The following is a 57671-nucleotide window of genomic DNA, read 5'->3' as shown; positions in this document are numbered from 1 at the left end:
AGCGGGAACTGCGACTTGCCGACGGCCGGCGAGGTCTCGTGCCACACCTTGTGCGAGAAGTGCGTGTCGGTGGTGACGATGTACACCTCGGCGCCGGCCTTCTGAAACGCGGGATAGTTGTCGGCGGCGTCTTCCACTTCGGTCGGGCAATTGAAGGTGAAGGCGGCCGGCATGAAGATCAGCACCGACCACTTGCCCTTCAGGCTGGCTTCGGTGACTTCGATGAAATTGCCGTTGTGGTACGCATTCGCCTTGAACGGCTTGACCTGGGTGTTGATGAGAGACATTGAGTTTCCTCGAGCGATGAAAGGGGGCGGGGGATGGAACAGTCGCCATGGTAGGTAGGATCGATAGATTTCTCAAATCGATTAATGGGATTGCATAGATAGCCTGAGGCTATCGACGTTGCAGGCTGTCTCTGCCGCTGCAGGGGGCCATTCCATCTCCGATAATGGTCAGCTGATGTTTCGCAGGAGTGAATGATCCGTATGAGCGACGACCCAGCCGGCCTTGCTGCCGACCAGCTGCTGCGGCGGGCAGCCGAGCGGATCGAGCGCAGCGATGCCGAACCGTTGCTGCTGCATGCGCTGGGGCGCGACCGCGCCTGGTTGTTTGTGCATGGCCGCGATCCGGTTGCGGATGCTGTCGCCCAGGCGTTCGAGGCGTTGGTGCAGCGGCGTCAGGCCGGCGAACCGGTCGCGTATCTGACTGGCACGCGTGGATTCTGGACGCTGGATCTGGCGGTCTCGACTGCCACGCTCATCCCGCGCGCCGATACCGAAGCGCTGGTCGAACTCGCCCTTGAGCGCCTCGACAACATGCCAGGCCGCTGCGCCGCCGATCTGGGCACCGGGAGCGGCGCGATCGCGCTGGCCATCGCCAGTGAGCGGCCACACGCCCAGGTGATCGCCACCGATGCCAGTGCCGCAGCGCTTGCTATCGCCCAGCAAAACGTCAGCCGTCATCAGCTACGCAACGTCGAATGCCGGCTGGGTCACTGGTTTGCACCGCTGGGGGGCCAGCGCTTCGATCTGATCGCCAGCAACCCGCCGTATATCGCCGCGCACGATCCGCATCTGAGTGAAGGCGATCTACGCCACGAGCCGGCCAGCGCGCTCGCCTCCGGCCCCGATGGCCTGGACGACATCCGGCTGATCGTCGCCGATGCGCCCATGCATCTGTTGCCGGGCGGATGGCTGCTGCTCGAGCACGGCTGGGACCAGGGCGCGGCGGTGGCCGGGCTGCTGCAGGTGCGTGGTTTCGATGCGGTGGCCACGCATCAGGACCTGGAGCAGCGTGACCGGGTGACGTCGGGGCGCTGGTCGCACGCTGCGGGCTAAGCGTGCGCCCAGTGCTTTGCGCGTGTCGTCGGTTGGCCGTGGGTACGCGCTGGCTGCCGATACACTAGCGGTTTCCCGCAGGACCGACGCATGCGCACGCTCTATCCCGAGATCACGCCGTACGACCACGGCACCCTCCAGGTCGACGACCGCCACACGCTGTATTTCGAGCAGTGCGGCAACCCGCAGGGCAAGCCGGTGGTGATGCTGCACGGCGGCCCCGGCGGCGGCTGCAACACCAAGATGCGGCGCTTTCACGACCCGGCCAAGTACCGCATCGTGCTGTTCGATCAGCGCGGGGCGGGCCGCTCGACCCCGCATGCCGATCTGGTCGACAACACCACCTGGGATCTGGTCGCCGATATCGAGCGCTTGCGCGAACACCTGGGCATTGCGCGCTGGCAGGTGTTCGGCGGCAGTTGGGGCTCGACGCTGGCGCTGGCCTACGCGCAGACCCACCCGCAGCAGGTCACCGAGCTGGTGTTGCGCGGCATCTTTCTGCTGCGCCGTTTCGAGCTGGAATGGTTTTATCAGCAAGGTGCCAGCCGGCTGTTTCCGGATGCCTGGGAGCATTACGTCAATGCGATTCCGCCCGTGGAACGCGCCGATCTGATGTCCGCTTTTCATCGCCGCCTCACCAGCGACGACGAAGCCACGCGCCTGGCCGCAGCCAAGGCGTGGAGCGTGTGGGAAGGCGCCACCAGCTTCCTGCATGTGGACGAGGATTTTGTCACGGGGCATGAGGACGCGCATTTCGCACTGGCGTTTGCGCGCATCGAGAACCACTACTTCGTCAATGGCGGTTTCTTCGAGGTCGAAGATCAGCTGCTGCGCGACGCGCAGCGTATCGCCGATATCCCCGGCGTGATCGTGCACGGCCGCTACGACGTGGTGTGCCCGCTGCAAAGCGCCTGGGATCTGCATAAGGTGTGGCCGAAGTCGACACTGCAGATCAGCCCGGCATCCGGCCATTCGGGCTTCGAGCCGGAAAATGTCGATGCGCTGGTGCGTGCGACTGACGGGTTTGCCTGAGCGACGACGTCAATCGTCGCCGAGGCTGCGCTTAACGCAATCAGCGCATGACCTGTAGGAGCGCGCTCGCGCGCGATGAGGCGTTACCGGTAAAACCTCGTCGCGCGCAAGCGCGCTCCTACAGTGATTGCCGGTTTTAACGCGGCAGTAGCGCATCCGCCAGTGGCGGCAGGATGCGCGCCAATCGATCTGCCCAAGCACGTTGCCCCGCCGCATCGGCGATCAAATCCTGGCGCAGTTCCAGCTCCACATGCAGCAGGCCGCGGCCTTCGCCGTAGACCGGAATCGCGTAGTCGCTGGTATCGCTGACCGCGTAGGGCTGGTTGTCGCCGACGACCAGATCCGGCTCGTTGCGCAAGGCTTGCAACAAGCGGTGTGCCAGCCGTGTGTCGCGGTGGTACAGCACACCCGCATGCCAGGGCCGTGCGTTGCCGGCCATCGCCGGGGTGAAGCTGTGCATCGACACGAGCAGCGTAGGCTGACCGCGCGCCTGGCGTGCATCGAGTTCTGCAGCGATACGCGCGTGGTATGGCGCGAAGATCTCGTCGATGCGTTGCCGCCGCGCGTCGGCCGATAGCTGCAGATTGCCGGGAATCGATGTGCCGTCGCTGACCTCGGGCATCAGCGTGGCCGAACCATGCGGGCGATTGCAGTCGATCACCAGCCGCGAATAGGTCTGGGCAACGGCGAACGCATCCAGCGCATCGGCCAACAAACGGGTGACTTCGGCAATGCCGATATCCCAGCCGATATGGCGGTCCAGTTCATGCTGCGGCAACCCCAGGTTGGCCAGCCGCGCCGGCACGCGCTGACCGGCATGATCGGCGATCAGCAACCACGGCGATGCCGCGTGCGCGTTGAACACAGTGAACGTTGCGGGATCGTCGGCGCCCAGCAAGCGAGCAGGGGTGACTTCAGTCGTTGCTTCAACCACGCGGGGTGCCGTCCAGTGCGTGATCGACCAGATACAGCCCGGCCCACAACTTTGGATCCATCTGGTAGCCCTCGGCCATCTTCTGCACCAGCCAGGCGCCGACCTGTGCGCGCGGGATTTCGTGCACGGTGATGTCTTCGCTGGCATCGCCGCCGCCTTCGCCGACCTTGCGCAGGCCGGTGGCGCGCACGAAGGCGATCTTCTCGCTGCTGGCGCCGGCCGAGGTCGGGCCGATCATCAGCACTTCGGCGTGCTCGGCGGTCCAGCCGGTTTCCTCTTCCAGCTCGCGAATCGCCGACAGCTCGATCGACTCGTCGGCATGCACATCGCCGACTAGGCCAGCCGGCATTTCGATGGTGCGCGCCTGCAGCGGTACGCGGAATTGTTCGACGAACAGCATCGCATCGTCCGGCGTCACCGCCACGATGATCGCGGCCAGGCCGCCGGCATGCACGCGCTCGGAATATTCCCAGGTGCCGCGCACGACCATGCGCTGGTACTTGCCTTCGTAGACCACGGTGGGCGGGGTGTCGTGTCGGTTCATGGGTGCAGACCTTGTTCCAGGGAAACGGTGGGAAGCGCTGCGGGTGCGCCGGTGCACGCGGCCAGCAGCCGACGCCGGGTGAGCGGGCCGAAACGCAGGCTCTCGCACAAGCCGGTCAGCATGTCCGCGTCGGCCTGCGCCCGCGTGAAACCTGTTGCGGTCAGCGCCAACGGCGCATCGAGCGCAATGGTGCTGAGCTGGCGCCACAGCAAGGCATGTTCGCGTTGTTCGCGCAGCCGTACCGCCATTTGCGCGGCGCCACGCAGGCGCAAAAATGGGAGTTCGTCCACGCGCTCCAGCAAGGCATCCAGACTGCCGAAATGTGCCAGCAATATTGCGGCGGACTTGGCGCCGATGCCGGTCACACCCGGAATGTTGTCGATGGCATCGCCGCACAGCGCCAGATAATCGGCGATCTGGTGCGCATGCACGCCATAACGGGCCTTGACGCCGTGCATGTCCCAGCGTTTGTTGCGTGCGTAATCCCATTGTTCGTCGTGTTCGAACAACAGCTGCGACAGATCCTTGTCGGCCGAGACGATCACCCCGCGCAAGCCCTGCGCACGCGCGTTGTGTAAGGCGCTGCCGATCAGATCGTCGGCTTCGTAGTCGCGGTGGGCCAGCACGCTCAAGCCCAATGCCGCGCACAGCGCCTTGCAATGCGCGAACTGGCGCCGCAGCGCGTCCGGTGCCGGGGTGCGATTGCCCTTGTAGGCGGGGTACAGCGCATGGCGAAAACAACTGTCCAGCGCTTCGTCGAAGGCGATGGTGATGTGCGCGGGGTCTTCGCGTTCGAGCAGGTCGAGCAGAAAACGCGCGAAGCCGTGCACTGCATTGGTCGGCCAGCCCTGCGCATCCTGGAATTCGTCCGGGATGGAATGCCAGGCGCGGAACACGTACAGGCTGGCGTCGACCAGATACAGCGGGGTCGGGCGCGCGCTGGTGGGCGGCGCGCCGTCGATCGTGGTGGTGTACGAGGTCACGGCGTCCAGTCGCGCAGCAACGCACGCGGATCCGGGCGCTCGCGTTCGGGGACCTGCATGCGTGGCGTGCCGACGTGGATGAAGCCGGCGATCCGCTCGTTTTCTTCCAGGCCCAGATAGCCGGTCACTGCCGGGTCGTAGGCCATCCATGCGCTCAGCCACTGCGCGCCGAAACCGTGCGCCTGCGCCGCCTGTAACAGTGCAAAGCACACGCAGCCGGCGGTCAGCAATTGTTCCTGTTCGGGCACCTTGTGTTCGGGGCGCAGCGAAGCGATCACCACGATCGCCAATGGCGCATCGTTGAAGCGCCCGCGTTCTTTCGCGATCGCCGCAGCCGATGCCAGCGGGTCGGCTGCCTGGGTGCGTTCGGCCAGGAAATCGCCCAGTGCCTGGCGCGCGTCGCCGCTGATGCGCAGGAAGCGGAACGGCACCAGCTTGCCGTGATCGGGCACGCGCACCGCCGAGGTGAGCATGCGCAGCAGGGTGTCTTCATCCGGCCCGGGCTCGCCGAGCTGTTTGGAGGGGACCGAACGGCGCGCGTCCAGCGCCTTAAGCGAATAGGGTGCGTGCATAGTTCCGGATCGAGGCAGCGAAACGGCAATTATAGACGGGCCCTTCCCAACGCCCGCCGCATCGTGCCCGGCCAGGCACCTGCAGGTGCAACCGGGCCAGGGCCGACGGCGTGGGCGAGCTTGCCAAGCGCAAGGCTTAACCCTCGCCAGCGTATAAAGGGCTTGGCAAGCGCCACAGCGGCGCTGCAAGCTACGATGTTCACTTGACACGCAAACCATGGGCGGTCACGAATAAAGTGAGAGATTCATCACATTTAATGGATGAGCGAAACGCCTACCATGCAATAGCGGAATTTGGGGCCGCGTCCGTTTTTTCTTGTTTGAATATTTTCACGCCTGCAGGGGCGGGGAGCCTTTGCGCATGACTTTTCAGCCCAGTCCGTCGGGACACCCGGGCCGTGACCAACGCTTGCTTGAACAGGCGCATGCCGCGTTCGTGCCGGCAATTGCGCAGGTATTTGCCGCTGCAGTCGCACATTTCGACGATGTGCTGTTCGATCGCGCCGAATCTGCGGGCACCTCGCAGTTGCTGTTTCTCGATGGCATGCGCGAGCTGCGTCGCAAACGCGACGACGTGGCCGACCGCTTCCGCCAACAGCTCGAAGACGGCTGGCAGGCGTTGGTACTGGGCATGCCGCTGTCGGCCGAAGTGGTGCTGGCTGGCGAAATCGGCGCCGGCCCGCTGAGCCTGGTGCCCGAACATGTGCTGGAATCGCGGCTGGCAGTGCGCAATCTGGCCACCGTGCTGCTGCGCGACTTCAAACAGGTCCTGGCGCGGGTGGACCGCCGCCTGGGCTGGATCGCCGGCGGCCTGGAACTGGTGGCCGATACCAACCCGATCGGCCCGGAACACCTGGGCGTGGCCATCCACGAAGCCTTCGCCATCTGCGACTTGGCGCCGGAAGTGCGCCTGGTGCTGATCAAGCTCTGCGAGCGCGACCTGGCCGAGCCGATCGGCAAGTTGTACGCGCGCCTGGACGAAACCCTGCTCAAGGCCGGCGTCATGCCGGAAATGTCGCCACCCAAGCGTCAGTCGCCCCGCGCGCAGCCGCGCGGCGAGACGCCCGAAGAGCGCGCGCGGCCCGATGGCCAGGGGCAGGGCGCGGCTGCCGAGATGGGCGGCGACGATCAGAACGACCAATACGCGCCGGCCTGGGCCAACCGTTTTCTGGACCGCTGGGCGCATAGCCGTGGCCGCATGCAGGCTGCCACCCAGCGCGGTCATACCGATGGCGGCGGCAACGCAGGTGGGATGGACGGCGACGGCGATCATCCCGGTGGTAGCCAGGGCATGTTGCTTGAAGCGCTGCACGAACTGCTGCAGCAGACCCGTAGCGTGCGCGACAGCGCCGCGTCTGCGGCAACGGTGGCGGTGGGCCAGCAACGCCCCCTGAGCCAGCGCGAAATGATGTCGGTGCTGTCGCTGCTGCAGGCCACGCCGAGCGGGACGCTGGGCGCGTCCATGGGCGATGACAACGAATCGCTGGCGCAGCGATTGAAGAACGAAGTGCTGTCCAGCGCCACGCGGCTGGGCGTGGACCCGGCCACCGCAAAACTCGACCCGATGGACGAAGATGCGATCGATCTGGTCGGCATGCTGTTCGATGTGATGCTGGACGAGCGCGATCTGGAAAATCGCTCGCGCGAGATGATCGGCCGGCTGGTGGTGCCGTTCGTCAAGGTCGCGCTGCTGGATCGCAAGATGTTCGTGCAGAAGACCCATCCCGCGCGGCGCCTGCTCAACTCGCTGGCCGAGGCCTGCGAAGGCAATACCGGCGACAGCGCGGCCGAACGCGTGCTGATGGGCAAGGTCGAGGAAATCGTCGACCGCCTGGTCGCCGAATTCAACGAGAACCTGGCGATCTTTCAGACCCTGGAAGAAGAATTCCGCGACTTCCTGTCGCAGCACCGGCGCCGGGTGGAGATCGCCGAGCGTCGTGCCACCGAAACCCAGCGTGGCCAGGAGAAACTCGAACTGGCACGCAGCCGCGCGTTGTTCGAACTGGAGCAACGCGTGCTGGCCGGCGCGCCATTGCCCAAGGCAGTGGAAGATTTCCTGCGCCAGCCCTGGCTGCATCATCTGACCATGGCGATCCTGCGCGACGGCGACGAGGGTCCCGGCACCGTCGAAGCGCTGGCGCTGGCCGATGGCGTGCTGGAAGAGCTGGCCGAGGCGCGTCGCCATATCGTCGGCAAGCCGTGGCTGCAGGTCTGGCAGCCGGCGCTGTATCGCGTGTTTGCCAGCATCGGCCTGCATGGCGATGCGGTGGTGGTGGCGATCAGTGCGCTGCACGACACCTTGCAGGCGATCGCCGAAGCGCGCCCTGAGCTGGAAAAGTCGCTGCCCGACTTGCCGCAGGTCAACCTGCCGCCGCCGGCCGCCGAGAGCATCAATGTGGTGCTGGGCGCCGAAGCGGTGGCGCAGAGCATCGACAGCGCCGACGCCACGCGTTTTCGCGCGATGGATATCGGCACCTGGCTGGACTTTGTCGACAAGGACGGCAAGGTGCAGGCCGGCAAGCTGTCCTGGGTGAGTCCGATCTCGCAACGCCTGCTGTTCGTCAACCGCCGCGGCGTGCGTTTTTGCGTCGCCTCGCCGGAAGAACTGGCGGTGATGGTGCGGCTGGGCCGCCTGCGCGAACACATCAACGACGGCGCCTTCGACAGCGCTATGCAGGGCGTGATCGACCGCCTGGATCCGCTGCATAACGGCACCGTGCACTGAGAGCCGCGATCAAGGCACCTGCGCGCGCCGCCAGGTGCGCGCGGCCATTACGCGATGCGGCAAGGCCGCCCGTACGCGGCGGTTCCAAGCGTTCCATCCGCATCCAGCTGGCGACCGATCGCCAGGTGGTTCAGTCAATTCAAACAGGCCGGCACGCTCGCGATGTGCGTGCCCTTGCGGTCTGGATCAGGGCGATGCCGGGCCGATGAACTGCAACGCCTGATCGATCACCGAAGCGTGGTCGACCATGCGGTTGTGGCCCAGTCCTTCGGTACTGACCAGTTGCGCGCCCGGCCAGAGCGCCGCAAAACGTGCGCCTTCTTCCCAGGGGGTTTCGCGGTCGCGGCGGTCGTGAATGATCAGCGCCGGGCGGTCACCGAAGTGCGGCAGGCGCGGCGTTGCGTCGAAATCGGCGAAGCGCTTCCCGGTCAGCTGATGCAACCAATTTTCAAACGGTGCGAACGTGCCGGGTGCGATGCCGAATGCGCGGAACTGGCGCTGCGCACTCTGCGCAGGTGCCAGCAGCGGGGCGATCAGGACATAGCGTGCCGGCCGCCACGCGGGGTCATCGGCAAAGACCGCCGCTGCCGCGCCCAGGGAATGGCCGATCAAGACAGCCGGGCGACCGTGGCGGCCGCCGATGTCGCGCAAAATCTGCACGAAATGCGGCATGTTGCTGATCCTTCCGCCGCTCAAGCCATGTGCGGCCTGATCGAACGCCACCACCGCATAGCCGAGCGCCCGCAGCTGCGGCACCCATGCCGCAAAGCGCAGCCCGTAACTGGCCCAGCCATGCGACAGCAGCACATACGGCTGCTGCGCCGGGTCGCCCCACCGGTAAACGGCAATGTCGACGCCATCGATGCGCAGATTCTGGCGATGCGCATCGGGCAACTGGGCGGCGAGTCCGGCGGCCTGCCGGCGCCCGGCCGCTGCCGGGGTCACGAAGCGGCGAGCCAGAAACCGACCGGTCGGGCCGGGGGCCAGCCGACTGGCGCTGGCCAGCACGCCGCGCAGCAGGCGCGCACGCAATTTGGCGATGGACGAGGACATGGCGAGATCCTTGGAGTGGGCGACGTCGTATCGGATCTTGTCGTCGACAAGATGTAGATGAGTCTGCCCAGTCCATCTTGTCAGCGTCAAGATGATCTGCTCCACTGAGGTCTCTGCAAACGAAGTTGCCCATGTCGCAATCATCCCTGCCTGCTGCGTATCACCATGGCGATCTGCCGGCTGCGTTGCGGCGCGCAGGGTGGGAGCTGTTGGGCGAGGCTGGTGCGCGCGGGTTGACCTTGCGCGAGTGCGCGCGCCGCGCCGGTGTCTCGCATGCCGCGCCGGCGCATCATTTCGGCTCGCTCGACGGGCTGCTGTCGGAACTGGCCGCCGATGGCTACGAGCGCATGCTCGATCAGATCCTCGCGACCCAGCAGGAACTGGCCGATCCGCTATTGGGATGCGGGCTGGGCTATATCCGCTTCGCCAGCGCGTTTCCGCAGCACTTCCGGCTGATGCTGGGGCTGGATCTGCGCTCGCGCAGCTTGCCCAGACTGTTGCATGCCAGTGAAGCGGCGATGGCCTGCCTGCGCGAGACGCTGCGGATGCAGTGGATCGCGCGGCACGGCAGCGCCCCGAGTGCGGAAGTGCTGGAGCAACGCACGCTGCTGGCCTGGAGCGCGGTGCATGGGTATGCCTCGCTGGCGATCGACCGCAAGCACGCCGGGCTGCTCGCATTTGCGCCCGAACAGGTGTTGGCCCCGCTGCTGCAAGCGGTGTTGATGCCCTGATTGCGCACGATGAGCGCTGTCATGCCCGGATCGCATCGTCGATCCGCTTTGCTGCCTGATACGTGAATCAGTTCGCACGACAGCACGCGGGATGGCCTGCGATATCGCTCAATCGTCAGCTGTCGCTCAATCGTCTACCGGCGGATGCTCGCGCAGCCAGGCGCTGCGTTCGGCCGGGCTCATCTTCTGCCAGCGTTGCTGCAGCGCGTTGCGTTCTTGCTGGTTGAGCGTGCGCATGCGTTCGAACAAGGCCTTGGCTTCGCGGCGCTGCTCGGGACTCATGTTGCGGAAACGGTCCATGCCGGCCTTGGCCTGCTTGCGCTGTTCAGGGGTCATGTCCAGCCAGCGGCGTGCGTGGCGATACATGCGCGGGCGCTCTTCGGGCACCTCGTTCCAGCGTTCGCGCAGCGCATCGATCAGCACCTGGCGCTGCTGCTGGGTCAGTTTTTCCCACTCGGGCATTGGCGTCTCCGCCTCGCGCGGTCCCGGACCACGCGGGCCGGGGCCATCGGAGGGTGGCGGCCCCGGCGGGCCCGGCGGAGGTGCCTGGGCCAACAGCGACGCGCAGGGCCCGGCGCACAGCAGCAGGGTCAATAGCAGGCGGGTGGTGCGGGTCATCGTGCTTATTCCATGGCCAAGGCGGTGTCGGACCCGAGCCAGACGTACAGGTCCGGGTTCTGGGTCAGCATGTCGTCGGTATCGGTGGTGGTGCTGGCGATCGCCTGGGTCCCAGCGGTGCCTGAGGGTGCCGATTCGCCCGGCCGCAGTTGCAGGCCGATGCCGATCGCCAGCAACCCCGAACACGCGGTCGCCAATAACCAGTAACCGCGACGGTTACGCGAGGGCGCAGTTGCGTGACGTGCCTGGCGCAGACGTGCAAGGGTCTGCGGCGGCAGGCTGGTGAGCGCGGCGGTGTGCAGTTGACGCAGCTGCGCGTCGAACCGGGCCGGATCGTGGGAGCGGTTCACAGGAAATCCTCGAACTGTTTTTGCAACGCGTCGCGCGCACGCGACAGGTGGGTTTTGACCGAGCCTTCGGAGCAGCCCATCGCCTTGGCGGTGGTGGCCACGTCCAGCTCTTCCAGCACGCGCAGCGTGAACGCTTCGCGCTGGCGCGCCGGCAGGCTGCGCAGGGCCTCGACCAGGCGCTGGTAGGCCTGTTGGTGTTGCTGTTGGTCGACCGGACCGGTGCCGGGGTCGGCCCAGTCGATGGTGCCTTCGTCGTCGGAACGTTCGGCCGGCGCCCAGAATTTCAGGCGGAAGGTGCGCCGCCGCTGCAGGTCGATGATGCGGCTACGCAGGATGCTCCAGAACAGCGGCGTCCATTCGGCGGCCGGGCGCTCGCGGTAACCAAGCAGCTTCACCATGGCGTCCTGCACCGCATCCAGCGCGTCTTCGCGGTGACGCAGGCCGGCCTCGGCAAAACGGAACGCACGCGGACCGATGCCGGCCAGAAAGGCGTCCAGCGACACGGGCGCAGTGACGGCCGGTGGAGAGAGCTGCGGATCGAAAGGGGTTCCCACCAGCACAGCGTAGCTTCCGCAGAGACGATACAACGTCAACGGGCGAGGGTGGATTCGGTTGACACGCCTGCGCGCTGTCGCCGCGCGGATGGGCGGCCGTGCGCACGCCGTGCTCCAGACGATGCGCAGAGGCGATCAGCCGTGTGCTTTCTTTCACCGGCGGTGGCGGCACGGGCGGAGATCGGCCACCTCGTCGCCGCTGGCGAGCGCTGCCGTCGATCCGGCAGTCAAGACCAACTGATCTCAGCTGCTCAGCGCGCCGCCCACCAGCCCAGCACCAGCGCCGCAAGATAACAGGCCAGGTCGAAACCGCTATTGGCCAGCTGCAACAAGGTCCAGGCCAGGCCGGCGCCCATCTTCTGTGCCGAGGTCCACGGGTCCAGTCCCAGCGAGCCGCCAAGCTGTGCGGACGCAATGCCCCAGTTGGCACCGACGATCACCAGAACCGTGGCCACCAAGGTGACGCCGATGCGCACACTGCCGGCGCGCAACGTGCCCAGGCGCAGCATCCAGGCCACTTCCAGCGCGACCAGCAGCGCCATCCAGCCGGCCTGATGACCAAGCGCAAGGGCGATGAGCATCCAGGCGATGAGGGCGGTGACGCATCCCAGCAGCAGGAGCGGGGGCCAGAGCCAGTGGGCGGTTCTGGCGGACGCGGTGGTGGGCGGCATTGGAGCTCCTGACAGTGCGCACATGATAGAGCGCGTGGCGCGTTTTGCGCTGCACTGCCGGTGTGAGCCACGGTGGCTGCAGATGACTGTGTTTCAGATGGAATGCAGCGTCGGCGGCACGACCGGCAGCGGTATCGCCGTGGTCGGCTAGAATGGCCGACTTGCGCGCATCCGCCGCGGCCCCATATCCAGCCCATGTATTCCCGTAGCAGCGAACCCGTCCAGTTCGAACGCGATTGCGATGCCGTCATGGTGCCGCAGGGCGATTCGGTGACCCTGCCCGCAGGCAGTTACGGCTATATCACCCAGGCGCTGGGCGGCAGCTATACCGTCTTTGTCGAAGGCAATCTGTTTCGCATTGCCGGCAAGGATGGCGATGCGATCGGCAAGGAGGCCCCGCCGGGGCTGGAATTGCCCGCCAACGCCAGCGATGAAGAGGTGGAAGCGCTGGTGTGGCAGCAGCTGCGCACCTGCTTCGACCCGGAAATTCCGTTCAATATCGTCGATCTGGGCCTGGTCTACGAGGCGGTGATCAGCCATCGCGAAGAGGACGATCAGCGCCGGGTGGACGTCAAGATGACCCTTACCGCGCCCGGTTGCGGCATGGGCGAGATCCTGGTCGACGACGTGCGTAGCAAGGTCGAGATGATTCCGACCATCGCCGAGGCCGATGTCGAGCTGGTCTTCGACCCGCCGTGGGGCCGGCATATGATGTCCGAAGCGGCCCGTCTCGAGACCGGCATGCTCTGATCGTCAGGCGCCATGTCGAGCATATGGCGCGTCCTTTCGTCCGCCATACAGGAAACTTCCGGTGTCCGTGTCCTTCGCTTCCACCCGTTCCCCGTCGCCGCGCAGTGCCGACGAGCTGTCCGTGATCCTGGCCGCCCCCGGCTTCGGGCTGCACTTCACCGACCACATGGTCGCCATTTCCTGGACCAACGAGCTCGGTTGGCATGACGCGCAGGTGCGCGCGTATGGCCCGCTGCAGCTGGATCCGGCCGCCTCGGTGTTGCATTACGGCCAGGAAATCTTCGAAGGCATCAAGGCCTACCGGCATGCCGACGGCTCGATCTGGACCTTCCGCCCGCAGTCCAATGGCGAACGTCTGCAGCGCTCGGCGCGCCGGCTGGCGCTGCCGGAACTGCCGGTCGACCTGTTTGTCGAATCGCTGCGCCAGCTGGTGGCGGTGGATGCAAGCTGGGTCCCCTCGGCGCCGGAAACCAGCCTGTATTTCCGCCCGTTCATGATCGCCGATGAGGCCTTCCTGGGCGTGCGTGCGGCGCACAAGGCCTCGTACTACGTCATCGCAAGTCCCGCCGGCCCGTACTTCGCCAAGGGTGTGGCGCCGGTGTCGATCTGGTTGTCCACCGAGTACGCGCGTGCGGCCAAGGGCGGCACCGGTGCGGCCAAGTGCGGCGGCAACTACGCCGCCTCGCTGCTGCCGCAGCAGAAAGCCTATGCACAGGGCTGCTCGCAGGTGCTGTTCCTGGACCCGGTGGAAGGCAAATACATCGAAGAACTGGGTGGCATGAACGTGTTCCTGGTCTACAAGGACGGCACGTTGGTGACGCCGGAATTGTCCGGCAGCATCCTGGAAGGCATCACCCGCGACAGCATCCTGCAGCTGGCCCGCGACCGCGGCATGCAGGTGATCGAGCGTAAGGTCGCCATCGACGAATGGAAGCAGGGCGTAGCGTCGGGCGACATCACCGAAGTGTTTGCCTGCGGCACTGCGGCGGTGGTCACCCCGATCGGCGAGCTGAAGGGCGATGGCTTTGCGGTCGGCGATCTGTCCGCGCCGGCCGGCGAGGTGACCATGTCGCTGCGCCAGGAACTGACCGATATCCAGTACGGGCGTGTCCCGGACCGCCATGGGTGGTTGATGCGTTTGTCGTAAGCCGACACATTTCGTCAAAAAGGGCCCCCGCATGTCAGTGCGGGGGCCCTTTTTTGTTTGCGAGGCAACAAAAAGGGAGGATTTCGACAGGAATTGGGTCGAATTCAGCATGAATTACCTGTGATTAATGTCACAGAAACGTAATTTTATTTATAAAATTACCAATTGTGTATTTTCCAGTTCGGTTTAGTTGGTATAGGTTCGCTGAACGGATCGATAACAGGGGGGCGATCCGGGACTCCGGATCTTCGCCAAGGCGGCGTTTCCGGAAACACCGCTTCGGCGGTTCTCTTGACTGGAAGGGAATTCAATGATCAACGAGACGTTTCGTCTGCGTCACCATGCGCTCCTCATCCTGGGTGTGTCGGCACTCACCTCGCTGCTGCTGGCAACGCCGGCCTTTGCAGGCGAGGTTTACCTAGACGGCCTGGCCACCGCACAGACGCATCAGAAATTCATCGTGACTTACAAGGACGGCAGCAACGCGCTGGCCAGCCCCACCGCCTTGAGCACTTCGCTGCGAGACGCTGCACGCGCGGTTCCGGCCAAGGCCGGCAAGGCACTGGGCTTGAACTCGGTGCGCCGCCTGGCGCTGGGACCGGAGCTGGTCCAATCCACCCGCGCGCTGGACCGTCAGGAAGCAGAAACCCTGATGCGCCAGCTGGCCGCCGACCCCAACGTGCAGAGCGTGGAAGTCGACCAGATCCTGCATGCCACGCTGACCCCGAACGACACCCGCCTGTCCGAGCAGTGGGGCTTCGGCACCACCAACGCCGGCCTCAACATCCGCCCGGCCTGGGACAAGGCCACCGGCACCGGCGTGGTGGTGGCGGTGATCGATACCGGCATCACCACCCATGCCGACCTCAACGCCAACATCCTGCCCGGCTACGACTTCGTCAGCGACGCCACCGCCGCGCGTGACGGCAATGGCCGCGACAGCAACCCGGCCGACGAAGGCGACTGGTATGCCGCCAACGAGTGCGGCACCGGCATTCCGGCCTCCAATTCCAGCTGGCATGGCACCCATGTGGCCGGCACGGTTGCGGCAGTGACCAACAACAGCACCGGCGTGGCCGGTACCGCCTACAACGCCAAAGTCGTGCCGGTGCGGGTGCTGGCCAAGTGCGGTGGCTCGTTGTCGGATATCTCCGACGGCATCGTCTGGGCCTCGGGCGGCACGGTCAGCGGCGTACCCGCCAACGCCAATCCGGCCGAAGTGATCAACATGTCGCTCGGCGGCGGCGGCGCCTGTTCGTCCACCCTGCAGAACGCGATCAACGGCGCGGTCTCGCGCGGCACCACTGTGGTGGTGGCGGCCGGCAACAGTTCGGCCAACGTCTCCGGCTCGCTGCCGGCCAACTGCGCCAACGTGATCGCGGTGGCAGCCACGACCTCGGCCGGTGCCAAGGCCAGCTTCTCCAACTTCGGTACCGGCATCGATGTGTCGGGGCCGGGTCAGGCGATCCTGTCCACGCTCAATAGCGGTACCACCACCCCGGGCAGTGCCAGCTACGCCTCTTATAACGGCACCTCGATGGCGGCCCCGCACGTGGCCGGCGTGGTCGCGCTGGTGCAGTCGGTCGCACCGACTGCGTTGACGCCTGCGGCGGTGGAAACCTTGCTGAAGAACACCGCACGCGCGCTGCCTGGCGCTTGCTCGGGCGGTTGCGGTGCCGGCATCGTCAATGCCGATGCCGCAGTGACGGCAGCCATCAGTGGCAGCAACGGTGGTGGCGGTGGCGGAACCGGCAACACGCTGACCAACGGCACCCCGGTCACCGGCCTGGGCGCTTCCACCGGCGCGGAGCTCAACTACACCATCGCGGTTCCGGCCGGCAGCGGCACGCTGACCGTGGCGATCAGCGGCGGCAGCGGCGATGCGGACCTGTACGTGCGTGCCGGCAGTGCACCGACCGACAGCACCTATACCTGCCGCCCGTACCGCAGCGGCAATGCCGAGACCTGCACCATCAGCGCGCCCTCGGGCACCTACTACGTGCGCGTCAAGGCTTACAGCACGTTCTCCGGTGTGACCCTGAGAGCCAGTTACTGAGGCCCGCGTCGGCACTGCCTGGCCGTTTCGGGCAGTGCCGGCCCGCCGCCCCGTAGCCGCGTTACCCCATCAGCGATGTATCGCCCACGTCTGCCATATCGGCAGGCGCAGGGAATGTGTTGCCGCTCGGCCGGAATGGACATCGGCCAATCGTCTCAGCGGGTGTAAGCGCCCGTGCAATTCCCGACCCGATCCGCAGTGCGCAGTGAGGGTCTGGCCATCTCGCCGCAACTGCGGCACCTCTCATAATTAAGGAACGATCGATGTCCAATGTGTCGCAACGTCGTGCGCCTACGCGCGCGCTGGTGGTCCTGGGTGTTTCCGCGCTGACCTCGCTGCTGGCCGTGCCGGCGTTCGCCGGTCAGGTGAATCTGTCCGGGCTGGATTCGCAGCCCACGCTGGACCGTTTCATCGTCAAATACCGGGATGGCAGCAGTGCGTCGGTGAGCCCGACCTCGATGCGCGCATCGCTCAATTCCGTTGCCAGTGCGGTGCCGGCACGCGCCGGCCGGTCGCTGGGCCTGAACCATGTGCGTCGTACCGCGCTGGGGTCGGAAGTGCTCAAGACCACCCGTAGCCTGGACCGCGCCGAAGCCGAGACGCTGATGCGCCGGATTGCTGCCGACCCGGGCGTGGAGTAGTACGTTGAAGTCGACCAGATCATGTATCCGACGCTGACCCCGAACGACACGCGTCTATCCGAGCAATGGGGCTTCGGCACCACCGCATCGAGCATCAACGTGCGTCCGGCCTGGGACACCGCCACCGGTACCGGCGTGGTGGTCGCAGTGATCGACACCGGCATCACCAGCCATCCGGACCTCAACGCGAACGTGCTGCCGGGTTACGACTTCATCAGCGACGCGGCGCGGGCGCGCGACAACAACGGCCGTGACAACAATGCCGCCGACCAGGGCGACTGGCGCGCTGCCAATCAGTGCGGGACCGGCGTGCCGGCAGCCAATTCCAGCTGGCACGGCACCCACGTGGCCGGCACCATCGCTGCAGTGACCAACAACAGCACCGGCGTGGCCGGCACCGCGTTCAACGCGCGCATCGTGCCGATCCGTGCGCTGGGCCTGTGTGGCGGCACCACCTCCGACATCGCCGATGCGATCGTCTGGGCTTCCGGCGGCACGGTCTCGGGTGTTCCGGCCAATGCCAATCCGGCTGAAGTGATCAACATGTCGCTGGGCGGCAGCGGCACCTGTTCCAGCACCTACCAGAACGCCATCAACGGCGCGGTCTCGCGCGGCACCACCGTGGTGGTGGCGGCCGGCAACAGCAACGCCAACGTGGCCAACTTCACCCCGGCCAGCTGCGCCAACGTGATCTCGGTGGCCTCAATCACCTCGGCCGGCGCACGTTCCAGCTTCTCCAACTTCGGCACCACCATCGACATCTCCGGCCCGGGCTCGGCGATCCTGTCCACGCTCAATAGCGGCACCACCACCCCGGGCAGCGCCAGCTACGCGTCCTACAACGGCACCTCGATGGCGGCCCCGCATGTGGCTGGCGTGGTGGCGCTGGTGCAGTCGGCAGCGACCCGTCCGTTGACCCCGGCGGCGGTGGAGACCTTGCTGAAGAACACCGCGCGTCCGCTGCCGGGCGCCTGCTCGGGCGGCTGCGGTGCGGGCATCGTCAACGCGGCTGGCGCGGTTAGCCAGACCCCGTAACGCTGCGCTGACGACGCCGATGCCGGTGCTGTTGCCGGCATCACGTCGGGTCTGCCCCGACTGCACTGTCGGTGTTTTGAAACCTTCACTGCCCCGCTTCGGCGGGGCAGTGTGCGTTCGGGCATCGGCGATTGCCCGGCTGCGGGGCAGCGCCGACGGCAATGGCTGAACGAAGCGTTCGCCAGTGCAGGTTGGCCGCTTCAGTGCCGCGTGCGGCACGCCGATAGCCACCCCACGTGAGGCACGGCGGTATGCATGCCCACGCATGGGGCAGGGCGCATTGCAGTGGCGTTAGCGCGTTGCCATCCGGGTTGCCAGATCTTTGGGGAGGGATGGATTCATGTCGTATCACTCAGTTGGCGCACTGCGCCGCGCGGCGTTCGTCTGCGCATTGTCATGCACGTTTCATGCCGCCGCTGGCGAGGTCAATCTGCAAGGGTTGAGCTCCAGCAGCACCCATCAGCGCTTCATCGTCAGCTACAAGGACCGCCTCGGCAGCAGCCGGGCGACCGGCCTGTCTGCGCCCTGGCGCGACATCGCGCGCGCCGTGCCGGAAGCGCGCGGACGTGCGCTAGGTCTGTCGGCCACGCGCCGGCTCAGTACCGGCCCGATGCTGCTGGTGGCCGACCGCAAGCTGGACCGCGTGGATTCGGAAAGCCTGATGCGGCGTCTTGCCGCCGATCCGGCCGTTAAACGCGTGGAAGTAGACATCCTGATGCGGCCGTTGCTGGTGCCCAACGACCCGGGCGTACCGCAGCAGTGGGCGATGGGCGCGACCGCCGCCAGCCTCAACGTGCGCCCGGCCTGGGACCGTTCCACCGGCAAGGGCATCGTGGTGGCGGTGATCGACACCGGCATCACCAACCATCCGGACCTCACGGCCAACGTGTTGCCCGGCTACGACTTCATTATCGACCCTGCAATCGCGCGCGACGGCAATGCGCGCGATGCAACTGCCGCCGACCAGGGCGACTGGGCGGTGGCCAACGAATGCGGGCCCGGCGCATCGGCCTCCAATTCCAGCTGGCATGGCACGCATGTGGCGGGCATCGTGGCGGCGGTGGGCAACAACGCGGTGGGCGTTGTCGGCACTGCCTTCAATGCCAAGATCCTGCCGCTGCGCGTGCTGGGGCGATGCGGCGGCTACATGTCCGATATCGCCGATGCGATCGTGTGGGCGTCGGGCGGCAAGGTGAACGGCGTGCCGAACAATCCGAACCCGGCCACGGTGATCAATCTGTCGCTGGGCGGCTCCGGCACGTGCTCGACGACGTTGAGCAATGCCATCACCGCTGCGGTGACGCGCGGCAGCGCGGTGGTGGTGGCCGCCGGCAACAGCAATATGGATGTCTCCACCAGCGTACCGGCCAATTGCCCGAACGTGATCGCGGTGGCGGCCACCACCTCGTCCGGCGCCAAGGCCAGCTTCTCCAACTTCGGTAAGGGCGTGGATATCGCCGCGCCCGGGCAATCGATCGTGTCCACGCTCAATACCGGCACCACGGTACCGGGCAACGCGGCGTACGCGGTATACAGCGGCACCTCGATGGCGGCGCCGCATGTGGCGGGCGTGGTGGCGTTGATGCAGTCGGTGGCACTGAATCCGCTTACTCCGGCAACGGTGAAGGCCCTGCTCAAGAGCAGCGCACGGCCACTGCCGGTCGCCTGCCCCCAGGGCTGCGGAGCAGGGCTGGTAAATGCCGATGGCGCGGTGACGGCGGTGATCGATTCGACCACCTTGACCAGGAATGTGGCACGCACCGGGCTGAGCGCGGCGCTCTCCGATTCGCTGTATTACCAGGTCAACGTGCCGGCCGGCACGCGCTCGCTCAAAGTGACGCTTGCCGGTGGCAGCGGCAATGCCGACCTCTCTGTGCGGGCGGGCGCGCTGCCCACCGATGCGGCCTACAGCTGCCGCAGCATGCTGCCGGGCAATGGCGACAGCTGCACGCTGGCCGCGCCCGCAGCGGGCATCTATTACGTGCGCTTGAAGGCGACGCTGGGCTTTTCTGCGGTCAGCGTCACTGCGGCGTATTGAGCGATCACGGCGCGGTGGTGTTGCCGCGCCGGGCAGATGCTGAAACCTCTGGATCGCGAGCACTGGTCAGCGCACGCGCACGTGCGCTGCGACGTCGGTCAGAGGTCGCAGTGGTCGACTGCGATGCACACAGAAGTCTCACTGTCGGACGCGCGCATCGACCGGCGCGCGCGGCATCGTGGTGTATGCGCTCACTCGCACAGCAGGCAGGCGCGCCCAGTCAGTGCGTGCAACAGCTGGTCGCCCGGCAATTCCAGCAGCAAACCGCGTTGCCCGGCGTTGATCCACAGCGACGGTGCATCCAGCGCGGTGGCTTCGATCAGCACCGGCGTCTGACGTTGCTGCCCGAGCGGGCTGATGCCGCCGACCTTGTAACCGGTGCGACGTTCGGCATCGGCCACCTCCATCATGCCCGCCGACTTGCCGCCGTATGCGCTGGCCAATTTCTTCAACGACACCCGGCGATCGCATGGGATCACCACGCACACGGCCTGGTCGTCGACCCAGGCCATCAGCGTTTTCAGCACCGTATGCGGCGCCAGCCCCAGCGCGTTGGCCGCTTTCAATCCCTTCGCGTCGGCATCGGCCTGGTACGCGTAGGGATGCAGCACATAGGCCACGCCGGCCGCGTCCAATGCTGCGGTCGCGCGGGTCGCTTTGCTCATCGCTTCAGAGCGACTCAAAACGGTTGGCGGCGACGTTCTTGCGCACTTTTTCCGGATTCCAGATCCGCCCGTTCATGGCGATATACACGCCGGCCGGCAGCGACTGCACCGCGCCGACTGCGCAGCCGATATTGAATTCGGCATCCGAGCCGCGGAAGCGCGCCGGGTTGAGCGCGCCGGTCATCACGATGGTCTTGTCGGCGATCGATTGCAGCACCTTGCCGGTTTCCACCATCGAATCGGTGCCGTGGGTGATCAGCACATGGCGCGTCGGCTGGGCGGCGATGGTTGCGCGCACCAGCTCGCGGTCGGCAGCGTTGATGTGCAGCGAATCCTTGCGGATGATCGGGATCACCGAGAAGCGGAATGTCACGCCCAGTTCCTTGAGGATCTGGCCGATCTGCGGGTCGCCGATCTGGTAGTCCGATTTGTCGTCGAAGTAGATCTTGTCGATCGTGCCACCGGTGGTGACGATCAGGAGGTCTTCCATTGCTGGGAATCCTTAAAGCGGGTGATGCAGTGTGAGATGCAAACGAGACGTCCCATGCTGCGATGAAGCAGCCGGGCGACGCAGCATCGGCGCGGTGTAAAACGCGCGAGGGTCGCCATGATACGACCCCGGCGCGCGCGCTGCAGGACGCTGGGCTAGCGCGCTGCGCGCCGCTTGCCGAACCGTGCCGCCACGCCCGGGCCGCTGACCAGCGCCACCACCAGCAGGGCCAGCAGCAATTCCAGCCACGCCAGCCCACGCGCTTGCGGCTGGCTCCAGGCCGCCATCACGCCATGACTGAACCAGCCCAGCGCGAACACTCCTGCCCAGAACCGTGTGCGCGCACTGCGCAGCGCCAGCGCGGCCATCAATGCCGCCGGCAATGCGAACACCAGCAGCGCCGCGATGCGATGGCGGTCGTCGTGAAACCAGACCACGAACACCACCGCCAGCGCCAGCAGTGCGGCGGTCAGCAGCCAATGCAGGGCGCGCAGGCTCACGAGCTGGCCAGCCGCCGCGCGATATCGGCGACCCGGCGGCCGAGCGCGCGCGCCAGCAGGGCTTCGTCGTCACTGGGCTGCGGGTCGCCGCCAGCGCCGGAGACATGGCTGGCGCCATAAGGCGTGCCGCCGCTGGTGGTGTGGCTCAGCGCAGCTTCGGTAAACGGGATGCCAACGATCAGGCAGCCGTGATGCAACAACGGCAACTGCATCGACAACAGCGTCGATTCCTGGCCGCCGTGCATCGAGGCGGTGGAGGTGAACACGCCTGCCGGCTTGCCGGCCAGGGTGCCGCTGGCCCACTCGGCGCCCAGGCTGTCGAGAAAATGCTTCATCGGCGCGGCCATGTTGCCGAAGCGGGTCGGGCTGCCCAGCAGCAAGCCGCTGCAATCGGCCAGATCAGCCTTGTCTACATACGGCGCGCCATCGTCCGGCACCGGCGGGGCGCTGGTCTGGGTCACCGCCGCCACCGGCGGCACCGTGCGCAGCCGCGCGCTCATGCCGGGCACTTCGCCGATGCCGCGCGCGATCTGCCGCGCCAGCCGCGCCACCGAACCGCCACGGCTGTAATACAGCACCAGAATCTCCGCCATCGCGCATCTACCGCTTGTGTGAGTTGCCGCAGTATCGGCGATGGCGTGGTCGGGCTGCACGCCGCAGGTGCGACAAGGCCGCGATGACGGCGCATCGGGTACCCTTGTGCGATGTCGCGTGTGAACAAACTCCACCAATGGAAAGAACGTCTGCGCGACCGCGCGCGGACGGTCAGTTTCGGCCGCTTCCTGTGGCGCCGCTTTCTCGATGACCGCCTGTTCCAGGCCGCCGCCTCGCTCGCCTACACCACGGTGTTTGCGCTGGTGCCGCTGGCGATCGTGGTGTTCGGGGTGCTGTCGGCGTTTCCAGCCTTCAACGAATGGAAGGACGCGCTGACCGACTTCATCTTCAACAACTTCGTGCCCGGCGCGGCGCGCTCGGTGCAGAACTATCTCAACCGTTCGCTGGAAGATCTGGGCAAGTTCACCGTGGCCGGTATGGTCGCGCTGGTGGCCTCGTTGCTGATCACCCTGCACAGCATCGAGCAGACCTTCAACAGCATCTGGCGCGTGGCTGCCGCGCGGCCCAAGGTGACGCGTTTTTTGATTTATTGGACCGTGCTGACCCTGGGCACGATGCTGGCCGCCGCCTCGATGGCAATGGCCGCGTATGTGTTCGCGCTGCCGCTGTTCCGCACCACCGAAGGCCAGTGGCTGGCCGAATTCGCCTGGCGGCTGGCGCCGATGGCGGTGGAGTTCGTCTGCATCGTGCTGATCTACCGCGTGGTGCCGCAGCATGGGGTGCGCCTGCGGCATGCGCTGCCGGGCGCGCTACTGGCGGTGATCCTGATGGAGATCGTCAAATGGGGCTTCGGCTTCTATCTGGGCAATTTCCAGACCTATCAGCGCATCTACGGCGCGCTGTCGGCGCTGCCGATCCTGCTGTTGTGGATCTACCTGAGCTGGGTATCGGTGCTGCTGGGCGCCTCGCTGGCCTCCTCGATGGCTGCGTTTCGTTATCAGCCCGAAGCCATGCGCCTGCCGCCGGGCTTCGAGATCTATGGTTTGTTGCGCTTGCTCGGCCGTTTTCGGCAGGCGCGTATCCACGGCAACGGGCTCGACGAAGACCGCATCCTGGCACTGGAACCCATGCTCACCGACACGCTGATGCAGGAGCTGCTATGCGAGCTCAAACGCATCCGCCTGTTGCGTCGCGACGAGCGCGGCCAATGGTTGCTGGCGCGCGATCTGGATGTGGTGCCGCTGGCCGAACTCTACGAAAGCTGCCAACTGCGCGTGCCGATCGAAGACCGCCCGTTGCCGTGTCGCGACGATGCCTACGGACAGGCCGCCGCCGCTGCGCTGGAACAATTGCGTCAACCGCTGCGCAGCGTGCTGGCGCAACCGGTCGGCGACCTCTACACCCACCTTCCCGGAGATCTTCCATGACCCTGCGCCTTGTGCGCGGCGCCTGTGCGCTGCTGTTGCCGCTGTTGTTGATGACCGCCTGCAAGCCTGCCAACGAGAGCACGCCCGCAGCCGACACCAGTAGGGCGCCTGCAGCGACCACCCAGGCGCCGGACAAGCCGGCTGCGGCCGCTGACCCGGCAGCTGCGCCCGATACGTCGGTGGTGCAGCAGACCGCCGAGATGCCCAAGCTGTCGCTGCCCACCGTCACCGGCGAGGCTTACGACCTGGCCGCACATCGCGGCAAATGGGTGGTGGTCAACTTCTGGGCCACCTGGTGCGCACCCTGCCTGAAGGAGATGCCCGAGCTGTCGGCGCTGCACACCATGCGCGACAGCATCGAAGTGGTGGGCCTGGCCTACGAAGACATCAGCAGCGCCGACATGCAGGCGTTTTTGAAGGACCACCCGGTGTCGTATCCGGTGGCCATCCTCGACCCCTACCAGCCGCCACAGGACTTCGCCACGCCGCGCGGCTTGCCGATGACCTATCTGATCGGCCCGGACGGCAAGGTCGCCAAGCAGTTCCTCGGCCCGGTGACCGCACGCGACATCGAAACGGCGGTCGGCATCACCGGCAAGGCCGGCTGATGCAGGCCGCGTGCTTCGTCGTCACCGGCGTGGTGCAGGGCGTGTGGTTTCGCGCCTCCACCCGTGAGCGCGCGGTTGCACTGGGCCTGCGCGGACATGCGCGCAATCAGGCGGACGGCAGCGTGGAAGTGGTCGCCGTCGGCACCGCTGCTGCAGTGGACGCGCTGGAACGCTGGCTCTGGCAGGGTCCGCCAGCGGCTGAGGTCGCAGCGGTGACGCGCACGCCCTGCGCACCACCGCCGACTGAAGAATTTGTAACTGGCTGAGCAATCGCCGTTGGAGCAGGGCAACAGACTTGCATGGCCTCGCCGATAACCCTCTCAACGCGATCACAGCGTGCAGGGGGAATGTATGGCCGCTTCATCTCAAGACCGCAATGACAGGCACGCTCTGCCTGCACACCGCCGCAATCGTCAACTGACGCAGCTGGCGCCGTGGTTGTATCTCGGCGTGTTGCTGGGCAGCGGCTGGCTGTTGTTCCAGCAGCCGCAGACCCGCGTGCTGCAACCCGGGCAGGCGGCCACCAGCTGGCTGCTGGCCTGGACCTTCGGCGGCATCGTGATCGGCGCGGTGCTGTGGAGCCTGCGGCTGGCACGCGACGGTCTGGGTCAGACGTCTTCGGCCAGTTATCCCTTGTCCGCACGTCTGCCCGATTCGTGGACAGACGCCTACGCCGCCTTGTTGCGTCCGGCCACTGCCGCGCCGCTCGCCGCGCCCAGGCCCGACCCGGCCGACACGCAGCGTGGCGCAGCCTGGCACCGCTTCGGCGGCGGCATGCTCAGCGTGGAAAACTTCGATCCCAACGATGCTACCCGTGCGCCGTGGGATAACCTGGATGCGCAGACCTGCATCGCCCGTCTGGACGATGTGCGCCCGGCCTGGCAGAACGCCACCGCCAACCGCGCGCTGCAGCAGGAGCGTCGCTACTGGCTGGATGTGGTGCTGTCGCTGCTCGATCATGGCGTCACCCGCCCGCTGCAGGACGGCTATCTGCCCGATACCGCCACGCTGCGTACCGAGCGCTTCCTGCTTGGCGCCGACGCCGGCCCGATCGTGCTGGCCGAGGTGCCGGCGCTGTTCGCACGCCGCCTGGCGCTGGCCATCGACACCATGCCGACCCCGCAGCGCGAGGCCGCCGGCGTGCAATGGCGTCTATTGCAGCAACTGCATGGCCTGGTCGCCGAAAGCCGCATGCTGGACGAGCGTTCGCAGATCATCCAGGTGTTGGCGTGGAATCCGGACGTGGATCTGGATCAGGTCGAAGTGGCCTACATCCTGGCCGCCGAGTATCGCCAGGGCATGCGCGACTGGCTGCGCCGCGCCGCACTGGTGCGGTTGCCCGATAGCGCGCTACGCCTGGACGAGGTCTTGCTGTCCTCGTGCAGCCCGCTCGGCGCGCAAGCAGACGACGTCGATTACATCGAAGCGATGCGCCCGCTGCACCGCGGTTTCATGCAGCTGTTCAGTCAGCGCCTGAGCCAGTTGGTGCTGCAGGCCGAGCAGGCCGAACGTCAAGCCGGTCTGTACCCATTGCCGCGTGCCACCGCTGCCAGCGACGAGCTCTCTCAGGACTGGCCGGCGTAATCGTCGATCGGTTCCAGCACGCCGTAACGTTCCTTGTGCGGCTTGCCGTCCAGTGGCGGCAGCTGCAACGTGTCATCGGGCACCGCGGTGTCCGGGAGCCGATCCAGCAGATTGCGGATCAGGCTCAAACGGCCGCGCTTCTGGTCGTTGAAATCCACCAGCGTCCACGGCGCGTCCGGCGTATGCGTCACCTCGAGCATGCGCTCGCGCGCAGCGGTGTAGTCGTCGTACTTGCTGCGTGACTGCAGATCCACCGGCGACAGCTTCCAGCCCTTGAGCGGATCTTCCTGGCGTTCGGCAAAGCGCTGTTCCTGCTCGGCCTGATCCACGCACAGCCAATACTTGAACAGCAAAATGCCGTCGTCGACCAGCAGTTGTTCTAAGCGCGGCGCCTGCTCAAGAAACGCCTCGTATTGGGCGTCGGTGCAGTAGCCCATCACCCGTTCCACGCCGGCGCGATTGTACCAGCTGCGATCCATCAGCACCAATTCGCCGGCCGCCGGCAGATGCGCCACATAGCGCTGGAAATACCACTGCGTGCTTTCGCGATCGTTGGGTGTCGGCAGCGCCACCACCCGGCATTGGCGCGGATTGAGGTGGCTGGCGATGGTCTGGATCACACCGCCCTTGCCGGCCGTGTCGCGGCCTTCCACCAGCACCAGTGCGCGCTGGTTGGTATGCCGCAGCCAGCGCGCCATGTTGACCAGTTCAAGCTGCAGCGGTGCCAGCAGTTTTTTGTAGTCCTTGCGTTTCAGGTGCGACATGCGCGTTCCAACAGCGATGGAGCGCGCAGGCTATTCGCCCAGACGTGGACGCAGTGTCGCCAGATTGCAGGGCTTGGTGCGCGCATCCAGTTGTGCACGCACGATCTTTTCCCACGCCGTGCGGCAGGCCGAGGTGGAGCCGGGCAGGCAGAACACGAAGCTGTGATTGGCCAGGCCTGCGAATGCGCGCGACTGCAATGACGAGGTGCCGATTTCCTCGACGCTGATGGCGCGAAACAATTCGCCGAACCCGGGCATGGTCTTGTCCAGCAACGGCGTGATCGCCTCCGGCGTGCTGTCACGGCCGGTGAAGCCGGTGCCGCCGGTGATCAGGATGCCGTCGACCTGCGCATCGGCAATCCAGTTCGAGACGATCGCGCGCATGCGGTAACGATCGTCCGGGCATAACGCGCGTTCGTGCAGCAGGTGACCGTCGTGAGTGAGGGCCTCGACCAGATAATCGCCGGAGCGGTCATCGGCCAGGCTGCGGCTGTCGGACACCGTCAGCACGCACAGGTGCAAGGGAATGAAGTCGAGATTGGAAGGCATGCCGCCAGCCTAGCGAGCCTGGACGGCCGGGTACAGCAGTACGGCGTGAAGCCGCACAAAGTCAGTCGCAGAGGATCCGCTGATACTGGCAGTTAGCAACTGACAGTTCGTGGCAAATCGATAAGCCGCTCTCCCTGGGGGCGAGAAGGCACAGCTTGCGCGCCACTGGTGTGCGTGCCGCCGAGCGCCCACGCCGCAAGGTTGGACGCCCCTCTCCCTCAGGGAGAGGGGTTGGGGTGAGGGTACGGCGAAGCACGATGCCTGTCGGTACTGGCTTCGGTCGGTACTAGCTTCGGCAAGAGGCAGCAGCGCGGCCGGGGATCGGCTCCTCGGCTCGGTCAGACATCCTGTCTGACTCGCCGCCGCGGCACATCCCTGTGCCGCTCTCCGCCAATCCCCGGCCACGCTGCCGCCTCGGCGCGTTATTGCTGTGACTTACGTTGTTGCCGTGGCTTGGAAAGTGTGGAGCAAAGAAAGTTTTGAGTAGCTTACTGACGAGTCGCTCTAGAGCCCCTCTCCCGCTGGGAGAGGGGTTGGGGTGAGGGTACGGCGGAAGAAAGCTATCTATTTTGAAAGCAAAAAGCCCGCGCTAAATTCCCAACCAACCATGACGCCGCGCGAGTGCCTGCAACAACTCACCAAAATCATCCGCAAACCCGTCCATCTCAAACACCCCAGACTCCCGCCGCAGCACATCCACCCGCTCACGCAACGCATCCAGCGCCGCCGGATCACTCGCCAACGCCACCGCCTTGGCAACAAACGCGGCATCGTCCGCCACATTCATCTCATCCAACCCAAGATGATGATTCAAGCTGCCAGCGACCCGCGCAGCAAACGTCTCCCCAGGCGTCGTCAACACCGGGCAACCCGCCCATAACGCATCCGATGCGGTGGTATGCGCGTTGTAAGGATGCGTATCCAAAAATAAATCCGCATGCCGGTAGCGCGCCAGATACTGCGGATGCGGCAACTTCGGCATGAATACTAGGCGTTGCGCATCCACGCCTTGGGCCTGCGCCACCGCACGCAGACGCGCGTCGGCCTCACCTGGCCCGGACAACAACCACAGCACGCTGCTCGGTACCGCGCGCAGCACCGCCAGCATGCGCATCATGCTGCGCGGATTGAGCTTGTAGCTATTGTTGAAGCAGCAAAGCACCACGCCCTGCTCGGGTAGACCGCACTGCATACGCGAAGGCGGTTCGGCAACTACGCGTGAGGTGTCCGATGGCTGAAATGCACCTCGCAAGCGCAACACCTTCTCGCTGTAAAACGGCTCCAGCGACGGCGGTAGCGCAAACGCATCGCCCAGCACGTAGTCCATCCACGGCGCGCCCGAGGTGCCCGGATACGCCAGCCAGTTGAGTTGCACCGGCGCTGGCCGCAGCGCGAACACTTCCGGTCGCCCGCCGCCGCCCCAGCCGCGTAGATCGAACAGCAGATCAATGCCCTGGTCGCGGATGTGCTGCGCAGTGGCCAGATGCCCGAGCGCGGTGACATCGTGCAAGGCCGTGGCCTGCGCCAGGCGCGCGCGAATTTCGCTGCGGTCATCATGGCTGGTCGCAAACAGATGCAGGTGCAAGGTCGGCTGACGCCGCTGCAGCGCTTCGAATAACGCCACTGTCAGCAAGCCGGTGGGATGTGCACCAAACCCATTGGAGACGAAGCCGACCCGCAACGCGCCCTGGCGGCGCACGGCAGTCGGTGGTAGCGGGCGCAGGACGGAAGCAATTGCCTGCGCGCGCGTTCGTGCACACCCGAGCTGTTCGGCAGCGCTGGCGTCCTCGCTCAGGAAGGCGAACGGTTCGACCGCCGCAACGCCCTGCGCCACGGCGGCACGCACCTGCGCAGCCAGCGCATCCAGCTCGCGCCAATCGCACAGGCGGCGGCGCCAGTTGAGCAGTTGCGCAGTGATGTAGGGCTCGTCGGGCAGCAAGTGATGTGCACGCGTATACGCGGCCGCCGCAGCTTCGGCCTGGCCCGCGTCTTCCAATGCATGCCCAAGCCACAATGCGATGCCCGGATGCTGTGGCACCAGGTCCGATGCCTGCTGCAACAACGACGCTGCTTCTGCATGCCGTTGCTGCGCCCAGCGCACCCGTCCAAGCCGCGCCACCGCTTCCGGATGGCCCGGATGCAGTGCAATTGCACGTTGCACCGCGGCTTCGCCGGCAGCGATCGCGCCCATGCCGAGTTCGGCATCGGCCAGCATCAGCCAGGCGATGAAATCGCCGGGCTGGTGTCGCACCGCCTCGCGCAGCTGAAGCAGCTCGCGCGGGACCTGTGCACTCACGGGCTGTCGCTCAACCGCGCCAGTTCGTCGGCCTGGTGTTCGTGCAGTAAGCGTGCGATCAAGGCATCCAGATCGCCTTCGATGATGTTGGGCAGGTCGTACAACGTGAGGCCTTCCACGCGGTGGTCGGTGATGCGGCCCTGCGGGAAGCTATAGGTGCGGATGCGTTGGCTACGGTCGCCGCTACCTACCTGCAATTTGCGCGTCTGCGCTTCGGCCGCTGCGGCCTTGCTGCGTTCGGCTTCAACCAATTGCGCCTTCAGTCGCTTCATCGCCTTGTCACGATTGGCGTGCTGGCTGCGCTCGGTCTGGCATTCCACCACCACGCCGCTGGGCACATGGGTGATGCGGATCGCCGATTCGGTCTTGTTGACGTGCTGGCCGCCTGCGCCGGACGAGCGAAAGGTATCGACCTTCAAATCCGCCGGATTGATCACGATCTCTTCCACATCGTCGGCTTCGGGGATGATCGCCACCGTCGCCGCCGAGGTATGGATGCGGCCCTGCGATTCGGTGGCCGGCACGCGCTGCACGCGGTGCGTGCCGGATTCGAACTTCAGCCGCGAATACGCACCGCGCCCGACCACGCGTGCCACCACTTCCTTGTAGCCGCCGTGTTCGCCGGGACTATCGGATTCGATTTCCACCTTCCAGCCCTGACGCTCGGCATAGCGCGCGTACATGCGGAACAGATCGCCGGCAAAGATTGCCGCCTCGTCGCCGCCGGTGCCGGCGCGCACTTCCAGAAACAGATTGCCTTCGTCGCGCGGGTCGCGCGGTACCAGCAGCAGGGCCAGCTGCGCGTCCAGCTCGTCCAGGCGTGCCTGTGCGGCAGCGATTTCCTCTTCGGCCAGCTCGCGCATTTCCGGATCGTTGCGCATGGCTTCGGCCGCGCTCAGATCGGCCTTGGCGCGCGCTTCGTCTTCCAGGGCGACGGCCAACGGCTCCAGTTGCGACAGCTCGCGCGACAGCGTGCGGAACTTGTCGTTGTTGCTCACTACCTCGGGGTCGGAGAGCAGGTGCTGCAGTTCTTCGCGGCGCTCGGCCAGCGCTTCGAGCTTACGGCGCAGGGTCGGCGTCATCAGTCCTCACGATCGGGGTAGTTACAGGGGGATGTTGGTAACCGGGTTTTTCCGGAAACAGCCGGTCGGCCGCGCTGGTCAGTTCCAGGTCGTTGTTGAGCGCCGCATCGCGTAATGCGGCAGTTGGCGGATGCAGCAAGCGGTTGGTCAGCGCATGCGCCAGTTGTTCCAGGACTTCATCGGCTGGCTTGCCGTTATTCAATTGCTGGCGCGCCTTGGCCAGCAATTCGTCGCGGGTGCTGTCGCCGAACGCGCGCAGCCGTTTGAGCGGCGCCTGGCGCGCGTTGGCCTGCACCGTTTCGACATAGCGCGCGACCTGCAGATCGATGATCGCCTCGGCCTGGTCGGCGGCCTCGCGGCGGCCGCGGCGGTTGTCTTCCACCGCGCGTTCCAGGTCGTCCACTGTGTACAGGTAGGCGTCGCCGAGCTTGGCCACCGAGGCCTCGATATCGCGCGGCACTGCCAGGTCGAACAACAGCATCGGCTTGCGTTTGCGCGCGCGTAGCGCCTGTTCCACCTGCACCCGGGTCACGATCGGCTCGCGTGCGGCGGTAGCCGAAAACACCACGTCGGCCTCGGCCAGATGGCGGTCCAGATCGGTCAGCGGCAACGCATAGCCGCCGTGCTGGCTCGCCAGCGTCTGCGCATGTGCAAGGGTGCGGTTGGCGATCAGCAAGCGGCGCACGCGGCCTTCGCTCAGATGTTTGGCGGCCAGCTCGATGGTTTCGCCAGCGCCGATCAGCAGCACGGTGGATTCGTTGAGCCGCGCGAAGGCCTCCTGCGCCAGCCGCACCGCAGTGGAGGCCACCGAGACCGGATTGGCGCCGACACGGGTGTCGGTGCGCGCACGCTTGGCCACCGAGAAGGTCTGCTGAAACAGGCGGTCCAGCCCGCTGCCCAGCGCGCCGTGCGCACGCGCCACCGCCCAGGCGTCCTTCACCTGACCCAGAATCTGCGGCTCGCCCAGCACCATCGAATCCAGCCCGGTGGCGACGCGAAACAGATGCCGCACCGCCGCTTCTTCCTGATGCTGATACAGATAACCGCTCAAGCCCGGCGCATGCGTCTCCAGCCAGGTCACCAGGCTGTGCGGGTCGTCGGCCATCGCGTACAGCTCGGTGCGGTTGCAGGTGGACAGCAACGCGGCCTCGCGCACCTGCGGCAACGCGCGCAAGGATTTGAGCGCGCGCGGCAGCGCCTCACCTGCGAACGCCGCGCGTTCGCGCAGGTCCACAGGTGCGGTCTGGTGATTCAGTCCGAGCACCCACAACGTCATTGTTCAGTTGCTTGCGATAAGCTGGCGGCCATTCAGGGCCCCATTTTACGGCCCGGTTGCCCCCGATGCCTGTACCGATTCGCATCCTGAGTGTTCTTTTGCTGGTAGCAGTCTCCGCCAACGCCATTGCAGCACCCAAAAAAGCTCCGCCCACGCCGCCGACCAGCAGCGCCGGCACCACGTCGCTGGAACCCGTGCTCGCTGGTGAATTCGCCTTGCAGGCCGGGCAGTTGGACGATGCCGCCCGCGCCTATCTGGACGCGGCCAAGGCCGAAGCCGGCGACGCCGGGCTGGCCGAACGCGCCGCCCGCATCGCCATGCTGGCCAACGACGATGCCCGGGCGGTCGAAGCCCTGGCGCTGTGGCGCGCGCGTGCGCCGTCGTCGATGGCCATGCGCAGCACCGAAGCCTCGCTGGCCCTGCGCCGCAACGACCTGCGCACCGCACGCCGCGATCTGCTTGGCCTGCTCAAGGAGCCCGACCCACGCGGCTGGCGCTTCGCCCTGATTGCCCTGGCCAATGGCGGACGCGAGCCGGAAGCTTCTGCCGATGCGCTCGAAGACCTGGTTAAGGCCGGCGCCATTCCCAATCAGATCGAGGCCTGGCAGGAATTCGGCCGGCTCGCCCTGCGCATGGAGCGCCCGGCGCTGGCCAAGCGCATCGTCGACGAAGTGGTGCGCCGCTTCCCCGAAGAGCCGCGCGTGGCCTTGTTGCACGCCACTCAGCTGCAGCAGGAAGGCAAGAACGACGAAGCGCTGGCGCTGCTGAAGAACATCGAGCCGCAGGCGGTGAAGGACTCCGAGCTGCGTGGTGCGCTGGCATTCGCCTACGACGCCATGGGCCAGACCGAGGCGGCTGCACGAGTGCTCTCGACCGGGCCGCAGGACACCCAGACCTACGGGCTGCGTGCCTCCATGCTCGCCAAGGAAAAAGACCGCACCTCGCTGGAGGCGCTGTACGGCGAGCTCAAGCGCAACGCCACCAAGCCCGATCCGGACCGTCGCCTGCTGCTCGGCAAGATCGCCGAGTTCCTCAAGCGTTACGACGAAGCAGTGGAGTGGTATCGCGGCGTGCCCGGCGGCCCGCAGCTGAGCGAAGCGCGTCTGCGCGCGGCCAGCGCACTGTACGAACTGGGCCGCAAGCCCGAGGCGCTTGCCGAAGCCCGCGCGCTGCAGGGCGATGCCAGCGCCGACGATGATGCGCGTCGCGACGCCTATGTGCTCGAAGCCGAGCTGCACCAACGTGCCGGCGATGCACCGGGGGAACTGGATGCTTTCGAGCGCGGCCTGGCTGCATACCCGGACGACGGCGCGCTGCTGTACGCCCGCGGCCTGGCCTGGGAACGCCGCGACGACGTCCCCCGTGCCGAGGCCGATCTGCGCAAGATCCTGGTCGCCGAGCCGGAAAATGTCGGGGCCCTCAACGCGCTGGGCTATACCCTGGCCGACCGCACCACCCGTTACAAGGAAGCGCTGGCGCTGATCGACCGCGCCCGCACTGCCGATCCGGACAACCCGGCTATCGTCGACAGCTACGGCTGGGTGCTGTACCGCATGGGTCGCCTCAAGGAAGCCCTGGTGCAGCTGCGCCGCGCCTGGGCGCTGGTCAAGGACCCGGAAATCGCCGCGCATGTCGGCGAAGTGCTGTGGGTCAGCGGCAAGCAGGACGAGGCACGGCGCTATTTCGATGAAGCGCGCCGTCTCGATCCCGACAACCGCGCGCTGCAACGCGCCGTGGAAAAGTTCGGGCTATGAGGGGTGGTGTAGTCCGCACACTGGCCCTGAGCGGGCTGGTGCTTGCAGGCTTGTCCGGCTGCGTCAGCGTGCCGCGCGGGCAGGGCAGTGGTGCGGCCGTGGTCGAGCAGGTCTCCGATAGCGCGCGTCAGGCCGAAGCCGCACGTCAGGCTTGGCTGCAGGCGCACCCGAACTGGTCGTTCCAGGGCCGCGTGGCGATCAGCAAGGGCAGCAATGGCGGCAGCGGCCGCATCGACTGGCAGCAGGACGGCCCGCGCTATCGCGTGCAGCTCAGCGCGCCGGTGACCCGGCAGAGTTGGGTGCTCACCGGCGACACCACCACCAGTGCCGGGCGTTTGGAAGGCCTGGAAGGCGGCCCTCGCAGCGGTGCCGACGCCGAGCAGGTATTGCTGGAAGCAACCGGATGGACCATCCCGGTCAACCAGATGCCCGATTGGGTGCGCGCACTGCGGATCGCCGATGCGGGCGCAGAGCGCGTGGATCTGGATGCCGCCGCCCGCCCGCGCACCGTGCAGCAGGACGGTTGGACGATCGACTTTCTCGCCTGGGCGCCGGCCAGCGCCGGCCAGCCCGAGCTGCCGCAGCGCATCGAAGCCCGCAACGGCGAAGCCAAGGTGCGCCTGCTGGTCGACCAATGGACGGTCTCGCCCTGATGTCAGCGTTGGAAGCGGGCTGGTCGGCGTGGCCTGCGCCGGCCAAGCTCAATCTGTTTTTGCAGATCGTCGGCCGTCGCGCCGATGGCTATCACCTGCTGCAAACCGTGTTCCGGCTGCTGGACTGGGGGGACACCATTCATCTTTGTCTGCGCAGCGACGGCCTGATCCGGCGCATCGGCGACAGTCTGCCCGGCGTGGCCGAGGACGATGACCTGGTGATCCGCGCCGCGCGCCTGCTGCAGCCCAGCGCTGGCGCGCAGGCCGGCGCCGACATCCGGGTCGACAAACGCATCCCTGCCGGCGGCGGTTTCGGCGGCGGGTCGTCGGATGCGGCCACCGTGCTGGTCGCGCTCAATGCCTTGTGGGGACTGGGTTTGCCGGTCAATGCCCTGGCCGAGCTGGGCCTGCGCCTTGGCGCCGACGTGCCGGTGTTCGTGCGCGGACACAACGCCTGGGCCGAGGGCATCGGCGAACAACTGACCCCGATCAGCCTCTCGAAAGCCTCCTATGTGCTGGTCGATCCAGGCATTCACGTGCCCACACCTGTTTTATTTCGATCACAGGAATTGACGCGGGATGCTGCGCCCGTGAAAATAGCGGACTTCGCTTCGGGTTCTCTGCTCGACAATGCGTTCGAGCCGGTCCTCCGGCGCCGTGAACCCGCCATCGAGGCGGTGTTCCAGGCGCTTTCCAGGATCGGGACGCCGCGTTTGACCGGGTCAGGGAGCGGTTGTTTCGTCGAATTCGCCACGCGCGCTGCTGCAGAGCAGGCCTTGGCGCAGTTGCCGGACAACCTGAGGGCGTGGGTCGTGGAAGGTGCAGCGCACTCGCCACTGCTCGACGCACTGGACGCGAGACAAGTTTGATGCAGGGGCGTCGCCAAGAGGCCCAAGGCACCAGGTTTTGATCCTGGCATTCGTAGGTTCGAATCCTACCGCCCCTGCCATTTTATGCAGGTCCCTCTGCAACAGCCGTACATGCAGTTCCCTCTGCAACAGCCCGCACATCCATGTGCGGGGATTGAAGAAAAAGCCCGGCATCAGGTCGGCTCCATCCCGCTCCACCATCGACCCGCACGCTCTTCGCCGCCGCCCGAGAGATCTCATGCAAGACCAACGTAATCTGCTGGTGTTCTCCGGCAATGCCAACAAGCCGCTTGCCAAGAGCATCTGCAAGGAGCTTGGCGTTCGCATGGGCAAGGCGCTGGTCACGCGCTTTTCCGATGGTGAAGTGCAGGTCGAAATCGAAGAGAGCGTGCGCCGGCAGGAAGTGTTCGTCATCCAGCCGACCTGCGCGCCAAGCGCCGAAAACCTGATGGAGCTGCTGGTGCTGATCGACGCGCTCAAGCGCGCCAGCGCCGCGTCGGTGACTGCGGTGATTCCGTACTTCGGTTACTCGCGCCAGGACCGCCGCATGCGTTCCTCGCGCGTGCCGATCACCGCCAAGGTCGCCGCCAAGATGATCTGCGCGATGGAGGCCGACCGCGTGTTGACGGTCGATCTGCATGCCGACCAGATCCAGGGCTTTTTCGATGTGCCGGTCGACAACGTCTACGCCTCGCCGCTGCTGCTGGCCGACATCTGGCGCGCTTACGGCACCGACAACCTGATCGTGGTCTCGCCGGACGTGGGCGGTGTGGTGCGCGCGCGCGCCGTCGCCAAGCGTCTGGACGATGCGGACCTGGCCATCATCGACAAGCGCCGTCCGCGCGCCAATGTCGCCACGGTGATGAACATCATCGGCGACGTGCAGGGCAAGACCTGCGTGCTGGTGGACGATCTGGTCGATACCGCCGGCACCTTGTGTGCAGCCGCTGCAGCGCTGAAGCAGCGCGGTGCGCTCAAGGTCGTGGCCTACATCACCCACCCGGTGCTGTCCGGCCCGGCGGTGGACAACATCAACAATTCGCAGCTCGACGAGCTGGTGGTCACCGACACGATTCCGTTGAACGAAGCCGCGCGCACCTGCGCCAAGATTCGTCAGCTGAGCGTGGCCGAACTACTGGCCGAGACCATTCGCCGCATCGCCTTTGGCGAGTCGGTCAGCTCGCTCTACGTCGACTGATCCTCTCATTCGGTGCCCGGTTCTCCGGGTGCCTGCACGACGTCTCACCTGGTCGCGGGTGAGACGCTTCATCGCCGCGAGGCGATATTCCAAACCAGGTAGTAAATCAAATGGCAAAGACACACGAAATCAAGGTCGAGCGCCGCGCGAACGAGGGGAAGGGTGCGAGCCGCCGCCTACGTCACGCTGGCGTCATTCCGGCCATCGTCTACGGTGGCGAACTCGAGCCGGTCAGCATCCAGCTCAACCACGAGCAGATCTGGCTTGCCCAGCAGAACGAGTGGTTCTACTCGTCGATCCTCGACCTGAACCTCAATGGCGACGTGCAGCAGGTCCTGCTGCGTGACATGCAGCGCCATCCGTTCAAGCAGCTGATCATCCACATCGACTTCCAGCGCGTCAGCGCCAACGAGAAGCTCAGTGCCGCTGTGCCGCTGCACTTCGTCAACGAAGCAACCTCGCCGGCCGGTAAGTCCAGCGAAGTGGTCGTGACCCACGAACTGAACGAAGTTCAGGTCGTCTGCCTGCCGAAGGATCTGCCGGAGTTCATCGAAGTGGACCTCGGTGCCCTGGAAGTTGGCAACGTGATCCATCTGTCCGAGATCAAGCTGCCGGCCGGTGTGGAAATTCCGGAGCTGAAGCTGGGCAAGGAGCACGACGTGGCGGTGGTTGCTGCCAAGCACGTGCGCATCGAAGAAGAAGACGCTGCCGGTGAAGAAGGTAGCGAAGGCGCCGAGACCAAGTAATCCGTCGGCCGATCCCTCGCACTGCGCGGGGGATCGGCTGCGGTGACTGGCATGTCTGCACTCCGCCTGATTGTGGGACTCGGGAATCCCGGTCCGGAACACGCGCAAACCCGGCATAACGCCGGGTTTCGTTTCGTCGACGCCCTCGTCGAGCGCCATGGCGCGCGCTGGGGGCTGGATGCCAAGTTGTTCGGCGAGACCGCAAAGGTCGAGATCGCCGGTCAACCGGTCTGGCTGCTCAAGCCGGCCACCTTCATGAATCTCAGCGGCAAATCGATCACCGCCGCGTTGCGGTTCTGGAAGGTCGAGCCGGAACAGCTGCTCGTTGCACACGACGAACTGGATCTGGCGCCGGGCACTGCGCGGCTCAAGTTCGATGGTGGCCACGGCGGCCAGAACGGTCTGCGCGATACCATCCGCCTGCTGGGGCACGGCAAATTTCACCGCTTGCGTGTCGGCATTGGTCATCCCGGTCACAAGGATCGCGTGGTGCCATGGGTGCTGGGACGGGCAGGGTGCGACGACGATGCGGCGATTGGTACTGCAGTGGACGCCGCCATCGATGTGCTGCCGCTGGCAATGGAAGGGAATTTCAACGAGGCGATGAAGCGGCTGCATACCAGTAAGGACGCGTGATTGGGGATTGGGGATTTGCGGCCATGCGGCATTGCGAATCTCCAATCCCGAATTCCAAATCCCGGACGTGCACCATGGGTATCAAATGCGGCATCGTCGGCCTGCCCAACGTCGGCAAGTCGACCCTGTTCAATGCGCTGACCAAGGCCGGCATCGCTGCGGCCAATTTCCCGTTCTGCACCATCGAGCCGAACGTCGGCATCGTGCCGGTGCCGGATCTGCGGCTGAACCAGCTGGCTGAGATCGTCAAGCCGCAAAAGCTGATCCCGACCGCGGTCGAGTTCGTCGATATCGCCGGCCTGGTGGCGGGTGCGGCCAGCGGCGAGGGGTTGGGCAACAAGTTCCTGGCGCACATCCGCGAAGTCGATGCGATCACCCACGTGGTGCGTTGCTTCGAGAACGACGACGTCATCCATGTGAACAACAAGGTCGATCCGATCGCCGATATCGAAACCATTGATACCGAGCTGGCATTGGCCGATCTGGATAGCGTGGAAAAGGCACTCAACCGTGCCGAGCGCAGTGCCAAGGGCGGCGACAAGGATGCAGCGGCACGCAAGCCGGTGCTGGCCAAGTTGCAGGCCGCGTTGGCCGATGGCAAGGCCGGCCGCGCAGCCGGTCTGGACGAAGAAGAAAAAGCGCTGGTGCGCGATCTGTTCCTGCTCACGCTCAAGCCGGTGATGTACATCGCCAACGTGCTCGAAGACGGTTTCGAGAACAACCCGCACCTGGATGCGGTGCGTGCGCATGCAGTGACCGAAGGTGCCGAAGTGGTGCCGGTCTCGGCAGCGATCGAAGAAGAACTGTCGCAGCTCGACGACGAAGATCGCGATACCTTCCTGGCCGACCTGGGCCTGGCCGAGCCTGGCTTGAATCGCGTCATTCGCGCGGCCTACAAACTGCTTGGCCTGCAGACCTACTTCACCGCAGGCGTCAAGGAAGTCCGCGCGTGGACGGTCAAGGCCGGCTCCACTGCGCCGCAGGCGGCAGCGGTGATTCATACCGATTTCGAGAAGGGCTTCATCCGCGCCGAGACGATTGGTTTCGACGACTTCATCAAGTACCGCGGCGAAACCGGCGCGCGCGATGCCGGTCGTCTGCGGCTGGAAGGCAAGGAATATCGCGTCAAGGAAGGCGATGTGCTGCACTTCCGCTTCAACGTCTGAGCGGGTACGCGCGGCCCGCATGGCTGCGCACATTCAGGCGTGACAAATAGTGCGAAATTTTTGTTGACACTGCTTGTCTCCCACAACAAAATAGCGGGCTGCTTCACCCCGAACCGAATCGCTTCATCGCGCCCCGGTCCGGTAGTAAAAGCTGGAGGGATACCCAAGCGGCCAACGGGGGCAGACTGTAAATCTGCTGGCTTACGCCTTCGGTGGTTCGAATCCACCTCCCTCCACCAGTTTCATGTTGTGTCTTGCAGTTCCCGGCGCGGGAGTAGTTCAACGGTAGAACCTCAGCCTTCCAAGCTGATGGTGCGGGTTCGATTCCCGTCTCCCGCTCCATTGAACGTAAATGCATGGCATAATGCAAAACTCGCTCACGTAGCTCAGTCGGTAGAGCACCTCCTTGGTAAGGAGGAGGTCGAAGGTTCGATTCCTTTCGTGAGCACCATTACTCAATCGTCTTCAACTCCAAACGATTACCGAGACACGCACCCATGGCAAAAGCTAAATTTCTTCGCGAAAAGCTGCACGTTAACGTTGGCACCATCGGTCACGTCGACCATGGCAAGACCACGTTGACCGCTGCGCTGACCAAGATCGGTGCCGAGCGTTTCGGTGGCGAGTTCAAGGCGTACGACGCGATCGACGCAGCGCCGGAAGAGAAGGCGCGTGGTATCACGATCTCGACCGCACACGTTGAGTATGAGTCCGCAGTGCGCCATTACGCGCACGTCGATTGCCCCGGCCACGCTGACTACGTCAAGAACATGATCACCGGTGCAGCGCAGATGGACGGTGCGATCCTGGTGTGTTCGGCCGCCGACGGCCCGATGCCGCAGACCCGTGAGCACATCCTGCTCTCGCGTCAGGTCGGTGTGCCGCACATCGTCGTGTTCCTGAACAAGGCCGACATGGTCGACGACGCCGAGCTGCTTGAGCTGGTCGAGATGGAAGTGCGTGAGCTCCTGAGCAAGTACGACTTCCCGGGCGACGACACTCCGATCATCCACGGTTCGGCCCGCCTGGCGCTTGACGGCGATCAGAGCGAAATCGGTGTGCCGGCGATCCTGAAGCTGGTCGAAGCCCTGGATACCTTCATCCCGGATCCGACCCGCGACGTCGATCGTCCGTTCCTGATGCCGGTCGAAGACGTGTTCTCGATCTCGGGTCGTGGCACCGTGGTGACCGGTCGTATCGAGCGCGGCATCATCAAGGTTGGCGACGAAATCGAAATCGTCGGTATCCGCGACACGCAGAAGACCACCGTCACCGGCGTGGAAATGTTCCGCAAGTTGCTGGACCAGGGTCAGGCAGGCGATAACGCCGGTCTGCTGCTGCGCGGCACCAAGCGTGACGACGTGGAGCGCGGCCAGGTGCTGTGCAAGCCGGGTTCGATCAAGCCGCACACCGAGTTCGAAGCCGAAGTCTACGTGCTGTCCAAGGATGAGGGTGGCCGTCATACCCCGTTCTTCAAGGGCTACCGTCCGCAGTTCTACTTCCGCACCACCGACATCACTGGCGCCTGCCAGCTGCCGGAAGGCGTGGAGATGGTGATGCCGGGCGACAACGTGAAGATGGTCGTGACCCTGATCAACCCGGTCGCGATGGACGAAGGTCTGCGCTTCGCGATTCGTGAAGGTGGCCGTACCGTCGGCGCCGGCGTGGTTGCCAAGATCATCAAGTAAGTGCCTGCATCCAGTCGCCTCGCGGCGGCTGGATTCAAACGAATGGCGGGCCGGCTGAACCTCGGTCCGCCTTCGTTGTCTTAGGGTTTGCGGTAAACGAGTACATACGCCAGTAGCTCAATTGGCAGAGCAGCGGTCTCCAAAACCGCAGGTTGGGGGTTCGAGTCCCTCCTGGCGTGCCACTCCTCTTTCCGGCCCAGTAATTCGGGTCAGATCGGTAACTAGAGCCGGATGAATAGCAAAATCGAGCCTTCCAAAAGCGCGTCTGCTGCCAGCGCTGATATCGTGAAATACGTCATCTCCGCGCTCCTGGTGATCGCGGGGTTGTTTGTGTGGTTCTGGTTTTCTGCGCCTGAACGTGCAACCCAGTTTGGGGCCTGGACGCCGCAATTGCGCGCGCTGGCTGTGATCGTTGGGTTGGCGGCAGGTACGTTTGTGTTTCTGGGGACCGGCAAAGGCCGCGAAACCCGTGAATTCATGTCCGAATCCAGGTTCGAGTTGCGCAAGGTGGTCTGGCCGACGCGCCAGGAAGCCATCCGTACCACCTGGGTCGTGATTGTTGTTGTGATCATTCTGAGTTTGCTGTTGGGCGGCTTCGATTTCGTCATCCAGAAGCTCACGCAGTGGTTCCTGGCTCGTTGAGGAGAATCAAGCAGTGAAGCGTTGGTATGTCGTTCACGCCTATTCAGGCTTTGAAAAATCTGTTGCGCAGGCCTTGCGCGACCGCATCGTACGCGCCGAGATGGATGAGCGTTTCGGTGATGTGCTGGTGCCGACCGAAGAAGTCATCGAGATGCGCGCCGGCCAGAAGCGTCGGTCTGAGCGCAAGTTCTTCCCCGGCTATGTGCTGGTTCAGATCGAGACGCACGAAGAAGCCGGTATCCCGCGTATCGACAATGAAAGCTGGCACTTGGTGAAGGAAACTTCCAAGGTGATGGGTTTCATTGGTGGCACGGCCGACCGCCCGTTGCCGATTCGCGACGAAGAGGCGGATGCAATCCTGCAGCGTGTGCAGGACGGTGTCGAGAAGCCGCGTCCGAAGGTGTTGTTCGAGCCGGGTCAGATGGTGCGCGTCACCGATGGCCCGTTCAACGACTTCAATGGAGTTGTTGAAGAAGTCAATTACGAGAAGAGCCGGCTGCGGGTTGCCGTACTCATCTTTGGTCGCTCCACGCCGGTCGAGCTCGAGTTCGGTCAGGTCGAGAAGGGCTGACCCATCGGGTGCTGCCTAGGCACCCGCAACAATTGCTGCTATAGTGCGCGGCTCGCTCACCTGGCGAACCGCCGGGAAATAATGGCTGCCGCATGGCAGCCATCTGCGTGTTACCAGAAACGTGAAGCCGGGACACGTGATTTCCCGGTCCGATGGGGAGCCTGTCGTCAAGGCGCTAGCACCCGGAGAGTGTCGAAATGGCTAAGAAAATACTTTCGTATATCAAGTTGCAGGTCAAGGCCGGTCAGGCCAACCCTGCGCCGCCGGTGGGCCCTGCGCTGGGTCAGCGCGGTCTGAACATCATGGAGTTCTGCAAGGCGTTCAATGCAGCGACCTCCAAGCTGGAGCCGGGTCTGCCGACGCCGGTGATCATCACCGCGTATTCCGACCGTACCTTCACCTTCGTAACCAAGAGCACCCCGGCCAGCGTGCTGCTCAAGAAGGCTGCAGGCGTGACCTCCGGCTCCAAGCGCCCCAACACCGACAAGGTGGGCAAGGTGACGCGCAAGCAGCTGGAAGAGATCGCCAAGGTCAAGGAAGCCGATTTGACGGCGGCCGAGCTGGAAGCGGCAGTGCGTACGATTGCGGGTTCTGCCCGCAGCATGGGTTTGACGGTGGAGGGCTAAGACATGGCACAGAGCAAGCGCGTTAAGGCCATTGCGGCCGCTGTCGTTCCGGGCAAGACCTATGCCTTCGATGACGCAATCAAGATCCTGAAGACCGTGACCAAGGCCAAGTTCGTCGAGTCGATCGACGTTGCTGTGCGCCTGGGCGTGGACGCCAAGAAGTCCGACCAGCAGGTGCGCGGTTCGACCGTGCTGCCGGCCGGTACCGGCAAGAGCGTGCGCGTTGCAGTGTTCGCACCGGCTGGCGCCAAGGCTGACGAAGCCCTGGCTGCAGGCGCCGAGGCAGTGGGCATGGATGACCTGGCCGAGAAGATGCAGGCCGGCGATCTGAGCTACGACGTGGTCATCGCCACCCCGGACGCAATGCGCGTCGTCGGTAAGCTCGGCACGCTGCTGGGCCCGCGCGGCCTGATGCCGAACCCCAAGGTCGGCACCGTGTCTGCCAACCCGGGTGAAGCCGTCAAGAATGCCAAGTCGGGTCAGGTGCGCTACCGCACCGACAAGGCCGGCATCATCCACTGCACCATCGGCAAGGCCAGCTTCGATGACGAAGCGCTGAAGTCGAACCTGCAGGCGCTGCTGCTGGACCTGATCAAGGCCAAGCCGGCCACCTCCAAGGGGACCTACCTGCAGAAGGTGTCGGTCAGCTCGACGATGGGTCCTGGCGTCACGGTTGATCAGTCCAGCCTTGCGCTGAAGTGAGTTCATGGGTCGGGCCTGTCATGGGCCTGACCCGTCGATGTAGTACAGCATTGTTTTTCCGGCCCGGGTCACCGTGTGCTGGGAGTCCGTTCCCTCCTTTGGGGTAACGGACATTTTGAAGGCGATCGCCGGCATGTCCGGCGGTAGCCGTCAAAGACCGCAGGCGCGGTCAGCGCAGATCGACGACGGGCAGGGATGCTCACATTGGCAAGGAGTCGCCGTCGATGCAGCGGGGTCGCTTAATCAGGTTCGTATGAGCCGGCCGGCGTAGATGGTGTCGCCCTTCTGGAGCTTTCTGGTTTACGCGCGTCTGGGACATCCCGGATCGAGCCCACTCCAGGTCTAGAAAGGCCACCAAAGGAACATCGGTCGATGTTCCCGGCTTCCAGGATGGAGGCTGCCCTGGACCGCAACCGGCAGGAGCCGCGAGCGGAGTAGTTTGAAGCGGGGATTAGGGATTCGGCATTGGGGATTGGCAGAAGCGGCTTCATCAGCTCTGGCGAATCCCGAATCGCTAATCCCGAATCACTGCTTTAACGGAGGAGTGCAATGGCTCTCAATCTGTCTCAGAAGCAAGAAGTAGTCGCCGAGCTGGCAGACATCGCCGCCAAGGCCCACTCCTTGATCGCCGCCGAATACGCTGGCATCACGGTCTCCCAGATGACCGCGATGCGCAAGCAGGCCCGCGAAACCGGTGTGTTCTTGAAAGTTGTCAAGAACACCCTGGCCGCGCGCGCCGTTGAAGGTACTGATTTCGCTGTCGTCGCTGACAAGCTGGTCGGTCCTTTGCTGTATGCGTTTTCGATGGAGGAGCCCGGCGCTGCCGGTCGCCTGATCAAGGAATTCGCCAAGGGCAACGACAAGTTGCAGGCCAAGGTCGTGTCCATCGGCGGGGAACTGTTCCCGGCTGGCCACGTCGACGTGTTGGCTTCGTTGCCGACCCGCGATCAGGCCCTGGCCATGCTGGCCCGCGTGCTGTCCGAACCGGCTGCCATGTTTGCCCGTGCCGTCAAGGCCGTGGGCGACAAGCAGGGTGGTGGCGACGAAGCCGCCGCGCCGGTCGCCGAGACTGCCGAAGCTTGATGTCCTAGCGTTCGCTAGAACCCCAATCCAGAAAATCATTTAAAGGTAATCACAATGTCCCTTACCAACGAACAGATCGTCGACGCCATCGCCGAGAAGTCCCTGATGGAAGTGATGGAGCTGGTCAAGGCCATCGAAGAGAAGTTCGGCGTCTCCGCCGCCGCTCCGGTCGCTGCTGCTGCAGCTGGCCCGGCTGCCGTGGTTGAAGAGCAGACCGAGTTCAACGTGGTGCTGGTCAACTGCGGCGCCAACAAGGTCGGCGTCATCAAGGCCGTCCGCGCCGTGACCGGCCTGGGCCTGAAGGAAGCCAAGGATCTGACCGAAGCCGGCGGCATCCTGAAGGAAGGCGCCACCAAGGACGAAGCCGAGAAGATCAAGAAGGAACTGACCGAAGCCGGCGCGACCGTCGAAGTCAAGTAAGCAGCATCTTGCATCGCCAGCGTTTCAGGGTGATGCACTGAAGGCTGGGAGCGTAAAGCTCCCGGCCTTTGGCCGTTGATGGAAAGCCGGGATTTGAGAGTCGGCATTCGGGATTCGAAGGCAATCTTCGCCATCCCCAATCTGGTCATCCCAATCTCCGCTTCACCGAGTTGGTAGTTGGAAGTAGCAAGAGAAGGCGTGCTGGTGCCGGCAATACCAGCGACTTCCAACTGACAATTTTGTTATTTCAGGGCCGCGGCGACGCTGCCCCCGCAACCTAGGGTGGAAGACCTCATGACGTCTTATTCGTTCACCGAAAAAAAGCGTATCCGCAAGGATTTCGGTAAGCAGCGCTCGATTCTCGAAGTGCCGTTCCTGCTTGCGATCCAGGTGGACTCCTACCGCGAATTCCTGCAGGAAGACGTGGAGCAGAACAAGCGCAAGGACCTCGGTCTGCACGCAGCGCTGAAGTCGGTGTTCCCGATTTCCAGCTACAGCGGCAACGCCGCGTTGGAATACGTCGGTTACAAGCTGGGTCAGCCGGTGTTTGACGAGCGTGAATGCCGTCAGCGTGGCATGAGCTACGGCGCGCCGCTGCGCGTGACCGTGCGCCTGGTGATCTACGACCGCGAGTCGTCGACCAAGGCCATCAAGTACGTGAAGGAGCAGGAGGTCTATCTGGGCGAAATCCCGCTGATGACCGACAACGGTACCTTCATCGTCAACGGCACCGAGCGCGTGATCGTCTCGCAGCTGCACCGTTCGCCGGGTGTGTTCTTCGACCACGACCGTGGCAAGACCCACAGCTCGGGCAAGCTGCTGTACAGCGCCCGCATCATTCCGTACCGCGGCTCCTGGCTGGACTTCGAGTTCGACCCGAAGGATGCGCTGTTCACTCGTATCGACCGTCGTCGCAAGCTGCCGGTGTCGATCCTGCTGCGTGCGCTTGGCTACAACAACGAAGAGATGTTGGCCGAGTTCTTCGAGATCAACACCTTCCACATCAATCCGGACGAAGGCGTGCAGCTGGAGCTGGTGCCGGAGCGTCTGCGTGGCGAAACGCTGAACTTCGACCTGGCCGATGGCGACAAGGTCATCGTGGAAGCGGGCAAGCGCATCACCGCGCGTCACGTCAAGCAGCTCGAAGCCGCCGGCGTCGCCGCGCTGGCCGTGCCGGACGATTATCTGGTCACGCGCATCCTGTCGCACGACGTGGTCGATAGCTCGACTGGCGAACTGCTGGCCAATGCCAATGACGAGATCACCGAAGACCAACTGGCTGCGTTCCGCAAGGCCGGTGTCGATGCGGTCGGCACCCTGTGGGTGAACGATCTGGATCGTGGTCCGTACCTGTCCAACACCCTGCGTATCGATCCGACCAAGACCCAGCTGGAAGCGCTGGTCGAGATCTACCGCATGATGCGTCCGGGCGAGCCGCCGACCAAGGAAGCCGCACAGAACCTGTTCCACAACCTGTTCTTCACCTTCGAGCGCTACGACCTGTCCACGGTCGGCCGGATGAAGTTCAACCGTCGCGTCGGCCGCAAGGAAGTTCTTGGCGAGTCGGTGCTGTACGACAAGAAGTACTTTGCCGAGCGTAACGACGAAGAGTCCAAGCGCCTGGTCGCCGAGCACACCGACACCTCCGACATCCTGGAAGTGCTCAAGGTGCTCACCGAGATCCGCAACGGTCGCGGCGTGGTCGATGACATCGATCACCTGGGCAACCGTCGCGTGCGTTCGGTCGGCGAAATGGCCGAGAATGTGTTCCGCGTAGGCCTGGTCCGCGTCGAGCGCGCGGTCAAGGAGCGGTTGTCGATGGCGGAGTCGGAAGGCCTGACCCCGCAGGAACTGATCAACGCCAAGCCGGTGGCTGCCGCGATCAAGGAATTCTTCGGCTCCTCGCAGCTGTCGCAGTTCATGGATCAGAACAACCCGCTGTCGGAAGTGACGCACAAGCGTCGCGTCTCCGCACTGGGCCCGGGCGGTCTGACCCGCGAGCGCGCCGGCTTCGAAGTGCGCGACGTGCATCCGACCCATTACGGCCGCGTCTGCACCATCGAAACGCCGGAAGGCCCGAACATCGGCCTGATCAACTCGCTGGCCGTGTTTGCCCGTACCAACCAGTACGGCTTCCTTGAAACCCCGTACCGCAAGGTGCTGGACGGCAAGGTCTCCGACGATGTCGAGTACCTGTCGGCGATCGAAGAAAACGAGTACGTGATCGCCCAGGCGAACGCGCTGACCGACGCCAAGAACATGCTCACCGAGCAGTTCGTGCCGTGCCGGTTCCAGGGCGAGTCGCTGCTGAAGCCGCCGGCCGAAGTGCACTTCATGGACGTCTCGCCGATGCAGACCGTGTCGGTCGCCGCGGCGCTGGTTCCGTTCCTGGAACACGATGACGCCAACCGTGCACTGATGGGCGCCAACATGCAGCGCCAGGCCGTGCCGACGCTGCGTTCGCAAAAGCCGCTGGTCGGTACCGGTATCGAGCGTGCGGTTGCGCGCGACTCGGGCGTGACCGTGAATGCGTTGCGTGGTGGCGTGATCGAACAGATCGATGCAGCCCGTATCGTGGTCAAGGTCAACGAGGCGGAAATCGGCGGCGGCACCGATGCCGGCGTGGATATCTACAACCTGATCAAGTACACCCGCTCCAACCAGAACACCTGCATCAACCAGCGTCCGCTGGTGAACGTGGGCGACGTGATCGCGCGCGGCGACGTGCTGGCCGACGGCCCGTCCACCGACATCGGTGAGCTGGCGCTGGGTCAGAACATGCTGATCGCCTTCATGCCGTGGAACGGCTACAACTTCGAAGACTCCATCCTGCTCTCCGAGCGCGTGGTGGAAGAAGATCGTTACACCACGATCCACATCGAAGAACTGACCTGCGTTGCGCGCGACACCAAGCTGGGGCCGGAGGAAATTTCCGCCGACATCCCGAACGTGTCCGAGCAGGCCCTGAACCGTCTGGACGAAAGCGGCGTGGTGTACATCGGTGCGGAAGTGCGTGCCGGCGACATCATGGTCGGCAAGGTCACGCCGAAGGGCGAAAGCCAGCTGACTCCGGAAGAAAAGCTGCTGCGTGCGATCTTCGGTGAGAAGGCGTCCGACGTGAAGGACAGCTCGCTGCGCGTGCCCCCGGGCATGGACGGCACCGTCATCGACGTGCAGGTCTTCACCCGCGACGGCATCGAGAAGGACAAGCGTGCGCGTCAGATCGAAGAGTCAGAAATCAAGCGCGTCAAGAAGGACTTCGACGACCAGTTCCGTATCCTGGAAGCGGCCATCTACGCACGTCTGCGCTCGCAGATCGTGGGCAAGGTCGCCAACGGCGGTCCGAACCTGAAGAAGGGCGACAACGTCACCGACGCGTATCTGGACGGGCTGAAGAAGTCCGATTGGTTCCAGCTGCGCATGAAGGACGAAGACGCTGCCGACGCCATCGAGCGCGCGCAGAAGCAGATCCAGGCGCACGAGAAGGAATTCGAAGCACGCTTCGCCGACAAGCGCGGCAAGATCACCCAGGGCGACGACCTCGCACCGGGCGTGCTGAAGATGGTCAAGGTGTTCCTGGCAGTGAAGCGCCGCATCCAGCCGGGCGACAAGATGGCAGGCCGCCACGGCAACAAGGGTGTGGTCTCCAACGTCGTGCCGGTCGAGGACATGCCGTACATGGCCACCGGCGAGCCGGTCGACATCGTGCTGAACCCGCTCGGCGTGCCGTCGCGTATGAACATCGGCCAGATTCTGGAAGTGCATCTGGGCTGGGCCGCCAAGGGCCTGGGTCGCAAGATCCAGCGCATGCTGGAAGCCCAGGCCGCAGTCAGCGAGCTGCGCAAGTTCCTGGACGACATCTACAACCACGACAGCGCGATCAATGCACAGCGCGTGGATCTGTCGCAGTTCAGCGATGAGGAATTGCTCAACCTGGGCAAGAACCTGATCGATGGCGTGCCGATGGCCACCCCGGTGTTCGACGGCGCCAGCGAAGCGGAAATCAAGCGCATGCTGGAACTGGCCGAGCTGCCGCAAAGTGGTCAGACCCAGTTGTACGACGGTCGTACCGGCGAAGCGTTCGATCGCAAGACCACGGTCGGCTACATGCACTACCTGAAGTTGAACCACTTGGTCGACGACAAGATGCATGCACGTTCGACTGGCCCGTACTCGCTCGTCACCCAGCAGCCGCTGGGCGGCAAGGCGCAGTTCGGCGGTCAGCGCTTCGGTGAGATGGAAGTCTGGGCGCTGGAAGCCTACGGCGCGGCCTACACCCTGCAGGAAATGCTGACGGTGAAGTCCGACGACGTGCAGGGCCGCAACCAGATGTACAAGAACATCGTCGATGGTGAGCACGAGATGGTCGCGGGCATGCCGGAATCCTTCAACGTGTTGGTGAAGGAAATCCGCTCGCTGGCGATCAACATGGAACTGGAAGAGTGATCGAGCTGGATCCAGGTGCCGCAGCGCGGTGCCTGGGTCCGGAACGTAATGCCCTCGGTTTCATCTCAGATACGAAATTCCTCCGACCCGGAGATATCCAATGAAAGACCTGCTCAACCTCTTCAATCAACAGCGCCAGACGCTGGATTTCGACGCGATCAAGATCGCGCTGGCCTCGCCTGACCTGATCCGTTCGTGGTCCTACGGCGAAGTGAAGAAGCCCGAAACCATCAACTACCGCACCTTCAAGCCCGAGCGTGACGGCCTGTTCTGCGCCGCCATCTTCGGTCCGATCAAGGACTACGAATGCCTGTGCGGCAAGTACAAGCGCATGAAGCACCGCGGCGTGGTCTGCGAAAAGTGCGGCACCGAAGTCACCCTTGCCAAGGTGCGTCGTGAGCGTATGGGTCACATCGACCTGGCGTCGCCGGTCGCGCACATCTGGTTCCTCAAGTCGCTGCCCTCGCGCATCGGTTTGATGCTGGACATGACCCTGCGTGATATCGAGCGCGTGCTGTACTTCGAAGCCTACGTGGTCACCGAGCCGGGCCTGACCCCGCTTGAGCGCCGCCAGCTGCTGACCGAAGAGCAGTACCTGACCGCACGCCAGGAGTACAACGACGACTTCGACGCCGCCATGGGCGCCGAGGCCGTGTACGAACTGCTGCGCACGATCGAGCTGCAATCGGAAATGACCCGTCTGCGCGAAGAAATCGCCAGCACCGGTTCGGAAACCAAGCTCAAGCGTCTGACCAAGCGCATCAAGCTGATCGAGGCCTTCCTGGAATCGGGCAACCGTCCGGAGTGGATGGTCATGACCGTGCTTCCCGTGTTGCCGCCGGACCTGCGTCCGCTGGTGCCGCTGGATGGCGGCCGCTTCGCGACCTCGGATCTGAACGATCTTTACCGCCGCGTGATCAACCGCAACAACCGTCTGCGTCGTCTGCTCGAGCTCAATGCGCCGGACATCATCGTGCGCAACGAGAAGCGCATGCTGCAGGAATCGGTCGATGCGCTGCTGGACAACGGCCGTCGCGGCCGTGCCATCACCGGCACCAACAAGCGCCCGCTGAAGTCGCTGGCCGACATGATCAAGGGCAAGCAGGGCCGGTTCCGTCAGAACCTGCTCGGCAAGCGCGTGGACTACTCCGGTCGTTCGGTCATCACCGTCGGTCCGTACCTCAAGCTGCACCAGTGCGGCCTGCCGAAGAAGATGGCGCTGGAGCTGTTCAAGCCGTTCGTGTTCGCCAAGCTGCAGCGTCGCGGCCTGGCCACCACCATCAAGGCCGCCAAGAAGCTGGTCGAGCGCGAAGAAGCCGAAGTCTGGGACATCCTGGAAGAAGTGATCCGCGAGCATCCGGTGCTGCTGAACCGTGCGCCGACCCTGCACCGTCTGGGCATCCAGGCGTTCGAGCCGGTGTTGATCGAAGGCAAGGCCATCCAGCTGCATCCGCTGGTCTGTACTGCGTTCAACGCCGACTTCGACGGTGACCAGATGGCCGTCCACGTGCCGCTCTCGCTGGAAGCCCAGCTGGAAGCGCGTGCGCTGATGATGTCCACCAACAACATCCTGTCGCCGGCCAACGGCGAGCCGATCATCGTGCCGTCGCAGGACGTCGTGTTGGGTCTGTATTACATGAGCCGCGCCCTGGAGAACAAGAAGGGCGAGGGCATGGTGTTCGCCAACACCAGCGAAGTGAAGCGCGCCTATGACAACCGCGTGGTGGAACTGCACGCCAAGGTCAAGGTCCGTATCACCCAGGTGGACGTGGACGCGGTCGATGGCAAGCGCACCAGCGGTACCTCGATCGTGGATACCACGGTCGGTCGTGCGCTGCTGAGCGAAATCCTGCCCGAAGGCCTGCCGTTCCAGCTGGCCAACACCGAGATGACCAAGAAGAACATCTCGCGTCTGATCAACTCCAGCTACCGTCTGCTGGGCTTGAAGGACACCGTCGTGTTCGCCGACAAGCTGATGTACACCGGCTATGCCTACGCCACCCGTGCAGGCGTGTCGATCGGCATCGACGACATGCTGATCCCGGACGAGAAGAAGGGCATCCTCACCGAGGCAGAAGCCGAAGTGCTGGAAATCCAGGAGCAGTACCAATCCGGTCTGGTCACAGCCGGCGAGCGTTACAACAAGGTCGTGGACATCTGGTCGCGCACCAGCGAGCGCATCGCCAAGGCGATGATGGACACCATCGGTACCGAGAAGGTCGAAAATGCCAAGGGCGAAACCATCGACCAGAAGTCGATGAACTCGCTGTACATCATGGCCGACTCCGGTGCGCGTGGTAGCCAGGCGCAGATTCGTCAGCTTGCGGGTATGCGCGGCTTGATGGCGCGTCCGGATGGCTCGATCATCGAGACGCCCATCAAGGCGAACTTCCGCGAAGGCTTGAACGTGCAGGAGTACTTCAACTCCACCCACGGTGCCCGTAAGGGTCTGGCCGATACCGCCCTGAAGACGGCGAACTCGGGTTACCTGACCCGTCGTCTGGTCGACGTGGCGCAGGACGTGGTCATCACCGAAGTCGACTGCGGCACCACCGAAGGGTTGATCATGACCCCGATCGTGGAAGGCGGCGATGTGGTGGAGCCGTTGAAGGAGCGCGTGCTGGGCCGTGTGGTGGCCGAGGACGTGTACCTGCCGGGCAATGACGAAGAACCGATCGTCACCCGCAACACGCTGCTCGACGAAGCCTGGGTTGCCAAGTTGGAAGAGGCAAGCGTGCAGTCGGTGAAGGTGCGTTCGACCATCAGCTGCGAGTCCTCGTTCGGCGTGTGCGCACGTTGCTACGGTCGCGATCTTGCACGCGGTCACCAGGTCAACATCGGTGAAGCGGTCGGCGTCATTGCCGCACAGTCCATCGGTGAGCCGGGTACCCAGCTGACCATGCGTACGTTCCACATCGGTGGTGCGGCATCGCGTGCGGCTGCGGTGGACAACATCACCGTCAAGACCACCGGTTCTGTGAAGTTCAACAACCTCAAGTCGGTGGCGCACGCCAGCGGCGCGTTGGTTGCGGTCTCGCGTTCGGGCGAACTGTCCGTGCTCGATGGCCATGGCCGCGAGCGCGAGCGTTACAAGCTGCCGTACGGCGCCACCATCACCGCCAAAGACGGCGATGCGGTCAAGGCTGGGCAGGGCGTTGCCAACTGGGATCCGCATAACCACCCGATCGTGTCGGAAGTGGCCGGTTTCATTCGCTTCATCGACTTCGTCGACGGCGTCACCGTCATCGAGAAGACCGACGAACTGACCGGTCTGGCGTCGCGCGAAATCACCGACCCGAAGCGTCGCGGTGCACATGCCAAGGAACTGCGCCCGATCGTGCGCATCGTCGATGGCAAAGGCAATGATCTGACGATCCCGAACACGGATCTGCCGGCCCAGTACCTGTTGCCGCCGCGCTCCATCGTCAACCTGCAGGACGGCGCCGCCGTCGGCGTGGGCGACGTGGTCGCCAAGATCCCGCAGGAAGCGTCCAAGACCCGCGACATCACCGGTGGTCTGCCGCGCGTTGCCGATCTGTTCGAAGCACGCAAGCCGAAGGATCCGGCGATCCTGGCCGAGCGTTCGGGCATCATCAGCTTCGGCAAGGACACCAAGGGCAAGCAGCGCCTGATCATCAAGGACACCGATGGTTCGGAACACGAAGAGCTGATCCCGAAGTACCGCCAGATCATCGTGTTCGAAGGCGAACACGTGACCAAGGGCGAGACCGTGGTGGACGGCGAGCCGAGCCCGCAGGACATCCTGCGTCTGCTGGGTGTCGAGCCGCTGGCTGCGTATCTGGTCAAGGAAATCCAGGACGTGTATCGCTTGCAGGGCGTGAAGATCAACGACAAGCACATCGAGGTGATCACTCGCCAGATGTTGCGTAAGGTCGAGATCACCGATCAGGGCACCAGCAAGTTCCTCAACGGCGAGCAGGTCGAGCGCCAGCGCGTCATCGAGGAAAATGTCCGCCTGGTCAAGCGCAACGAACTGCCGGCCAAGTACGATCCGGTGCTGTTGGGTATCACCAAGGCCTCGCTGGCCACCGAGTCGTTCATCTCGGCGGCTTCGTTCCAGGAGACCACCCGCGTGTTGACCGAGGCTGCCGTGCGCGGTACCCGCGACAACCTGCGCGGTCTGAAGGAAAACGTGATCGTGGGTCGTCTGATCCCGGCCGGTACCGGTCTGGCCTACCATGCCGGACGTCGCAAGTCTTCGGGTCTGACCGACTCGGAAATGGAAACGCTGTCGGGCAAGCCGGCAGTGGCCGAACCGGTCGCCACGGTGGCCGACGCTGGCGCGGACGAGGAGTAAGCGCTCCGACGGCGGTCGCAAGATCGCCGTAAGCCAAGCGAAAAGGAGGGCAGGAGGCCCTCCGTTTTCCGGCCTTTGGATGGGCCAGCAGGGTTAGATTTCCGTGAAGTTGACGGAGTTTCGTCCTGCCAGCTATACTTCTCTGTCTCGGTGGGCCGTTCTCGGCCTGCCTTTGTTTTCGTGCAAGGCCGTCTCGGCCTCTCAATCAGAAGAATCAACTGATGACGACGATCAATCAGCTGGTCCGCAAGCCTCGGCAAGCGACCACCTACAAGAGTGCCTCCCCGGCACTGGACAAGTGTCCGCAGCGCCGCGGCGTCTGCACACGCGTCTACACCACTACCCCGAAGAAGCCGAACTCGGCCCTGCGTAAGGTTGCCAAAGTGCGCCTGACGAACCAGGAAGAGATCATCAGCTACATCGGTGGTGAAGGTCACAACCTGCAGGAGCACTCCGTGGTCCTGATTCGTGGTGGCCGCGTCAAGGATCTTCCCGGTGTGCGTTATCACACCGTCCGTGGTTCGCTGGACGCCGCCGGCGTCGCAAAGCGCCGTCAAGGTCGTTCCAAGTACGGCGCCAAGCGCCCGAAGAGCTAAGGAAATACTCCAATGTCCCGTAAAGGTTCTACTCCGCAGCGCACCGTCCTGCCTGATCCAAAGCATGGCAGCGAAACCATTGCCCGCTTCATCAATATGGTGATGCAAAGTGGCAAGAAGTCGGTTGCTGAGAAAATTGTCTATGGCGCGATGGACGTCATTGGCGAAAAGAATCCGAATGCCGTCGAGCTGGTGCAGAAAGCACTGGACAACGTGGCCCCGGCTGTCGAAGTTAAATCGCGTCGCGTCGGTGGTGCTACCTATCAGGTGCCCGTCGAAGTGCGCTCCTCCCGTCGCACGGCGCTGGCAATGCGCTGGTTGATCGATTCCGCGCGCAAGCGTGGCGAGAACACCATGCCGCGCAAGCTGGCTGCAGAACTGCTGGACGCCTCGGAAAGCCGTGGCGGCGCGATCAAGAAGCGCGAAGAGACGCACCGTATGGCGGAGGCGAACAAGGCGTTCGCACACTACCGCTGGTGACCTCGTGGGCCTTGGTAACGGGGCCCTTCAGCACCATCTGAGTGCTGTTTGCGACGCGCGATTAGCGTCGCATCTAAATCCGAAGGCCGCCGAAAGGCGGCGTTCGGCCATCCGAAATCCAAGAAATTGAGAGGCTCCCCGTGGCCCGCACCACCCCTATCGAGCGTTACCGCAACTTCGGCATCATGGCTCACATCGATGCCGGCAAGACCACCACCTCCGAGCGCATCCTGTTTTACACCGGCGTCAGTCACAAGATCGGCGAAGTCCATGACGGCGCCGCGGTGATGGACTGGATGGAGCAGGAGCAGGAGCGTGGTATCACCATCACCTCCGCTGCCACCACCGCGTTCTGGTCGGGTATGGACAAGTCCATGCCGCAGCATCGCCTCAACATCATCGACACCCCCGGGCACGTCGACTTCACCATCGAAGTGGAGCGCTCCTTGCGCGTGCTTGACGGTGCGGTGTTCGTGCTGTGCGCCGTGGGTGGCGTGCAGCCGCAGTCCGAGACCGTGTGGCGCCAGGCCAACAAGTATTCCGTGCCGCGCATGGCCTTCGTCAACAAGATGGACCGTACCGGTGCCAACTTCGACAAGGTCGTCGAGCAGCTGAAGGCCCGTCTGGGTGCCTATGCCGTGCCGATGCAGGTGCCGATCGGTGCTGAAGACGGTTTCGAGGGCGTGGTCGACCTGCTGAAGATGAAGGCGATCCATTGGGATGTTGCCTCGCAGGGCACCACCTTCGAATACGGTGATATTCCGGCCGATTTGGTCGAGATTGCGACCGAGGCACGTTCGTTCATGGTTGAAGCGGCTGCAGAAGCCAGCGAAGACCTGATGGACAAGTACCTCAACGAAGGCGACCTGACCGAGGAAGAGATCCTGGTGGGTCTGCGCGAGCGCACCCTGAAGGTCGAGATCGTGCCGGTGTTCTGTGGCTCGGCGTTCAAGAATAAGGGCGTGCAGGCCATGCTCGACGGCGTCGTGCACCTGTTGCCGTCGCCGGCCGACCGTCCGCCGGTCCAGGGCATCGACGAAGACGAGAAGGAAGATACCCGTCCGGCGACCGATACCGCGCCGTTCTCGGCGTTGGCGTTCAAGATCATGACCGACCCGTTCGTGGGCTCGCTGACGTTCTTCCGTGTCTATTCGGGCACGCTGAACTCCGGCGACCAGGTCTATAACCCGGTCAAGTCGAAGAAAGAGCGCGTGGGCCGCATCCTGCAGATGCACTCCAACAATCGCGAAGAGATCAAGGAAGTGCGCGCGGGTGACATCGCCGCAGCCGTGGGTCTGAAGGACGTCACCACCGGCGATACGCTGTGTGCGCAGGACAAGATCATCACCCTGGAGCGCATGATTTTCCCGGAGCCGGTGATCTCGATGGCGGTGGAGCCAAAGACCAAGTCGGACCAGGAAAAGATGGGTACGGCGCTGGGTCGTCTGGCGCAGGAAGATCCCTCGTTCCGCGTCAAGACCGACGAAGAATCCGGCCAGACGATCATCTCCGGCATGGGCGAGTTGCACCTGGACATCATCGTCGACCGCATGCGTCGCGAGTTCAATGTCGAGGCCAACGTTGGCAAGCCGCAGGTTGCGTATCGCGAAACGATCCGCAAGACCGACGTCAAGTCCGACTACAAGCACGCCAAGCAGTCTGGTGGTAAGGGTCAGTACGGTCACGTGGTGATCGAGCTGTCGCCGATGACCGAAGAAGATCGCAAGAACGACAACGTCAAAGACGATTTCCTCTTCATCAACGACATCACCGGCGGCATCATTCCTAAGGAATTCATCCCCTCGGTCGAAAAGGGTCTGCGCGAAACGATCACCAGTGGTCCGATCGCCGGCTTCCCGGTGGTGGGTGTCAAGGTCAAGCTGGTGTTCGGCTCGTACCACGACGTCGACTCCTCGGAAATGGCGTTCAAGCTGGCCGCGTCGATGGCGTTCAAGCAGGGCTTTGCGAAAGCCAGCCCGGTGTTGCTTGAGCCGATCATGAAGGTCGAGATCGTCAGCCCGGAGGATTACCTGGGTGACGTGATGGGCGACGTGAGCCGCCGTCGTGGCGTGTTGCAGGGTCAGGACGACAGCCCGTCGGGCAAGATCATCAATGCGATGATTCCGCTGGGTGAGATGTTCGGTTACGCGACTTCGCTGCGCTCGATGAGCCAGGGTCGCGCAACGTTCTCGATGGAATTCGACCATTACGAAGAAGCGCCGACCAACATCGCCGACGCTGTCACCAAGAAGGGCTGAGTTCGCTCAGCCGCTTCAAACAAAATTTTCCAATTAGAGGTTAGTGAGTCATGGCAAAAGCTAAATTTCTTCGCGAAAAGCTGCACGTTAACGTCGGCACCATTGGTCACGTCGACCATGGCAAGACCACGTTGACCGCTGCGCTGACCAAGATCGGTGCCGAGCGTTTCGGTGGCGAGTTCAAGGCGTACGACGCGATCGACGCAGCGCCGGAAGAGAAGGCGCGTGGTATCACGATCTCGACCGCGCACGTTGAATATGAGTCCGCAGTGCGCCATTACGCGCACGTCGATTGCCCCGGCCACGCCGACTACGTCAAGAACATGATCACCGGTGCTGCGCAGATGGACGGCGCGATCCTGGTGTGTTCGGCTGCTGACGGCCCGATGCCGCAGACCCGTGAGCACATCCTGCTCTCGCGTCAGGTCGGTGTGCCGCACATCGTCGTGTTCCTGAACAAGGCCGACATGGTCGACGACGCCGAGCTGCTTGAGCTGGTCGAGATGGAAGTGCGTGAGCTCCTAAGCAAGTACGACTTCCCGGGCGACGACACTCCGATCATCCACGGTTCGGCCCGTCTGGCGCTTGACGGCGATCAGAGCGAAATCGGTGTGCCGGCGATCCTGAAGCTGGTCGAAGCCCTGGATACCTTCATCCCGGATCCGACCCGCGACGTCGATCGTCCGTTCCTGATGCCGGTCGAAGACGTGTTCTCGATCTCGGGTCGTGGCACCGTGGTGACCGGTCGTATCGAGCGCGGCATCATCAAGGTTGGCGACGAAATCGAAATCGTCGGTATCCGCGACACGCAGAAGACCACCGTCACCGGCGTGGAAATGTTCCGCAAGTTGCTGGACCAGGGTCAGGCAGGCGATAACGCCGGTCTGCTGCTGCGCGGCACCAAGCGTGACGACGTGGAGCGCGGCCAGGTGCTGTGCAAGCCGGGTTCGATCAAGCCGCACACCGAGTTCGAAGCCGAAGTCTACGTGCTGTCCAAGGATGAGGGTGGCCGTCATACCCCGTTCTTCAAGGGCTACCGTCCGCAGTTCTACTTCCGCACCACCGACATCACTGGCGCCTGCCAGCTGCCGGAAGGCGTGGAGATGGTGATGCCGGGCGACAACGTGAAGATGGTCGTGACCCTGATCAACCCGGTCGCGATGGACGAAGGTCTGCGCTTCGCGATTCGTGAAGGTGGCCGTACCGTCGGCGCCGGCGTGGTTGCCAAGATCATCAAGTAAGTGCCTGC

General features: G+C 64.4%; 51 protein-coding genes, 5 tRNA genes and 1 pseudogene (1 of these 57 running past the window's edge). 38 read left to right on the top strand and 19 right to left on the bottom strand.

Annotated features, from left to right (window positions below):
* On the bottom strand, positions 1-287 hold the 5' portion of the coding sequence (ahpC, locus tag ABS769_RS11355) for an alkyl hydroperoxide reductase subunit C (protein ID WP_006451401.1). The gene continues 277 nt to the left of window position 1, outside the view; only the first 287 of its 564 coding nucleotides appear in the window; it begins with the start codon at positions 285-287; its stop codon lies beyond the left edge, outside the window.
* 201 nt (positions 288-488) lie between these two features.
* Between ahpC and prmC the strand changes: the two genes are divergently transcribed.
* Together prmC and pip are read left to right on the top strand one after the other, a co-directional pair.
* Positions 489-1340, top strand: coding sequence for a peptide chain release factor N(5)-glutamine methyltransferase (gene prmC, locus ABS769_RS11350; protein ID WP_317061776.1), 852 nt, complete (start codon positions 489-491; stop codon positions 1338-1340).
* Between the two features lie 90 nt (positions 1341-1430).
* Positions 1431-2372, top strand: coding sequence for a prolyl aminopeptidase (pip, locus tag ABS769_RS11345; protein ID WP_317061775.1), 942 nt, complete (start codon positions 1431-1433; stop codon positions 2370-2372).
* Between the two features lie 136 nt (positions 2373-2508).
* Here pip and ABS769_RS11340 read toward each other — a convergent pair whose 3' ends face one another.
* From ABS769_RS11340 to ABS769_RS11325, 4 genes are read right to left on the bottom strand one after another with little or no spacing between them, the layout of a single operon-like run.
* A complete protein-coding gene (locus tag ABS769_RS11340) occupies positions 2509-3306 on the bottom strand; it encodes an N-formylglutamate amidohydrolase (protein ID WP_317061774.1) in 798 nt (265 codons plus the stop codon).
* Positions 3299-3850: an NUDIX hydrolase gene (locus ABS769_RS11335; protein ID WP_006451767.1), complete on the bottom strand. Its 552-nt coding sequence runs from the start codon at positions 3848-3850 to the stop codon at positions 3299-3301. Before ABS769_RS11335 ends, ABS769_RS11340 begins: the two co-directional genes overlap by 8 nt.
* The gene (locus ABS769_RS11330; protein ID WP_317061784.1) at positions 3847-4842 is read right to left on the bottom strand and encodes a 5'-3' exonuclease; all 996 of its coding nucleotides are present in this window, start codon (positions 4840-4842) and stop codon (positions 3847-3849) included. Before ABS769_RS11330 ends, ABS769_RS11335 begins: the two co-directional genes overlap by 4 nt.
* Complete coding sequence (locus tag ABS769_RS11325; RefSeq protein WP_317061773.1) at positions 4830-5405, bottom strand: nitroreductase family protein; 576 nt, start codon at positions 5403-5405, stop codon at positions 4830-4832. Before ABS769_RS11325 ends, ABS769_RS11330 begins: the two co-directional genes overlap by 13 nt.
* 361 nt (positions 5406-5766) lie before the next feature.
* Between ABS769_RS11325 and ABS769_RS11320 the strand changes: the two genes are divergently transcribed.
* On the top strand, positions 5767-8130 hold the full coding sequence (locus ABS769_RS11320; protein WP_317061772.1) for a DUF1631 domain-containing protein: 2364 nt from the start codon (positions 5767-5769) through the stop codon (positions 8128-8130).
* 186 nt (positions 8131-8316) lie between these two features.
* Here the strand turns inward: ABS769_RS11320 and ABS769_RS11315 are convergent, their stop codons facing one another.
* Positions 8317-9183, bottom strand: coding sequence for an alpha/beta hydrolase (locus ABS769_RS11315; protein ID WP_317061771.1), 867 nt, complete (start codon positions 9181-9183; stop codon positions 8317-8319).
* Positions 9184-9314: 131 nt separating this feature from the next.
* On the opposite strand from ABS769_RS11315, the gene ABS769_RS11310 reads away from it, so the two are divergent.
* Positions 9315-9914 (top strand): TetR/AcrR family transcriptional regulator, encoded by a 600-nt coding sequence (locus ABS769_RS11310; RefSeq protein ID WP_317061770.1) that lies wholly within the window; start codon positions 9315-9317, stop codon positions 9912-9914.
* A 126-nt stretch (positions 9915-10040) separates the two neighbouring features.
* Here the strand turns inward: ABS769_RS11310 and ABS769_RS11305 are convergent, their stop codons facing one another.
* From ABS769_RS11305 to ABS769_RS11290, 4 genes are all read right to left on the bottom strand, one after another.
* Entirely contained in the window at positions 10041-10532 is a 492-nt protein-coding gene (locus ABS769_RS11305) for a DUF3106 domain-containing protein (RefSeq protein WP_205392313.1), read from the bottom strand.
* A gap of 5 nt (positions 10533-10537) precedes the next feature.
* Positions 10538-10882, bottom strand: coding sequence for a hypothetical protein (locus tag ABS769_RS11300; RefSeq protein WP_006451760.1), 345 nt, complete (start codon positions 10880-10882; stop codon positions 10538-10540).
* The gene (locus tag ABS769_RS11295; protein WP_074058743.1) at positions 10879-11442 is read right to left on the bottom strand and encodes an RNA polymerase sigma factor; all 564 of its coding nucleotides are present in this window, start codon (positions 11440-11442) and stop codon (positions 10879-10881) included. The genes ABS769_RS11300 and ABS769_RS11295 overlap by 4 nt, the downstream gene beginning before the upstream one ends.
* 245 nt (positions 11443-11687) lie before the next feature.
* The gene (locus ABS769_RS11290) at positions 11688-12107 is read right to left on the bottom strand and encodes a hypothetical protein (RefSeq protein ID WP_074056750.1); all 420 of its coding nucleotides are present in this window, start codon (positions 12105-12107) and stop codon (positions 11688-11690) included.
* A gap of 195 nt (positions 12108-12302) precedes the next feature.
* On the opposite strand from ABS769_RS11290, the gene sufT reads away from it, so the two are divergent.
* From sufT to ABS769_RS11265, 5 genes and pseudogenes are all read left to right on the top strand, one after another.
* The gene (gene sufT / locus ABS769_RS11285; protein WP_006451756.1) at positions 12303-12857 is read left to right on the top strand and encodes a putative Fe-S cluster assembly protein SufT; all 555 of its coding nucleotides are present in this window, start codon (positions 12303-12305) and stop codon (positions 12855-12857) included.
* Positions 12858-12918: 61 nt separating this feature from the next.
* Positions 12919-14004: a branched-chain amino acid aminotransferase gene (locus ABS769_RS11280; protein ID WP_317061768.1), complete on the top strand. Its 1086-nt coding sequence runs from the start codon at positions 12919-12921 to the stop codon at positions 14002-14004.
* A gap of 310 nt (positions 14005-14314) precedes the next feature.
* On the top strand, positions 14315-16060 hold the full coding sequence (locus ABS769_RS11275) for a S8 family peptidase (protein WP_317061766.1): 1746 nt from the start codon (positions 14315-14317) through the stop codon (positions 16058-16060).
* A gap of 263 nt (positions 16061-16323) precedes the next feature.
* Positions 16324-17736: pseudogene (locus ABS769_RS11270) on the top strand (S8 family peptidase).
* 340 nt (positions 17737-18076) lie between these two features.
* The gene (locus ABS769_RS11265) at positions 18077-19774 is read left to right on the top strand and encodes a S8 family peptidase (RefSeq protein ID WP_317061765.1); all 1698 of its coding nucleotides are present in this window, start codon (positions 18077-18079) and stop codon (positions 19772-19774) included.
* 191 nt (positions 19775-19965) lie between these two features.
* Here the strand turns inward: ABS769_RS11265 and ybaK are convergent, their stop codons facing one another.
* The 4 genes from ybaK to wrbA all read right to left on the bottom strand — a co-directional run bounded on the left by ybaK (position 19966) and on the right by wrbA (position 22022).
* On the bottom strand, positions 19966-20439 hold the full coding sequence (ybaK, locus tag ABS769_RS11260; RefSeq protein WP_317061764.1) for a Cys-tRNA(Pro) deacylase: 474 nt from the start codon (positions 20437-20439) through the stop codon (positions 19966-19968).
* A gap of 4 nt (positions 20440-20443) precedes the next feature.
* Positions 20444-20929 carry an asparaginase domain-containing protein gene (locus ABS769_RS11255; RefSeq protein WP_006451623.1) on the bottom strand — a complete coding sequence of 162 codons (486 nt, stop codon included), beginning with the start codon at positions 20927-20929 and terminating at the stop codon, positions 20444-20446.
* Between the two features lie 155 nt (positions 20930-21084).
* Complete coding sequence (locus ABS769_RS11250; protein WP_317061762.1) at positions 21085-21429, bottom strand: DUF2069 domain-containing protein; 345 nt, start codon at positions 21427-21429, stop codon at positions 21085-21087.
* Positions 21426-22022, bottom strand: coding sequence for an NAD(P)H:quinone oxidoreductase (wrbA, locus tag ABS769_RS11245; RefSeq protein WP_317061761.1), 597 nt, complete (start codon positions 22020-22022; stop codon positions 21426-21428). The genes ABS769_RS11250 and wrbA overlap by 4 nt, the downstream gene beginning before the upstream one ends.
* A gap of 111 nt (positions 22023-22133) precedes the next feature.
* Here wrbA and ABS769_RS11240 point away from each other — a divergent pair, with 111 nt between their 5' ends.
* From ABS769_RS11240 to ABS769_RS11225, 4 genes are all read left to right on the top strand, one after another.
* Positions 22134-23411, top strand: coding sequence for a YihY family inner membrane protein (locus tag ABS769_RS11240; RefSeq protein ID WP_102252733.1), 1278 nt, complete (start codon positions 22134-22136; stop codon positions 23409-23411).
* Complete coding sequence (locus ABS769_RS11235; RefSeq protein WP_317061757.1) at positions 23408-24019, top strand: TlpA family protein disulfide reductase; 612 nt, start codon at positions 23408-23410, stop codon at positions 24017-24019. The genes ABS769_RS11240 and ABS769_RS11235 overlap by 4 nt, the downstream gene beginning before the upstream one ends.
* Positions 24019-24285 carry an acylphosphatase gene (locus ABS769_RS11230; protein ID WP_317061756.1) on the top strand — a complete coding sequence of 89 codons (267 nt, stop codon included), beginning with the start codon at positions 24019-24021 and terminating at the stop codon, positions 24283-24285. Before ABS769_RS11235 ends, ABS769_RS11230 begins: the two co-directional genes overlap by 1 nt.
* Before the next feature lie 85 nt (positions 24286-24370).
* Positions 24371-25603 carry a hypothetical protein gene (locus tag ABS769_RS11225; RefSeq protein WP_317061755.1) on the top strand — a complete coding sequence of 411 codons (1233 nt, stop codon included), beginning with the start codon at positions 24371-24373 and terminating at the stop codon, positions 25601-25603.
* On the opposite strand, the gene ppk2 is transcribed toward ABS769_RS11225, so the two are convergent.
* From ppk2 to hemA, 5 genes are all read right to left on the bottom strand, one after another.
* A complete protein-coding gene (ppk2, locus tag ABS769_RS11220; protein WP_317061754.1) occupies positions 25585-26367 on the bottom strand; it encodes a polyphosphate kinase 2 in 783 nt (260 codons plus the stop codon). The genes ABS769_RS11225 and ppk2 overlap by 19 nt on opposite strands.
* A gap of 30 nt (positions 26368-26397) precedes the next feature.
* Entirely contained in the window at positions 26398-26916 is a 519-nt protein-coding gene (gene moaB, locus ABS769_RS11215) for a molybdenum cofactor biosynthesis protein B (RefSeq protein WP_023902806.1), read from the bottom strand.
* A 589-nt stretch (positions 26917-27505) separates the two neighbouring features.
* The gene (locus ABS769_RS11210; RefSeq protein WP_317061752.1) at positions 27506-29212 is read right to left on the bottom strand and encodes a tetratricopeptide repeat protein; all 1707 of its coding nucleotides are present in this window, start codon (positions 29210-29212) and stop codon (positions 27506-27508) included.
* Positions 29209-30294: a peptide chain release factor 1 gene (gene prfA / locus ABS769_RS11205; protein WP_115039894.1), complete on the bottom strand. Its 1086-nt coding sequence runs from the start codon at positions 30292-30294 to the stop codon at positions 29209-29211. The genes ABS769_RS11210 and prfA overlap by 4 nt, the downstream gene beginning before the upstream one ends.
* Positions 30272-31570, bottom strand: a complete 1299-nt coding sequence (hemA, locus tag ABS769_RS11200; protein WP_317061751.1) for a glutamyl-tRNA reductase — start codon at positions 31568-31570, stop codon at positions 30272-30274. Before hemA ends, prfA begins: the two co-directional genes overlap by 23 nt.
* Before the next feature lie 65 nt (positions 31571-31635).
* On the opposite strand from hemA, the gene ABS769_RS11195 reads away from it, so the two are divergent.
* The 25 genes from ABS769_RS11195 to tuf (ABS769_RS11075) all read left to right on the top strand — a co-directional run bounded on the left by ABS769_RS11195 (position 31636) and on the right by tuf (ABS769_RS11075) (position 57663).
* Positions 31636-33324 (top strand): tetratricopeptide repeat protein, encoded by a 1689-nt coding sequence (locus tag ABS769_RS11195; protein ID WP_043908883.1) that lies wholly within the window; start codon positions 31636-31638, stop codon positions 33322-33324.
* A complete protein-coding gene (gene lolB, locus ABS769_RS11190; RefSeq protein WP_317061750.1) occupies positions 33321-33977 on the top strand; it encodes a lipoprotein insertase outer membrane protein LolB in 657 nt (218 codons plus the stop codon). The genes ABS769_RS11195 and lolB overlap by 4 nt, the downstream gene beginning before the upstream one ends.
* Complete coding sequence (gene ispE, locus ABS769_RS11185) at positions 33959-34846, top strand: 4-(cytidine 5'-diphospho)-2-C-methyl-D-erythritol kinase (protein ID WP_317061749.1); 888 nt, start codon at positions 33959-33961, stop codon at positions 34844-34846. Before lolB ends, ispE begins: the two co-directional genes overlap by 19 nt.
* Before the next feature lie 3 nt (positions 34847-34849).
* Positions 34850-34926, top strand: a tRNA-Gln gene (locus tag ABS769_RS11180).
* Positions 34927-35084: 158 nt separating this feature from the next.
* Positions 35085-36044: a ribose-phosphate diphosphokinase gene (locus ABS769_RS11175; RefSeq protein ID WP_006450614.1), complete on the top strand. Its 960-nt coding sequence runs from the start codon at positions 35085-35087 to the stop codon at positions 36042-36044.
* Positions 36045-36154: 110 nt separating this feature from the next.
* Positions 36155-36790, top strand: a complete 636-nt coding sequence (locus ABS769_RS11170; protein ID WP_023902813.1) for a 50S ribosomal protein L25/general stress protein Ctc — start codon at positions 36155-36157, stop codon at positions 36788-36790.
* A 51-nt stretch (positions 36791-36841) separates the two neighbouring features.
* Positions 36842-37426 (top strand): aminoacyl-tRNA hydrolase, encoded by a 585-nt coding sequence (gene pth, locus ABS769_RS11165; RefSeq protein WP_317061747.1) that lies wholly within the window; start codon positions 36842-36844, stop codon positions 37424-37426.
* 74 nt (positions 37427-37500) lie between these two features.
* Positions 37501-38592: a redox-regulated ATPase YchF gene (gene ychF / locus ABS769_RS11160; RefSeq protein WP_043888972.1), complete on the top strand. Its 1092-nt coding sequence runs from the start codon at positions 37501-37503 to the stop codon at positions 38590-38592.
* Between the two features lie 153 nt (positions 38593-38745).
* Positions 38746-38831, top strand: a tRNA-Tyr gene (locus ABS769_RS11155).
* Positions 38832-38860: 29 nt separating this feature from the next.
* Positions 38861-38934: transfer RNA gene (locus tag ABS769_RS11150), tRNA-Gly, on the top strand.
* A 33-nt stretch (positions 38935-38967) separates the two neighbouring features.
* Positions 38968-39043 (top strand) — tRNA-Thr (locus ABS769_RS11145).
* A 46-nt stretch (positions 39044-39089) separates the two neighbouring features.
* Positions 39090-40280, top strand: a complete 1191-nt coding sequence (gene tuf / locus ABS769_RS11140) for an elongation factor Tu (RefSeq protein WP_108350190.1) — start codon at positions 39090-39092, stop codon at positions 40278-40280.
* Positions 40281-40386: 106 nt separating this feature from the next.
* Positions 40387-40462, top strand: a tRNA-Trp gene (locus ABS769_RS11135).
* Between the two features lie 49 nt (positions 40463-40511).
* Entirely contained in the window at positions 40512-40922 is a 411-nt protein-coding gene (gene secE, locus ABS769_RS11130) for a preprotein translocase subunit SecE (protein ID WP_317061746.1), read from the top strand.
* Between the two features lie 13 nt (positions 40923-40935).
* Positions 40936-41493 (top strand): transcription termination/antitermination protein NusG, encoded by a 558-nt coding sequence (gene nusG / locus ABS769_RS11125; protein WP_317061745.1) that lies wholly within the window; start codon positions 40936-40938, stop codon positions 41491-41493.
* Positions 41494-41690: 197 nt separating this feature from the next.
* A complete protein-coding gene (rplK, locus tag ABS769_RS11120; protein WP_023902817.1) occupies positions 41691-42119 on the top strand; it encodes a 50S ribosomal protein L11 in 429 nt (142 codons plus the stop codon).
* A gap of 3 nt (positions 42120-42122) precedes the next feature.
* Positions 42123-42821: a 50S ribosomal protein L1 gene (rplA, locus tag ABS769_RS11115; RefSeq protein ID WP_006450622.1), complete on the top strand. Its 699-nt coding sequence runs from the start codon at positions 42123-42125 to the stop codon at positions 42819-42821.
* A gap of 549 nt (positions 42822-43370) precedes the next feature.
* Positions 43371-43904 carry a 50S ribosomal protein L10 gene (rplJ, locus tag ABS769_RS11110; RefSeq protein ID WP_016900680.1) on the top strand — a complete coding sequence of 178 codons (534 nt, stop codon included), beginning with the start codon at positions 43371-43373 and terminating at the stop codon, positions 43902-43904.
* A 54-nt stretch (positions 43905-43958) separates the two neighbouring features.
* Positions 43959-44324 (top strand): 50S ribosomal protein L7/L12, encoded by a 366-nt coding sequence (gene rplL, locus ABS769_RS11105; protein ID WP_317061743.1) that lies wholly within the window; start codon positions 43959-43961, stop codon positions 44322-44324.
* A gap of 294 nt (positions 44325-44618) precedes the next feature.
* Positions 44619-48770, top strand: a complete 4152-nt coding sequence (gene rpoB, locus ABS769_RS11100; RefSeq protein WP_006450626.1) for a DNA-directed RNA polymerase subunit beta — start codon at positions 44619-44621, stop codon at positions 48768-48770.
* A 100-nt stretch (positions 48771-48870) separates the two neighbouring features.
* Positions 48871-53088, top strand: coding sequence for a DNA-directed RNA polymerase subunit beta' (gene rpoC, locus ABS769_RS11095; RefSeq protein WP_006450627.1), 4218 nt, complete (start codon positions 48871-48873; stop codon positions 53086-53088).
* 221 nt (positions 53089-53309) lie between these two features.
* Positions 53310-53684 (top strand): 30S ribosomal protein S12, encoded by a 375-nt coding sequence (gene rpsL, locus ABS769_RS11090; protein ID WP_006450628.1) that lies wholly within the window; start codon positions 53310-53312, stop codon positions 53682-53684.
* A gap of 12 nt (positions 53685-53696) precedes the next feature.
* Positions 53697-54164 carry a 30S ribosomal protein S7 gene (gene rpsG / locus ABS769_RS11085; protein ID WP_006450629.1) on the top strand — a complete coding sequence of 156 codons (468 nt, stop codon included), beginning with the start codon at positions 53697-53699 and terminating at the stop codon, positions 54162-54164.
* Positions 54165-54304: 140 nt separating this feature from the next.
* The gene (gene fusA / locus ABS769_RS11080; RefSeq protein WP_006450630.1) at positions 54305-56422 is read left to right on the top strand and encodes an elongation factor G; all 2118 of its coding nucleotides are present in this window, start codon (positions 54305-54307) and stop codon (positions 56420-56422) included.
* A gap of 50 nt (positions 56423-56472) precedes the next feature.
* The gene (gene tuf, locus ABS769_RS11075) at positions 56473-57663 is read left to right on the top strand and encodes an elongation factor Tu (protein ID WP_108350190.1); all 1191 of its coding nucleotides are present in this window, start codon (positions 56473-56475) and stop codon (positions 57661-57663) included.
* Positions 57664-57671 lie beyond the last annotated feature (8 nt).

This window comes from Xanthomonas hortorum, from assembly GCF_040279205.1.
GTDB lineage: Bacteria > Pseudomonadota > Gammaproteobacteria > Xanthomonadales > Xanthomonadaceae > Xanthomonas > Xanthomonas hortorum_F.
The sequence above is the reverse complement of the archived record's forward strand: the minus strand, read 5'-3'. Positions and strand labels throughout refer to the sequence as shown.

Bases quoted from the DNA above. Each gene is read 5' to 3' on its own strand.
- ABS769_RS11230 (WP_317061756.1), top strand. From the start codon at position 24,019: ATGCAGGCCGCGTGCTTCGTCGTCACCGGCGTGGTGCAGGGCGTGTGG.
- ABS769_RS11225 (WP_317061755.1), top strand. From the start codon at position 24,371: ATGGCCGCTTCATCTCAAGACCGCAATGACAGGCACGCTCTGCCTGCA.
- tuf (WP_108350190.1), top strand. From the start codon at position 39,090: ATGGCAAAAGCTAAATTTCTTCGCGAAAAGCTGCACGTTAACGTTGGC.
- rplA (WP_006450622.1), top strand. From the start codon at position 42,123: ATGGCACAGAGCAAGCGCGTTAAGGCCATTGCGGCCGCTGTCGTTCCG.
- rpsL (WP_006450628.1), top strand. From the start codon at position 53,310: ATGACGACGATCAATCAGCTGGTCCGCAAGCCTCGGCAAGCGACCACC.
- ABS769_RS11265 (WP_317061765.1), top strand. From the start codon at position 18,077: ATGTCGTATCACTCAGTTGGCGCACTGCGCCGCGCGGCGTTCGTCTGC.
- ABS769_RS11235 (WP_317061757.1), top strand. From the start codon at position 23,408: ATGACCCTGCGCCTTGTGCGCGGCGCCTGTGCGCTGCTGTTGCCGCTG.
- rplK (WP_023902817.1), top strand. From the start codon at position 41,691: ATGGCTAAGAAAATACTTTCGTATATCAAGTTGCAGGTCAAGGCCGGT.
- ABS769_RS11305 (WP_205392313.1), bottom strand. From the start codon at position 10,532: ATGACCCGCACCACCCGCCTGCTATTGACCCTGCTGCTGTGCGCCGGG.
- ispE (WP_317061749.1), top strand. From the start codon at position 33,959: ATGGACGGTCTCGCCCTGATGTCAGCGTTGGAAGCGGGCTGGTCGGCG.
- ABS769_RS11170 (WP_023902813.1), top strand. From the start codon at position 36,155: ATGGCAAAGACACACGAAATCAAGGTCGAGCGCCGCGCGAACGAGGGG.
- rplL (WP_317061743.1), top strand. From the start codon at position 43,959: ATGTCCCTTACCAACGAACAGATCGTCGACGCCATCGCCGAGAAGTCC.
- ABS769_RS11310 (WP_317061770.1), top strand. From the start codon at position 9,315: ATGTCGCAATCATCCCTGCCTGCTGCGTATCACCATGGCGATCTGCCG.
- lolB (WP_317061750.1), top strand. From the start codon at position 33,321: ATGAGGGGTGGTGTAGTCCGCACACTGGCCCTGAGCGGGCTGGTGCTT.
- rpoC (WP_006450627.1), top strand. From the start codon at position 48,871: ATGAAAGACCTGCTCAACCTCTTCAATCAACAGCGCCAGACGCTGGAT.
- pth (WP_317061747.1), top strand. From the start codon at position 36,842: ATGTCTGCACTCCGCCTGATTGTGGGACTCGGGAATCCCGGTCCGGAA.
- ABS769_RS11320 (WP_317061772.1), top strand. From the start codon at position 5,767: ATGACTTTTCAGCCCAGTCCGTCGGGACACCCGGGCCGTGACCAACGC.
- ABS769_RS11290 (WP_074056750.1), bottom strand. From the start codon at position 12,107: ATGCCGCCCACCACCGCGTCCGCCAGAACCGCCCACTGGCTCTGGCCC.
- ychF (WP_043888972.1), top strand. From the start codon at position 37,501: ATGGGTATCAAATGCGGCATCGTCGGCCTGCCCAACGTCGGCAAGTCG.
- sufT (WP_006451756.1), top strand. From the start codon at position 12,303: ATGTATTCCCGTAGCAGCGAACCCGTCCAGTTCGAACGCGATTGCGAT.
- ybaK (WP_317061764.1), bottom strand. From the start codon at position 20,439: ATGAGCAAAGCGACCCGCGCGACCGCAGCATTGGACGCGGCCGGCGTG.
- ABS769_RS11325 (WP_317061773.1), bottom strand. From the start codon at position 5,405: ATGCACGCACCCTATTCGCTTAAGGCGCTGGACGCGCGCCGTTCGGTC.
- ppk2 (WP_317061754.1), bottom strand. From the start codon at position 26,367: ATGTCGCACCTGAAACGCAAGGACTACAAAAAACTGCTGGCACCGCTG.
- ABS769_RS11255 (WP_006451623.1), bottom strand. From the start codon at position 20,929: ATGGAAGACCTCCTGATCGTCACCACCGGTGGCACGATCGACAAGATC.
- ABS769_RS11335 (WP_006451767.1), bottom strand. From the start codon at position 3,850: ATGAACCGACACGACACCCCGCCCACCGTGGTCTACGAAGGCAAGTAC.
- rpsG (WP_006450629.1), top strand. From the start codon at position 53,697: ATGTCCCGTAAAGGTTCTACTCCGCAGCGCACCGTCCTGCCTGATCCA.
- ABS769_RS11175 (WP_006450614.1), top strand. From the start codon at position 35,085: ATGCAAGACCAACGTAATCTGCTGGTGTTCTCCGGCAATGCCAACAAG.
- rplJ (WP_016900680.1), top strand. From the start codon at position 43,371: ATGGCTCTCAATCTGTCTCAGAAGCAAGAAGTAGTCGCCGAGCTGGCA.
- wrbA (WP_317061761.1), bottom strand. From the start codon at position 22,022: ATGGCGGAGATTCTGGTGCTGTATTACAGCCGTGGCGGTTCGGTGGCG.
- ABS769_RS11275 (WP_317061766.1), top strand. From the start codon at position 14,315: ATGATCAACGAGACGTTTCGTCTGCGTCACCATGCGCTCCTCATCCTG.
- moaB (WP_023902806.1), bottom strand. From the start codon at position 26,916: ATGCCTTCCAATCTCGACTTCATTCCCTTGCACCTGTGCGTGCTGACG.
- tuf (WP_108350190.1), top strand. From the start codon at position 56,473: ATGGCAAAAGCTAAATTTCTTCGCGAAAAGCTGCACGTTAACGTCGGC.
- secE (WP_317061746.1), top strand. From the start codon at position 40,512: ATGAATAGCAAAATCGAGCCTTCCAAAAGCGCGTCTGCTGCCAGCGCT.
- rpoB (WP_006450626.1), top strand. From the start codon at position 44,619: ATGACGTCTTATTCGTTCACCGAAAAAAAGCGTATCCGCAAGGATTTC.
- ABS769_RS11195 (WP_043908883.1), top strand. From the start codon at position 31,636: ATGCCTGTACCGATTCGCATCCTGAGTGTTCTTTTGCTGGTAGCAGTC.
- prmC (WP_317061776.1), top strand. From the start codon at position 489: ATGAGCGACGACCCAGCCGGCCTTGCTGCCGACCAGCTGCTGCGGCGG.
- ABS769_RS11240 (WP_102252733.1), top strand. From the start codon at position 22,134: ATGTCGCGTGTGAACAAACTCCACCAATGGAAAGAACGTCTGCGCGAC.
- ABS769_RS11315 (WP_317061771.1), bottom strand. From the start codon at position 9,183: ATGTCCTCGTCCATCGCCAAATTGCGTGCGCGCCTGCTGCGCGGCGTG.
- prfA (WP_115039894.1), bottom strand. From the start codon at position 30,294: ATGACGCCGACCCTGCGCCGTAAGCTCGAAGCGCTGGCCGAGCGCCGC.
- pip (WP_317061775.1), top strand. From the start codon at position 1,431: ATGCGCACGCTCTATCCCGAGATCACGCCGTACGACCACGGCACCCTC.
- hemA (WP_317061751.1), bottom strand. From the start codon at position 31,570: ATGACGTTGTGGGTGCTCGGACTGAATCACCAGACCGCACCTGTGGAC.